Below are 56161 nucleotides of genomic sequence, written 5' to 3'. Positions count from 1 at the left end.
CACTCCAGGAAGATCGAGAGATCGGCAGGCTCCTGCACCTCGACCATGAACGAGCCGCTGCCGATCGCGTGCGGGATGCCTGGCGGGCAGTACACGACGTCCCCTGCCGTGACGGTGAGCTGGTGCATCAGCTCGAGCACCGGGGCGGTCTCCCCCGCTCTCAGCAGGGGCAGCACCTGGTCGCGGGTCACCTCGGGGAGGAATCCGATGTGGGCCTCCCCATCGGTGAGGTAGACCCAGGCCTCCGCTTTGCCATGCGTCAGTCCGAGGTGCTCCTCGGAGAACTCGCGGCTGGGGTGAATATGCACGGGCAGGCGTTCTCCGGCGTCGAGCAGCTTGGTGAGCACTTCAGTGTCTTCGCCGAACGCGGCGACGTGCTCGGCGCCGAGCCACGCCACGGGGTCCGCAGCGATCGCGTCGCGCAGCAAACGCCCGTCGGGCAGGACGGACAGGCCCAGGCCCGGCTCCCCCGTGACTTCCGTGGTCGAGCCCACCCAATCCTCGGGCTCGAACTCCCCGTGCACGGCCACTTCACGGAACGCGGCGATCCGTGCACCGCCTCGGTAGAAGCGTCCCGGTGGCTGGTTGCGGTCGAGATGTGCGGGTTTCATGAGATCACCCGAGTCGATGAAGGTTCCAGCAGTGCACCGGCCTCGACGAGCCCGGCGATGAACCCGCCGAGGAAGGTGTCGCCGAGGCCGATGGTCGTGGGGGTCGAGGTGCGGAGCTCGCGCGCCGGCACCACCGTGACCGGAGCGGCCAGCAGCGCGGGCAACGTCGCGGCAACGGCCTTTCCGTGGAGGCTCCGCGGGCGAGCTCGCACCGTCTCGAGCGAGCTCGCCTGCGCGTCGTCGCCATCGAGGAACCTCCCCCCGGCAGCGAGGATCCCGTTCTCGAGTGCTCCGTCGAGCTCGTGAGCGTAAGCTCCAGCGGCAAGGGCCCAGTACTTCGAGTGCACCATCACCACACCTCCCGGCAGGTGATCCAGCACCATCTCGAGTGCAGCGGCGATCTGCTCGGCATCCGTGACATCCACAGGTCGGCCGGTGAAGGACGCGAGCTCGTCCTCGTTCATCCCGACCACGGAGGCTCTGCGGGCGATCTCCGACCACACTCTGCGGCGGAAGCTGGGCACGTGGTAGTCGGCGTCCTCATAGAGGACCCGCAGGCCGGAGGGAGCGTCGTCGAGGATGCCGCGGAGCGTGACGAGACGATCCTCGAGAATCCGCTCGTCCCGGATCGAGTTCAGCCCGGAGAGCACGACCACTCCCCCGGGCTGCAGCCACTCCGGCAGGGTGTCGTGGAGCGGGGTGAGCTCGCTGACCGGGTCGTGTACGAGGATCACGCGGTTCGCGTGCGCTGCTTCGAGAGCCCCGTCGCTCAACTGCAGGCGCAGTCCCTCGGGGTACTGGACGATCAGGTGCGGCACGTACTCCGCGGGAGGCGTCCGCGCCGGCACGGTGGAGCCCTCGACGAGCAGGCTCTCGAAGATCTCGTCCCGGCCGGGAACGTGGAGCAGGTTCGGGTGTCCCAGCTGCGCCAAGGTCCGACCGGCTCGCACGTTGGTCCCGCCCAGGGTCGTCGCGTGCTCGAAGTGGCTCTCGAAGTCGAGGACGGCGTCGACGGTTGAGACGTAGCGCTCGCCGCCGACGCCGTCCCGCAGGAAGTCCAGGACGCTGATGAGCAGATCACGTTCTGTTGTGAGTGTGGTCGGCTGCCGGATCTCTGCCAGCGAGAGGGCGTGGTCGTCGACCAGCGCCTGCAGTCTCGACGGGTCGAGGGCGACCTCGCTGTCAAGACAGCCGCCCAATCCCAGCACGATCGATGGGGTCATCAGCGTCGCCCCCTCAGCGCAGGTCGGTGAGCCGCGGGTAGAGCGCGGCCTTGCCGTCGGCAGCGAACAGGCGGATCTTGTGGGCAGCGGTCTCCTTCATGGCCCCGACGCAGTCGGGCTGGATGACGTTGGGCTCCCGCATGCCGCCGTCCTGCAGCACCTCGCGCATCTTCTGGTGGTAGGCGACCTTGATGTCGCTGGAGATGTTGATCTTGTTGACCCCGAGCGTCACGGCCTCTGCGATCTCGTCGTCGGGGTTGTTGGAGCCGCCGTGGAGCACCAGGGGGATCGACACCGCGGCCTTCAGCTCCTTGAGCAGATCGAGCTTCAGCTCCGGCTTAAGGTGGGAGGGGTAGATCCCGTGCCGGGTACCGATGGCCACTGCGAGGCTGTCCACCCCGGTCCTCTCGACGAAGTCCCGCGCCACCTCGGGGTCGGTGTAGATGATGTCGTCGGTGCCCGCCTCGGCCTCGTCGTCGGTCTTGCCGATGGTGCCGAGCTCCGCCTCGACGGACAGTCTCAGCGGGTGGGCCACACCGACGGCCTGCTGGGTGAGCTCGACGTTTTGCTCGTACTCATGCATGGAGCCGTCGAGCATCACGGAGGTGAAGCCGGTGCGCACTGCCTGCAGCATCTGCTCGTAGGTGGTGCCGTGGTCGAAGTGGATCGCCACCGGGACCGATGCCTTCCGGGACGCCTGGATGATCGACGGCATGACGTCCTCGCCCGCGTGCGCCAGCTCGTCGGGGTGGATTGCGACGATGAGTGGACTGTCCAGCTCTTCGCTGATCTCGATGATTCCCCGCATCATCGCCCAGTCGCTGATGTTGAACGCCGGCACCGCGAAGGAGTTCTCATTCGCAGTGGTCAGCAGATCGATTCCGTTGATGAGCATTCGCTCGGTCCTTTCGTCGGACCCGGACGCTCTCGCCCGGGGGTTCAGGGGTGGGCCGGCTTCGGATGCGGGCCGACCCGGGTGGTCAGGCCTTGACCGCTCCGGCGGACATCCCGCTGAGGAAGTACCGCTGGAAGAAGGTGAACAGCACCAGAATCGGAATGGAGCCGAGGATGCTCATCGCCATGATCTGGCTCCAGTCGTAGGAGTGCTGTCCCATGAGCAGCTGGATGCCGATCGGCACGGTCCGCATCTCGTTCGTGCGAGTGAGGGTGAGTGCGAACAAGTACTCGTTCCACGCGATCATGAAGGTATAGACACCAACGGACACGAGCCCGGGGACGGAGATCGGCAGCAGGATCCGGAAGAGCACCGTGAGCGGGCCGGCGCCGTCGACCATGACGGCTTCGTCGAGCTCTCTGGGAAGGGTGTTGAAGTACCCGGTCATCATGATGATCGCGTAAGGCAGCGTGAACACCATGTACGTGAGGATCAGCCCGCCATAGGTGTCATAAAGCCCCAGCGTGACGACGAGTCCGAAGTACGGGATCAGCAAGGTGATCGGCGGGACGGCCTGCACCGAGATGATGAGAACGTTCAGGGCCCGCTTGAAGGGGAACTCGTAGCGGCTGAGCGCGTAGGCGGCGAGCACCGAGACCAGCAGTGTCAGCACCGTGACGGATCCGGCCACGACGTAACTGTTCAGGAAGAAGCGCAGCTTGCCACCATCGGCGAAGATCGCGGCGTACGAGTCGAAGTTCATGGCCGAGGTGATGAGCTTCGGCGGCCAGTCGAACACCTGCCCGTTCGGCTTGAACGACGTCGAAGCCATCCAGACGATCGGCAGTGCGGGGAAGAGAGCGCACGCGATCAACAGCGCATGGATGCCGATCCTCTTGGGCGCTGCGCTCCTCTGGGGGCGGCGCAGCGCAGCAGGCGCGGGGCCGCGGTCGGTGGTGCTGTGGGCGTGGGACATCTGAGGTGTCGTCCTTTCGCGCAGGGCAGTCATCTCAATCACGCGCCCTTTGCTGACGGACGTACAGGACCGCGAGGATCATCGAGAGCAGTAGGACGACGACTGCGCTGGCGGACGCCGCGCTGAAGTCGTAGGTCGAGAACGCGAGCTTGTACGTGTAGGTGCTCAGCATCTCCGTGCTGTCCACGGGGCCCCCGCCGGTCGTCATCCAGATCAGAGCGAACTGCTGGGTAGTCCAGATGAAGTCGAGGATGGCCATGCTGAGGATGATCGGGCGCAGCTGCGGGATGGTGACGTGGAAGAACTGATGGATGATGCCGGCGCCGTCCACACGAGCCGCTTCGTAGAGGTCCTTCGGGATCCCTTGGAGCCCGGCGAGCAGGCTGACCATGAAGAAGGGGTAACCGCACCAGATGTTGATGAAGATGATGATGGGAAGTGCGGTGCTCGAGTTCGCGAGCCACTCGACGCCGGAATCGGTGATGCCGAACGTGGTGACCAGATAGTTCACGATGCCGTTCGGGTTCAGCAGCATGCGCCACAGCACCGCCACGACGGCGACGGTGAAGAGCCAGGGCAGGATGAACACCGTGCGGAAGATCGCTCGCACCAGCGGGCTGAGCAGCTCGGAGTTCAGCAGGGTCGCGAATCCGATGCCGATGATGAAGTGGGCGATGACACTGATGCCGGCGAAGAGCGCGGTGTTCGCGGTCGCCGTCCAGAAGGTGCCGTCGGAGAGCACCTGACGGTACTTCTCCAGGCCGACGAATTCCGTGGACGGGATGGTGACTGCCGAGTCCTGGAACGAGTACCAGATGACCATGACGATCGGAACCACCATGAGCACGAGCATGACGAGGAGGGTCGGGGTGAGGAAGGCGTACGGGCGAAGCGGCGATCCGTGGACACTGTGCCGGTTGCGGCCATGTGGCCGCTCGGGCAACGACCCACGCGAAGGGTCTACGGCAGTGGATGTGGTCATGAGTTCTCCTTCGACGGAGTCAGATCGAAACGCGCGATGACTCGGGGTCAGAACTGGGCCATCCATGTTTCTTGCGCTGCTGTCAGCGCCTGGTCCACGACCTGCGATCCTTCGAGCGTCTTCTGCAGCTGTTCGGCGAAGTCGCGCATCAACTGTTCGGCGACAGGAAGGCCGACGAACTCGTTGATCGGAGTTCCGCTCTGCCAGACGTCGAAGGCGGCCTTGATCACCTCGTCCTCTTCGACGCTGTCGGGGACCGCTGCGGAGTTGCCGGGGAAAGCGTTGGCGGCCGTCGCGATCCGCGAGTTGACGTCTTCGCTCATGAGGAACTCGACGAGCTTCCACGCGGCGTCTTTGTTCTCGGATGCTTCTGCGACGCCGATTCCCCAGCTGCCGTAGGTGACACCGGGCTCTCCGTCGGCATCTTCGCTCCGGGGCATCGCGGCAACCTCGAAGTCCAGGTCTGGTGACCCCTCGCGGAGCAGATTCACATGCGCGATGGTGTCCACGATCATTGCTGCACGCCCTGAACTGAACTCCTCGACCTTGTCCTGCTCCTTCAGCGTTGCGGAACCTGGGGCGATGAGTCCCTGCTCGTCGAGCTCGAGGATGAAATCGACGGCGCTCTGGACCTCAGGGCTCTCCAGTGCTGGCTTCCCGTCGGAGAGCATCGACTGGCCATTCGCCCACAGCCAGGACATGACGTCGTTCTGCACGCCGTTGGGCGCCTCGAGCGACAAGGGGAGCACCCACCCCTGGGCATTGCCGTCGACGTCGACCGCTGCCTGCGCGGCAGCTGAGAATTCCTCCCGTGTCGCAGGAGGCTCGTCGACGCCGGCCTTGCTGAGAACATCGCGGTTCATGAACAGGATGTAGGGGAAGTTCGCGACCGGGATCATCCGCGCAGCGCCATCGAACTCGACCGTGGCAGCCAGATCTGAGCCATCGTAGGACGCATCGGCCATGAGCTGATCGAGGTCCGCCAGCGCTTTCTGCTCAGCGAGGCTGTTGACCCATGCCCCGTCCAGCCCCATCACATCGGGCATCGTGCGGGACGCTGCTCCGGCGATCAGCTGCTCCTTCGTTGCTGCGTAGGGCCCGGAGAGCAGTTCCACGGTGATTCCCTCGTGCGAGTCCTCGAACTCATCCATCAGACCGCGCAGGAACCCGTCCGGGAGCTCCGGCTCCCACCACTGCTGGAACTCGAGCTTCCCGTCACCGCCAGATCCACCCGATCCTCCGCACGCGGTCAGAGCTCCCGCCGCAGTGGCGGCTCCCACCCCTGCGAGGACCGTGCGGCGACCCAGAGCACCGTTGCTCATGACAACCTCCTGTTGCGACTTACTGCCACTCTTTGCTGTCTTATGCGCGCTTCTGCGGGCATGGCGAGGACAGTAGGCGAGGCGCAGATCACCTGTCAACCATGGATTGGCGCCTGGGCTTGGGGGACTGTGGCACCTCGACCCAGCAACAAGAGGCGCAAAGTCGCGCCACTACCAGCATCAAGTGCGCTATTCTGCGTCAAAGTGCGCATTCGGTGGTTCGCGAGATAGCGCTCCCGCGATCCGCAGCGAACGCACAATCACGCGCGGCCCTCCACCCGGGCCGAGCACGACTCAAGACCGGGCCGCTGAGGTCGGAGGGAGAACAGGATGTTGCCAGCAGGCAGGAAATCCGAGCTCGAGGCGATCGTTTCGACCTCGGGGCACGTCACGGTGACCGAGCTCGCCAAGCGGTTCGACGTATCAGCCGACACCATCCGGCGCGACCTCGATGCTCTGAGCACCGAAGGCAAGGTGGTCCGCACGCGCGGGGGTGCCATGAGCAAAGCGACCACTGCGTGGCCCGAGCTGACGGTGAACGTGAGGCAGGAAGTGCAGAACGAAGCGAAGGAGACCATCGCCGACCTAGCCGTGGGACTGGTTTCCGACAGCTCATCGATCATCGTCAACGCGGGATCGACAGGGCTCGCCGTCGCCCGGCGCCTCGCAGATCTGCGCGACCTGACAGTCGCGACGAACAATGTTCTGATCCCGAGCGTGATCGATCCAGCCTGCCTCCGCGAGCTTTACCTCCTCGGCGGTCGGGTACGCATCGGATCTCAGGCCACCGTGGGCGCACTGTCCCTGGGCCTCTCCCCCAACGGAGGGCACATCTCCATCGCTGCAGACATCGCCCTCATCAGTGTCGGTGCTATCTCCGCAGACAGGGGATTCTCGACCGGCGACCCGGGCGAGGCACAGATGATGGGCTCGATGATGGAGCGCGCTGACATCACCGCCCTGATGGTCGATTCCTCGAAGTTCGAGAAGCGGCTCTTCGCCGAGGTCGCGCCTCTCGCCGCAGCCGATTACCTCATCACAGATGCGCCACCACCAGCGCAATTGGCCGACGCGCTCGCCGATGCGGGGGTACAGATCCTGGTCCCCTCTGGCGATTCCTGAGCTGCGTCCAGAAGGTCTGGAAGGAGTTCGCGCTGTCCAACCGGGCGGTCTCCTCGAGCACACATGATGGCGACCACGACGATGAGCAGTGCCAGGAGCAGCGGGATCGGCAGGTTGATCGCCTGGAGCATGCTCGCGCCCCACACCGCGAGCATCCCGGCGATGTTCGTCCGCTGGAAGTAGGCGACTAACTGGGAGATGAAGAAGAACAGGGCGATGACGGGGCCGAGCTCCTTGACTCCGTGAGCCATGAGGGTGCCCGTCTCGCGCCGGATGGACCCGACCGATCCCGAGAGCTTCCCGTACACGAAGCCGGCGGTCAGGAACGCGAGAGCGGTGATGGGGGCGATCCCGGACATCACCGGCACCGCGTCGACGCCGCGCTCCGCGCATCGGACTTCGCGCGATCATCCGGCCTCGGGGTCTTGACAGAGCGTTCTCCGACCGCTTGCATGGACGCCACTCAAACCGGTTTGCATCGGCGGGTCCCAGTTGCGAACTTCCCAGCACGGCACGAGGAGGTGGGCGATGACGTCATCGCACAGAGCGACGATCGGTGACGTCGCGCGCCGTGCCGGTGTCTCCAAGGCGACGGTCTCCTTCGCGTACTCGGGCAAGCGCCCCGTCTCCGAGGGCACCCGTCAGCGGATCTTCGAGTCGGCGGAGAGTCTCGGGTGGACGGCGAGTGAGAGTGCCCGTGCCCTGGCCAGCTCGCGCACCGCCACCATCGGGCTCGTCATCGCGCGTCGCCCGGAGATCATCTCCGCCGACCCCTTCTTCCCCCGCTTCATCGCCGGGTGCGAAGCAGTGCTCGCGGAGGCCGGGATGGGCCTGCTGCTCAGCGTCGTCACCACAGAAGAGGACGAGACCGCTGCATACACGCGGTATGCCGCCGGACGCGTCGACGGCGTGATCCTGCTGGACATCAAGCACGGCGACCGCCGGCCCGCTCTCATGCGCGCGCTGGGGCTCCCCGCCGTGATGCTGGCCCCGACCCGGCCGGAGCCTCTCCTCGAGGACGACGGCATGACCCTTCCGGCTGTGATCGCCGAGAACGCCACGGCGATCCACGAGCTCGTGGGCCTGCTCGTCGAGGCCGGGCACCACCGGATCGCCCACGTCTCCGGCCCGCCGCACTACGTCCATGCGACAGAGAGACGCGCCGCTTTCACGGCGGCGATGACCGAACACGAACTGGATCCGTCGCTCGTCATCGAAGGTGACTTCACGGCCGCCTCCGGCCAGGCCCGCACCGCCGAGCTCCTGGACCAGGTGCCACGCCCCACCGCGATCGTCTACGCGAATGACGTCATGGCCGTCGCCGGGTTGTCCTTGGCCCGCAGCCGCGGTCTGCGCATCCCCGAGGACCTCTCGCTCACGGGATTCGACGACTCCGATCTCTCTGGTCACCTCTCCCCCGGCCTGACCAGCGTCTCCACCCGGCCCGACGAAGTCGGCGCCACCGTGGTCCGCACCCTGCTCGAGGCGCTGGGCGGGGCGTCGGGCCCCGTGGTCCGTGTCGAGGGACCGACTGTCGTCCTCCGCGGCAGCATCGGCCCGCCACCCCCACCGGTCTGAACCTGCCCCCACACCCGCCGGACCCGTCCACCCGAGGAGAACGATGACGTCCCTCCATGCACCACCCGAAGCACCACCCGCCGGGCCGACTCGGCGGGCCGTCGCCCGCGGGGCGTTGGCCGCCGCAGGACTGGCAGCGGCGAGCCTCACCTCCGCCTGCTCCCGCCCGGTCGTCGCGGATCAGGCGGCTGCACGCCAGTCGCGCGGCCCCATCACCGTATGGACCTCCAACAACGAGCAGGAGCTCGCCTGGGGGAAGACCGTCACCGATGCCTGGAACGTGGATCACCCCGACGAGAAGGTCACGCTCCAGGAAGTGCCTGCCGGAGCCAGCACCGAGGAGGCGATCACCGCCGCCATCGTCGCCGGCACGACGCCCGATCTGCTGTTCGCCGTCTCCCCTGCCGCGACCTCCGACTGGGTCCGCCAGGGTGGCCTCGTAGACCTCTCCTCGTTCGACGGCGGGAGCGAGTACATCGAGGACCGCGTGGGCGAGGTGGCCCGTGGGTACGTCCATGAGGACGGCCGCTACTACCAGATGCCGTGGAAATCCAACCCCGTGATGATCATGTACAACCGCAAGCTCTTCAAGGCTGCCGGTCTCGATCCCGATGACCCTGGAATGACCTCCTACGAGACGTTCCTCGACGGAGCACAGAGGATCGTCGATGCGGGTGCCTCCCGCTCCGCGATCTGGCCCGCCCCGACGGCCGAGTACTTCCAGTCCTGGTTCGACTACTACCCACTGCTGCTCGCCCAGACCCACGGGACTCGTCTCATCGAGGACGGCTCGGCGACCTTCGCCGGTCCCGAGGGCATGGCCGTCGGGGAGTTCTGGGCCCAGATCTACGAGCGCGGGCTCGCCCCGCAGGAGACCTCCACGGACAATGCCATGGCCGTGGGCACCACCGCGATGCAGATCGCCGGGCCCTGGGCGATCGCCTCCTACGACGGCACCATCGACTACGGGATCATGCCCGTCCCCACCCAGGAGGGGGTCCCGCCGGAGCAGATCACCACCTTCGCCGACGCCAAGAACGCCTCGATCTTCACCTCCAGCCGGAATCAGCGCACCGCCTGGGACGTGCTCCGCTTCGCGACCGACGTCGACCAGGACCGCACGCTGCTCGACCTCACCGGGCAGTTGCCGATGCGCACCCACCTGCTCGAGGTGCACCCGCAGTTCTTCGAGGAGAACCCCGTCTACCGCGCCTTTGCCGAGCAGTCGGACCGCGTGGCGGACGTCCCCAACATCTCCGGAGCGATCGAGATCTGGCAACGGTTCCGCGACGCGTACGTGGCGTCAGTGATCCTCGGCAAACGCGGAGTCTCCGAAGAGTTCCCCTCCGTCGCCCGCGACATCGACACCCTGCTGGGAGCTCGATCATGATCACCCGACTGTTCGGCCGCCAGCCGTTCGGACTGGCCATCGCCGCGCCCTACATCGTGTTCCTGGCGGTGGTGATGGCCTATCCGCTGGCCTACGCCGTGTGGATCTCCTTCTACGACTACGTCTTCGCGGCCCCCGGAGTGAGTCTCGATCACGAGTTCGTGGGCCTGGCGAACTATCGCGCGGCGCTCACGGATCCGCGGGTCCAGCAATCGTTCGTGAACATCGTGGTGTTCCTCGCGATCAACGTGCCGCTCACCGTCTCGCTGTCGATGGTGCTCGCCTCCGCATTGAACGCCATCACCCGCTGGACCGCCGCCTTCCGGGTGGCGTTCTACGTCCCCTACGTCACGGCGAGCGTGTCCCTGATCGGGGTGTGGATGCTGCTGTTCTCCGAGGACGGGATCGTGAACTCGATCCTCGGACCGCTCGCCCCGTCACCCTCCTGGCTGGTCAATGACGCATTGGCCATGCCGTCGATAGCTCTGTTCGTAACCTGGAAGCAGCTCGGCTTCTACATCCTGCTGTACCTCGCAGCGCTCCAGGCCGTGCCGCGGGAGCTGTACGAGTCGGCCTCCACCGATGGCGCCGGGGCACTCCAGCGCTTCTGGCACATCACCGTCCCCGGCGTCCGATCGACCACCCTGATCGTGCTGATCCTGTCGATCATCGTCGGCGCGAACCTGTTCACCGAGCCGTACCTACTCACCAACGGCGGCGGGCCCGACGGTGCCTCGAGCTCCCCGGTGCTGCTGATCTACCAGAAGGGCATCCAGCAGGGGAATCCGGACGTCGCCTCGGCGATCGGGGTGCTCCTCGTGATCGGCGTCGGCCTGCTCTCGCTGATCTCGACTCGCCTCACGAAGGAGTCCTGACATGCCTCGTACGCTCAAGAACGTCGTGTTCTACCTCGTGCTGGCCCTCATGGCGCTCGCCTTCTTCGCCCCGTTCTACTTCATGGTGGTGGGAGCCTTCCAGGAGAACCCCACCAACACCCCGGGCGACCTGTTCCCCACCGATGGGTGGACCCTGCAGAACGTCGCGAGCATCAACGAGCGCATCTCGCTGGTGCGCTCGCTCGCCAACTCCCTCGTGTTCGCCCTCGGGGTGCTCGCGGGCACCCTGACCTTCGGGCTGCTCGCCGGGTATGCCCTGGCCCGACTGCAGTGGCGCGGTCGCACCAGCTTGTTCGTGGTGATGCTGGGCGTGCAGATGGTTCCCTTCCAGCTCCTGATGATTCCCCTGTACGTGCAGGTCGCCTCGTACTACCAGCTCGGCGACACCTACGCGGGCATGATCCTGCCCTTCCTCATCAACACCGCAGCGGTGTTCATCTTCCGACAGTTCTTCCGGGCCCTTCCCGAGTCGATCTTCGAGGCGGCCCGCATCGACGGTGCGGGCGAACTGCGCGTGCTGTGGTCGGTGGCGATCCCGATGGTGAAGCCGGCGATCGCCACGGTCGTACTCATCACCTTCATCGGCCCGTGGAACGAGTTCCTCTGGCCCTTCCTCATCACGAAGGACGCGTCGATCCAGCCGTTGGCCGTGGCGCTCGCGAACTTCATCTCGAACGCGGCACGGGCGGAAGCCAATCCCAACGGAGTCATCCTCGCCGGTGCCTGCGCTCTCGCCCTGCCCGTGGTGATCCTGTTCTGCCTGTTCCAGAAGCACTTCCGCCCGTCCGACATCGGTGCCGGGGTCAAGGGCTGACTCGGCGCCGTCACACCGCATCCGATCAACGTCAAGGAGAAGCATGTCCACCGTGTCCCTGTTCGGCGGCGCCACGTTCCCGCTGGGCCCGTTCGTCCCGTACGAGAACAACCCGATCCTGCGTCCGACGGGCGACAGCTGGGAGTCCTCGAACCTCTACAACCCGGCAGCTCTGGTGGTCGACGACCAGGTGGTGCTGCTGTACCGGGCGCACGCGGACGACATCGTCTCCCACATCGGTATCGCCACCAGCGCGGATGGCTACACCTTCGAGCGCGAAGACGCCCCCGTCCTTTCCCCTGAGCACGACTACGAGCGGTTCGGCTGCGAAGACCCGCGCATCGCTTTCATCGAGGGCACCTACTACCTCACCTACACGGGCTGGGACCGACAGATGGCGCAGCTGTGCCTGGCGACCTCGCCCGACCTGCGGAATTGGACCAAGCACGGGCCGCTGTTCGAGGACTTCGACACCTTCAAGACCATCGATCCCCGTGGACACAACTGGTCCAAGGCCGGCGTCATCGTGCCCCAGCAGATCCACGGGACGTGGTGGATGTACTTCGGCGAAGGTGGTATCTACTGGGCCACCAGCGACGACCTGATCCACTGGACCCCGGGGACCCGCGACGACGAGCCCATGTATCTGCCCACGCCCGGCACCTTCGACGAGGCCCTCGTCGAGATCGGGACCTCTCCCGTGCTCACCGACAACGGTCTGCTGATGATGCTGATCAACGGAGCGACCCGATTGGTGCACGAGGACGGGACCGTGGGGGTCGACTATCGCTGCGGACAGATCGCGATCGACCCCGCCGAGCCGACCACCGTGCTGGCGCGCCTGCAGGAACCCTGGCTGCGGCCGCAGACCTACGAGGACACCCACGGGCTCGTCTCCAACGTCACCTTCGTGGAGGGACTGGTGAAGTTCCGCGGGAAGTGGTTCGCGTACTACGGACAGTCGGACACGACGCTTGCCGTGGCGGTGGCTGACCCTGCGGAGTCTTTCGGTGTGGGCCAGCGTGCGGACGGATGAGGTTCCCACAGCAGCCGCGCCGGCCCGCCCGGCGATCAGGATCTGAAGACCGGCGACGGACTACCGATCCACGTCCAAGGAGAACTGCGAGGACAGCAGCAGCCCGGCGGCGCCCAACAGCGTCGCCCGGTCGTCGTCGGGCACGGCGATGACCTGCGGCAGGGACCGGCGGCGGGGAAGCATCCGGCCGAGCTCCTCGGCGAGCGCCTCCTCGACCGGGCGCCCACCGTGCCCGACGTCGCCGTGGATCAGGTAGCGCTGCAAGCCGAGCATCTGCTCCAGATCGGCGATCCCCAGGGCGATGTTCTCGAGGTACCGCTGCAGCAGGTCCGCTGCCGGTGAACTCTCCGCGGCCAGCGCGACGAGCGCGGAGCAGGTCATCTCCTCAGCTCCGTCGAGGCCCGCCCGCTCGGCTTCGCGGCGCAGCCACGGCAGGGTAGCGACGGTTTCCCAGCAGCCGATCCTGCCGCACACGCATCGCTCCCCGTCGCGGTCCACGACGATGTGCCCGACCTCGCCGCCGGCTCCCTGGTCGCCCCGGAGGACCCGGCCGTGGTGGACCATGCCCACGCCGAGCACCTCGCCCGTGTGGAGCGAGGCGAAGGTGGTCAGCTCCCGCCCGTGACCGAACCAGAGATCGCCGATCGCCTGCACGCGAGGGTGGTGGTCGAGAACGACCGGGACTCCGAGGCGCTCGCCCAGCAGCGCGGCCACGGGCATCCCGGTGAGGGCGGGGGCCCGGTAGATCTCGAGGATCGCGCCCTGGTCCGTGTCGACCATGCCGGCCGCGGCGATCCCGAGCCCCAGCACCGTGGACCCCGCGAAGAACTCCTCGCTAGCGGCGACGATGCCGCCGATGGGGTCGTCCTCATCGAGCGGGACCCGCTGTTCCTGCACGATCTCCCCGTCCATCCGGAGGATCGCCTGGTGCAGGCCGTCGCCGGAGATGTACGCGCATCCCAGCAGCGCGGCATCGCTGAACCAGAGCGGCCGGGCCGGCTTCCCGGCGCGGCTCGCCCCCGGCCTGGCTCCCTGCTGCACCGGGGCGAGCTCCACGAGCAGCCCGGCATCGAGGACCGGTTGCACGATCGTGGAGACCGTGGCTCGGCTGACGCCGAGGGCACCGGCGAGATCGGATCTGCTCTGGGGCCCCTCGCGATGCAGGAGCCGGATCAGCCGGGCCCTGTTCGCGGGCCCGAGATCCGCCGCGGTCAGCACCGCATCGCTCATCGTCGGCGCCCCTCCCCCGTCATCGTCATCGTGCCTCTGCCCCTGCGAGCTTCGCGCACGCAGTCCACCGCTGTCCGCCCTTCCCGTCACGATCGTGTCTCGCCATGAGAACACTCTGGACGTTCCCCGGCATAGTTTGTAGTGTCCTCCAACATATTCTATCACCCGAGTACACAGAGGTACCGCACATGGGGACTCCCCGCATCGCAATCATCGGCGGCGGCCTGCGCGGACGGATTTTCGCCGAGACCACGCGAGACCATCCCGGCGCCGAGCTGGTCGCGATCTGCGAACCGAATCCCACCCGCGCCGCGCAGCTCGCGACCGACCCGGACGTCGCCACCGCGGCATCCATCGACGAGCTGCTGGAGCGAGGCTCCGAGCTCGACGCCGTGGTCGTCGCCACCCCCGACTTCGCGCACGAGCAGCCCGCGGTGGCCGCCCTCGAGGCGGGCCTCGACCTGCTGGTGGAGAAGCCCCTGGCCACCACCTCCGAGGAGGCGCAGCGGATCATCGCGGCCGCGGAACGGGGCGGCGGCCGCATCGTCGTCGGCTTCGAGAACCGCTGGAACCCGCTGTTCCAGGCCGCGCGACACCAGATCCAGGAGAGCGGCCACGCCCTCCTCTCCCAGCGGGCGCTGCTCCAGGACACCCTGTTCGTCCCCACGCAGATGCTCAGCTGGGCCGCGCTCTCCAGCCCCGCCTGGTTCCTCATGCCGCATTCGCTGGACATGGCCACCTGGCTCTCCGGCGCCGAGCCCGTCGAGGTGTTCGCCCGGGGGGTCAAACGGCTCCTCCCCTCTCTCGGCGTCGACACCTACGACCGGATCTCGGCGAGCTTCGCGATGTCCGACGGATCGCTCCTTGACCTCGACAGCGGCTGGGTGCAGCCGCTGGGGAAGTCGTCGGTCTTCGAGTTCCGCTTCGAGGTCGAGACCGAGGGCGACTCCTTCACCCTCGATATCGACGACACCGGCGGGCGGCACGCGACCGCCGAGCGGACGTCCACCCTGGGCGCACTCCCCCATGACCATCGCGGGCGCCCGCAGGGTGCGCCGCCCGCCATGATGCGCGACTTCCTCGACCTCGTCGCCGGCGCGGACCTCGACCTTCCCGGCGCGGACCAGGGGCTGCTCATCACGCGAGCGATCGAAGCGATCCATCGCTCGCTCGAGACCGGTTCTCCCGAGCAGATCACCCCCTGAAGGGAGCAGATCCTCATGGCCCTCTCTCCTCGTTCCGCCACCCGCCGCGGGGTCGCCACCCGCCGCCGGGTGCTCGGCGCCGGAGCGACCGCCGGTGCGCTCGGCCTGTCGGCCTGCGTCATGCCCGGATCCGAGCGTGCCTCCGGTCGGGGCGCCGGAGCGTCGGCTCCGCTGGCGCCGGACGGGTCCGACCACGCCGGCACCGAGATCTCGATCCTCGACGACAACACGAATCTCGTGTTCAAGCAGGGGTTGATCGAGCAGTTCGAAGCGGAGACCGGGATCGTCGTCAAGAACTACGAGATGGCGAACTTCAACGATCTCCACGACCGCTTCGCCACGGCGTTCGCCGCCCAGGACGCCTCCATCGATGTCGTCATGACGTGGGCCGGGTGGTCGGCCGAGTTCGGCCAGGCCGGGTGGCTCCAGGAGCTCGCCCCCGACGCCATTCCCGAGGATCTGATCCGTCCCGCGCTGGATGCGGTCAGTTGGGACGACACCGTCTTCGGGCTGCCGAAGTTCGCGAGCGTCCAGACCATGTTCTGGAACCAGGAGCACTTCGCCGAGGCCGGCCTCGATCCGGAGACGGTCCCGGAGACCTGGGACGAGTTCGTCGCGGCCGCCAAGGCGACCACCGTCGACGGGCGGTACGGCTACTGCTGCGATATCGGCAATCCGGCCGGCGCCTACCAGAATTTCCTGCGGTCGCTGCTGCTGGCCGGCGGGGAGCTGTACGACGCGGACTGGATCCCTCAGCTCGACAGCGAGGCCGGCATCGAGGGACTGACCAAGATGGTCGAGCTCCTGCATGTCCACAAGGCCATGGATCCCACGTCGCTGCAGATCACCAATGCCTCGGACCTCATCGAGATCTTCGCCCAGGGCCGCACCTCGACGGTGTTCAACTGGCCGTTCCAATGGGCGTCCGCCGTGGCGGAGGATGCCGCCACATCGGCCGGGACCACAGGGAACGGGCTCATTCCCGGTATCGCCGTGCGCACCTCGTCCATCGACGGCTCGGAGGGCTACGCGATCAGCACCTTCTCCCAGCACAAGCAGGCAGCGCTGAAATGGCTGCAGTTCGCCGCGAGCGCCACCGCGCAGAAGGAGATCGTCGAGCAGGAAGGGTGGCTGCCGGTCTCCCGGACCATCCTCGAGGATCCCGCGACCCTCGAGACGCTGCCCGTCGTCGAGACGTACCAGGAGGCGACGCAGCACCCGGTCGAGCGCTACGGGACCCCGTGGTCCAACGAGCTCGACCAGCTGCTGTCCGTGCAGATCTTCCGCGCCATGAACCAGGAGGCCGAACCTGCGCAAGCGCTGCAGGCGGCGCAGCAAGAGCTCCTGCCGATCGTCGAGAAGTACATGGGATGAGCACATGACACGTCGCACGCTCACCGCCGCCGAGCGCGGAGATCGCCGGTTCGCGGTCCTCGCCGCCTCCCCGGCCGTCCTCACGATCGGCGCACTGTTCCTCTATCCGCTGGGTTACGCGGTGCTGCTGTCGCTGTATCGGCTGAACGACAAGATGCCCGGTGCCACCGCGTTCATCGGCCTCGAGAACTACGTGCAGCTGGCCACCGACGCGAACTTCCATCAGGCGCTGGGCCGCACCTTCGTCTTCTGCCTGGTCACCGTCTTCGGCGGGGTCGCCCTCGCCGTCGGGATCGCCGCGCTGCTGCAGAACCCGTTCCGCGGCCGCAACCTGGCCCGGGTGCTGCTGCTGGTCCCCTGGGCCGTGCCCCCGGTCGTCAACGGCATCATGTGGAAGCTGATCTTCGATGGCTCCTACGGCGCCGTGAACGCCGTGCTCGAAGGCCTCGGCCTCCTCGACGCGCCGATCCAGTGGCTCGCCGACCCGCAGCTGACCATGGGCGTCCTCATGCTCTCCGAGGTCTGGAAGCTCACGCCGTTCCTGGCCCTGATGACCATCGCCTCGATGCAGGCGATCCCCTCGAACATCTACCGGGCGGCCTCGATCGACGGCGCCGGGGGCTGGGACCGCTTCTGGAAGGTCACTCTGCCGAACCTCCGCGGCACGCTGATGTTCCTGCTCATCGTGCAGTCGATGTGGTCGATCAAGGTGTTCGACACGATCTATGTGCTCACAGGCGGGTCCGGCGGCCCCGCCGAGGCCACGACCACGATCAACTTCCTCGCCTACCTCACGACCTTCAGCTACCTGGATCGCGGCTACGGCGCCGCCCTGTCGATCACGATCATGGCGATCGTGATCGCGGTGACCGGGTTCTGGATCCTGGTGCTGGGCCGACGGAAGGAGAAGGCCTCATGACAGCCCTTGCCTCCCCCGGGCCGGAGACTCCGCGCCCGGAGACCACCGCTCCCCGGGACGCGGGTACCGTCCCCCGGGGCCGCCGGGGCCGCCGGGGCCGCCCGAGGCTCGCCAGCACGATCGTGCACCGGGCGATCGTGGCGCTGCTGATCCTCTACCTCACCGTGCCGTTCGGGTGGTTGGTCGTCTACAGCATCTATCCCTCGAGCAACCTGCGCTCCACCCGCATGGACTTCTCCCTCGGGGACATCACGCTCGGGGAGTACGCGAGCCTGCTGTCCGACAGCTCCTTCGTGGTGCCGATCCGCAACTCCCTGTTCGTGGCCACGGCCACCACGATCATCTGCATGATCCTGGGCTCGCTGTGCGCGTACGTCTTCGCCCGCTTCCGGTTCCGCGGCCAGCAGACCCTGCTGCTGTCGATGATGGCCGTCCAGGCCATCCCTGCCGTCGTCCTGGCTGTGCCCTTGTTCGTGCTGCTGCGGGCGTTCGGGCTCTACGACTCGCTGCTGGGGATGATCCTCACCTACACGGCCTTCATCCTGCCGCTGGTGATCTGGATGATGGTCAGCTTCTTCGAGTCGATCCCCGTGAATCTCGAGAAGGCCGCCCGGGTCGACGGCTGCACGCGACTGGGGATCGTGCGCCGCGTCGTGCTGCCCCTGTCCGGGCCGGGCTTCGCCGCCACCTCGATCTTCGCGTTCATCACGGCCTGGAGCGACTTCTTCCTCGCCAAGGTCCTCACCTCGAACACCACCCCGCTTCTGTCCGTCCGGACCGCATCGTTCCAGGGCCTGTTCGCCATGGACTACACCGCGGCCGCGACCGCCGGCGTGATCACCGCCCTGCCGGTGCTGGTGCTCGCCCTCCTCGCCCAGAAGTGGATCGTCCAAGGCATCACAGAAGGAGCAGTGAAGGGCTGATGGCTCAGATCGAACTGCAGGGAGTCAGCAAGAAGTTCTCCCCCAAGGATGACCGCTACGCCGTGGAGCATCTGACCTACACGATCCCCGACGGGAGCTTCGTCTCCCTGCTGGGCCCGTCGGGCTGTGGGAAGTCGACCACGCTGAACATGATCGCCGGCCTCGAGTCCGTCACCGAGGGCTCCATCGTCGTCGACGGGAAGGCCGTCGAGGATCTCGAGCCGCACAAGCGCGACCTCGCGTTCGTCTTCCAGGACTACGCGCTGTACCCGCATCTCTCGGTGGCGGACAACATCGCCTTCGGCCTGAAGATGCGCAAGATACCGAAGGCCGAGATCGACCGGAGGGTGCTGGAGTCCGCGGAGAAGCTCGAGCTCGAGAACCACCTGAAGCGCCGGCCCAAGGCGCTGTCGGGCGGTCAGCGCCAGCGGGTGGCCTTGGCCCGCGCCATCGCCCGCCGCCCCGGTGTGCTGCTCTTCGACGAGCCGTTGTCCAACCTCGACGCCCTGCTGCGGGACAAGACCCGCGCCGAGCTCAAGCTCCTGCACGCCGACATCGGCGCCACGAGCGTCTACGTGACGCACGATCAGGAAGAGGCGATGAGCCTCTCGGACGTCATCGCCGTGATGAGCGCGGGGCGCCTGGAGCAGTACGGGACCCCCGCCGAGATCTATCGGACCCCGGCCACGGAGTTCGTCGCCGGGTTCGTGGGCAAGCCGCGGATGAACATCTTCGATGCGACCGTGGTCGGCCCCCATCGGGTGCGCCTGGACGGCACCTCTCTCGAGGTGGAGGTCCCCGAGGCTGACCTCGACGGACACACCACGGTGCGGCTCGGACTGCGCCCCACGGAGTGCACCCTGGAGCCGGGTTCCGAGACCGAGCACGACGGGACGATCATGGTGGTCGAGCCGCTGGGCAATGCCACCGACATCATGCTGCGTCTCGGCGAGGGAGTCTTCATCGTGAGGGAGCCCGGATTCTCAACCCTCGCCCCGGGCGACCACGTGCGGCTGGACGCGAGGGAGGCCGAGCCGCACGTGTTCGATGCGGAGACGGGGAACCGGCTCGGCAGCGATCGTCCCGACAGCCGCTGAGGTGCGCGCGGTCGCGACCCCGGGCCCCGCTCCCCGTGATCGAGGGTCGATGCTCGGCGAGGAGCCGGCCATGCCTGCGTAGTCCAGCAGTCAGCCGCTCCGCTCACCGGGCGCTGCCGTCGATCCTCGCTCGAGGAGACGCGGGGCCGGCTCCTCGAGGACGGTCGCGCCCCCGGCCGGAGAGGCGATCTGGTCGATCAGGAGATCCACGGCCAGCCGACCGATATCGGCCAGGGGAAGCTCCACGACCGTCAGCGGCGGGTTGAGATGCTCTGTGAACCAGGCGTTGTGGATGCTCACTACCGAGACGTCGCCCGGGATCGACAGCCCGGCAGAGATGACTCCGGCGTGGACCCCGAGCGCGCTGGTGGAGGTCACCACGACCAGGCCCGTGGCCTTGCCGCCGGCCGCGAAGTACTTCTCGATGCCGGCGCGCGCTGCGCCGGCGTCCCAGCCGCCGGAGATGGCCGGGATCGGAGCGACGCCGGCCTCGTCGAGCGCGTCGAGATACCCGCGCACGCGGCGGTCGGAGGTCGCCCCCTCGGCGCCCACGAAGGCGATCTGCGTGTGCCCGAGCTCCAGCAGGTGCCGCGTCGCGACCGACGCGGCGGCGGTGTCGTCGAGGCGCACCGTCCGCAGACCCGGCGTCTGATCCGCGTTGAAGACGACCGAGGGTACGGAACCCGCGACCTCCTGCAGGCCGTTCCCGTCTGTGGAGAATCCGCTCTGGATGAGCAGGCCGTCCACCCGGTGCCCGCGGACGAGCGCACGGAACGCGTCCTGGCGCCCCACGAGCTCGCCCGCGTTGAGCAGGACCACCGAGTACTTGCGCTCCGCGGCGGCGATCTGCGCCGTCTCGACGAACTGGGCATAGATCGGATCGTTGACATGGTGCAGGGCGAACCCCAGGAGCCCGGTCTGGGAGTTCCTCAGCGCACGCGCCGAGGCATGCGGCGTGTACTGCAGCATGTCGATCGCATCCAGCACCCGCGCGCGCGTCTCCGGTCGGACCTTGAGCGTGGGGTCCTCGTTGAGTATCCGCGAGACGAGGCCCGGCGAGACCTCCGCGAGCTTCGCGACTTCCGACAGCCGCGCCGTCTTCCGGGAGCCCTGCATGTACTTCTCCGTCCGACTAGCCCAGCGGCCCGAGGGCCCACCCGATTCAGCCCTTCAGGTTGAGATGCACCAGGATACGGGCCGGCCGCTCCTCGCTCGCCCCCTCGATCTTCAGCCGCACCCAGGTGCCGAACACGGTCAGGCTGCTGTCCAGCATCGCCTGGTCCTCGGGGAGGGTGCGGGCCTCGCCCCGGGGGATCCAGGTGATCCCGTCGGGGGAGATCTCGGTGCTCACGCTGAGCTCGGGATGGTCTCCCTCCACCTGGGTGAAGAAGACGGCCTCCGTCGCCCAGCCGGCCTCGTAGGGAAGGGTCGTGTGGTCGGAGGTGATCCGGATCCTGCGCGCCAGGACGGAGGTGTTGGTGGTCTGCACTGCGTGTTCCTTTCGTCGTCTCGGATCCGGGTCACTCGGTCGAGTACACGACGGAGTCGAGGAAGAGGTGGACGGGTCGGTCGTTGTCCGTCTCCACGTAGAAGATCGGATTGATGAGGTTGTCGATCGAGCGGTACCGGTCGGCGAGCGTCGGCTGGATGCCGCGCAGGTCGAACACCTCATCCATGCTCTGCAGCTCGATGTACTCGCGCTTGTCCACGTCCACCAGCAGCCGGAAGTACAGCCAGTTGATCTTGTCCGGGCTCTCGTTGTAGAGCAGGTCCTGCTCCCCGCCGGGCACCCACTGATAGCCGTCCGAGGAGCCGTCCTCGTGCCGTCGGCCGTACCAGAGGTTGTCGATCCCTGGCTTGCACCAGCCGTCCTCGACACCGAAGTTCCAGTCCGCGTGGGTCACGCCGTCGGCGACCTTCCAGTACTGCCACTTCTTCACCAGCTTCCCGTCCAGGGAGTTCACGTAGCGCACACCGGGCATGTACCGGTGCTCGCCGTCCTGGACGTCGAAGTAGAAGCCGAAGGCGCGGATGTCCTCCTCGCCATGGCCGATGCGGTCCTGCGCCGGGGTGTAGGAGTACCAGGCCTCGATCTGGATCTTCGAGGGGTCACCGAAGCGGGAGAGCCGCTTCAGAGCGATCCCCATGCTGCCGTCGGCGGGGGGCTCGGTCGAAGGAGCGGCGGACGCCCCCGTCGTCAGCTTGAGGGAGTAGGTGCCCTCCATCGACCCGTGGGAGGCGGCGAACCGCATGGGGGCCGAGCTGAGCATCGAGGGAGCCCAGCTGGTGAGGTCCACGGCGCTGTCGAAGGATTCGTAGTCGTCGTAGACGAAGTTCGGGGTGAGGTCCATCCACCCGTTGAACCCCGTGTCGAAGTCGTCGAAGGTGATCACTCGGTCGAGCGGGTTGAAGCGCTCGAGCTGCCGGTCATAGGCCAGGAACTTCTGCATAGCTGCCTCGTGAAATCGTTGTAGTCGCGGAAGTGGAGGCGCCACAGGACACTGAACAGGACTGATGCCCTGCAGTCCTCCAACGTTGCGCCGATCAGTATAGCGTTATACCCTACCAGGACGGTAGCGCGCGACGTCGCGCGCTCTGCAGACGGGAGGGCTTCACATGCGACGACGCAGTTTCCTCGCCGACGTCGGGCTCGCTGCGCTCACCACGGGCCTCGCCGGGTGTTCGTCGGGGTTCACGCGGAACCGACCGGAGGGCACCGGCATCACGCTCCGCATGACCATGTGGTCGTCGGACCCCGGCCAGCTGGCGGTCTTCGACGAGATCGCCGACGAGTTCACGGCCGATCACGACGCCGTGACGATCATCGAGTTCGAGAGCCTCACCCTCGACCAGCTCGACATGGTGCTCACCACCGGCATGACTGCCGACGACGCCCCTGATCTCACGTGGCTCCCCGTGGAATCCAGCCTCGAGTACATGGACGCGGGCGCCCTGCTCGACGCCCGTCCCGTCCTCTCCTCCACGGCCGGCTACGACCTCGACGATCTCGTGCCCGACCTCCAGGAGCCGTGGCGCCGGGGCGATGCCCAGTACGGCGTGCCCTTCTCCACCGGGCCGTTCATCATGTACTTCAACAAGGACCTCTACGCCGAGGCAGGCGTGAAGTCCCCGGCGGAGCTGCTCGCCGAGGACGACTGGACATGGGAGGCGTTCCGGCAGACCTCGAAGCAGCTCACCGAGGCGACAGGACTCCCCGGGTACGTCGTCAATGATTTCGAGTTCCAGAACTGGACCCGGTTGCTGCCGATCATGAACGCGTACGACGCGTCCCCCTGGGACGAGGACGCCACACGGTGCACCGCCGACAGCCCCGAGATGCGCGAGGCCCTCGGCGTCTTCCACACGATGGTCTTCGAGGACGGGTCCTCCCCCGTGCCCGGACAGCAGGTCGACTTCTGGGGCGGGCAGGCAGGGGCCACGTCCGCCTTCCTGGGCGCCAGTTCGCTGCTCGAGGGCGCGACCTTCGACTGGGACATCGTCCCCACTCCGGGCGGGCCGGCCGGTGACGTGCAAGCAGTCGGGCAGTCCGCCATCGTGGCGCTCGCGGCCGGGAAGAATCACGATGCGGCCCTGGAGTTCCTGGCCTTCCTCACGAACCGCGAGAACGCCAGACGGATCTCGGAGTTCTTCCCACCCGCGCGCGAGAGCCTTCTGAATGCCGAGGTGCTGGCCGAATCCTCGGGCCTCCTCACGGCACCGGATCTCGAGCCGATCGTCGAGTCGATCACTCGCCGCGGCCGCATCTTCCCCGTCGCGCCGAACGGTGCCCGGGTCGCCAATGCGCTCGACTCCTCCTTCGACGAGTTCGTCTACCGGCCGGACGCGGATCTCGACGAGGCGCTGCCCAAGGTGTGCCACGCGATCGATCCGGTGCTGAGCGCATGACCGCGTCGACGGGCGCCTCCTCGGTGCGGGGCCGCGCCTCGGGGCGCGAGAAGGGGCGCAACCTCTTCGGATACACGCTTCTGGCCCCACAGATGATCGGGTTCACCGCAGTCGGCGTGGTCGCGATCGTCTGGGTGATCTGGCTCAGCGTCCACGACGTCAATGTCCTGGCGGGCACGCAGGAGTTCATCGGGCTCGAGAACTATTCCCGGATCCTCACCGACCCGAGCATGATCACCGTCCTGCCGAACACCTTCTTCTTCGTCTGCGTGCTGAGCATCGCGGGCACGATCATCGCCCTGCTCCTCGCTCTCCTTCTCGATCAGGCATTGCGCGGGATCAACATCTTCCGTTCCATCATCTTCATCCCGGCGCTGGTGACGATGGTGGCCTGGGCGCTGGTGTGGAGTTTCATCGTCCAGCCCGACGGTCTGCTCGACGCCCTCCTGGGCGCCGTGGGGATCGATGGGCCCCCGTGGCTGCGCGGTGGCTGGCTGACCCTGGTCGTGTTCGCCCTGATCCAGTTGACCAAGAACGTCGGCATCAACGTCATGATCCTGCTCGGCGCGTTGCAGGCCGTCCCGCATGAGCTCGTCGAGGCGGGCCGGATCGACGGGGCGGGCCCGCCCCGCATCCTGCGCAGCGTGGTGATCCCGCAGATCTCACCCGCGATCCTCATGGTCTTCATGTTGACGGTCGTGGGGTCGTTCAAGGTCTTCGAGGTCGTCATGCTGCTCACCGAGGGCGGGCCGGGCGTGCAGAGCTCGGTGCTGGCCTTCGAGGTCTACAAGCAGGGTTTCCTCCTGAACGACATCGGCTACGCCAGTGCGCTGGCAGTGCTGCTGTTCGTGCTGATCCTGCTGCTCACGGCCGCCATCTGGCAGGCCAGGAAGCGAGTGGTGTTCCATGAGAACGACTAGTCGACGCAGGCTCCTCGGGCGCACGCTGAACTACCTGTTCCTGTGCCTGGTCGCGTTCGTGGCCCTGACGCCGATCCTGTGGATGATCAGCGCTTCCTTGAAGTCTCCCAGCGAGATCCTGCGGTATCCGCCGACGATCATCCCGGAGGAGATCCGGTGGGAGAACTACACCGACGTCTTCGCGCTGCAGCCGTTCGCGCAGCAGTTCCTCAACTCCGTGGTGATCATGGCGCTGGTCGCCGTCCTCACTCTCGTCATGTCCGTCCCTGCCGGATACGCCTTGGCCCGGATCAAGCCGCTCGCCTCCGGCGCGATCTTCCTCGCCCTCCTGAGCGTGATGTTCATTCCCCCGGAGGCGACGATCATCCCGCTGTTCCAGTACGCGGCGGCGCTCGGGTGGGTCGACACGCATTACCCACTGGTCGTCTTCACCGCCGTGCTCGTCACCGCACCGATCGCGACATTCGTGATGCGCCAGGCCTTCCTGACGTTGCCGGCGGAGTTCGAGGACGCGGCCGCCCTCGACGGCTCCGGCCGGTTACGCACCATGCTCCAGATCTTCGTGCCGCTGGTGCGGCCGTCGCTGGCGTCCGTCGTGGTCCTCGCCTGCTGGTACAGCTGGAACCAGTTCCTCGAACCGCTCATCTATCTGCGCTCGCCGGAGAAGCTGACCGTCCCGGTGGCGCTGACGCACTACGAGGACCCCCTCGCCGGTCCGCTGTGGGGCGTGCAGATGGCGGCGACCACGCTGTCCATCATCCCCGTGCTGCTGGTGTTCTTCCTCGCGCAGCGCCATGTGGTGTCCGGGCTGACGGCGGGCGGATTGAAGTCCTAGTCACCACCATCGCGAGAGGATCCTCATGCCTGCGCAGTACTCCGCACCGCTGCATCTCGACTATCTGCAGTACACCGTCAGATCGGACCGGCAGATGGTCGAGACGACCATCCGCGTTCTCGAACCCGACAACCTCGAGTCGCTCGAGAACCCGCGGGTGCTGTACCTCCTGCCGTCCAGCCCGGAGCTGAGCCACCGTTCCGGCGACGGCCTCGACGAGGTCCTCCGCCACGACCTCCATCACCGGCACGGCCTCGTGGTGGTCGCCCCGACGTTCTCGGACTGGCCGTGGATGACGGACCTGCCGGATCGGCAGATGTTCCAGCAGGTCCTGTACTTCCTCGAGGACGTGGTGGGGTTCATCGACCGGCAGTATCCGAGCCTGCCTCGCCTCCTCGCCGGGTACAGCAAGGGCGGTTCCGCGGCTCTCCAGCTGCTGCTGCGCTATCCGGAGCTGTTCCGGGCTGCCGCCGCGTTCGACTCCCCGCTCATGAAGGAGCAGCCCGACCAATGGGAGATGCCCTACTACTGGCCGAACCCGGAGCATTTCCGGGATTTCGCGATCCCGCACCTCGTGAGAACGCGTGGCCACGAGCTCGGTGAGGCACCGAGGATCGCGCTGTTCGGGTACGGGAACTTCGGCAAGCACGCACCGGAGTGGACCTACGACCACCTCAGCGCGGCCCACGAGCTCATGGACGAGCTCAGCATCCCGCACCACTACGACAACGACACCCACCGGGAGCATCGGTGGGACTCCGGGTGGCTGCCGGACGCCGTGGCCGCCCTGGAACGCATGTCGAGGTGATCGCGCCCCAACCCGCAGAGAGCCTGCGAGCACGCGACGCGGATGCCGCTCCCGCGCAGGGCGTCATCGGCGGTCGTCCGTGCGCCGTGCGCTGACGGCCACCGGGGCGGCGTCCTCGCCAGCAAGCTCCACCGTCACGCCGCCTGCGGGCCAGTCGTAGCCCTCCGGAAGATCCGCGGCACCGATCGCCAGATCGCCCTGCGGGCCGCTGAGGAACACGGAGCACGTCCCGTCCTGTTCCACGGCGCGAGCCCAGCGCGCCCCGGGGATCTCCAGCTCGCCGAGGCCGCGCGAGCCGGCCAGCTGCGCCTTGTGCTCGGCCATGAACTCGCCGAGCGCCTCGAGCACCGCCACCTGCAGCTCGGGCAGCGTGCCGTCGGCGCGGGGGCCGACGTTCAGCAGCACGCGCCCTCCCTTCGAGACGGCATCGACCACGTGGCGAACCGCCTGGGCGCCGGACATGTACTGCGATTCGTCCTCGACCTGGTTGTACCCGAAGGACAGTCCGATGCCGCGGCAGTTCTCCCAGGGCTGGTCCTCGGGGATCTCCCCGGCCTGGTACTCCGTGGTCACGAAGTCCTGATGCGCTCCCGCGAAGCGGTCGTTGATCAGCCCCTCCGGACGCTGGGAGTAGAAGTGCTCGAGCAGCTCGCCCAGCCCGCCCGCCTCGAAGTGGAAGTTCTCGTCGGGCCAGCCGATGTCGTTCCAGAACACGTCCGGCTGGTAGCGGTCGATGAGGTCGCGCATGTGCGCGCTGCAGTACGTGCCGTACTCGTCGTCCCGGGGACGCTTCAGGTCACCGACGTCCTCGCCGCTCACGAGCGGCTCCGTCGGCCTCACGTGCCAATCCAGACCGCCCGAGTAGTACACGCCGAAACGCAGGCCGGCATCCGTCGTCGCCCGGGCGATCTCGCCGACGAGGTCCCGGCGCGGGCCGCGCCGCACGGTGTTGCGGTCCCCCGTGCCCGGGGCGTCCCACAGGGTGATCCCGTCGTGATGCTTGGTGGTGGGCACGACGTAGTCGGCGCCGGCCCGACGGAACAGCTCCGCCCACGCGGCCGGGTCGAAGGCCGAGGGATCCCACTGGTCGAGGAAGTCGTCGTAGGGCGCATCGCCGTGGACCTTCCGATGGTGCTCGCGGGCGGGCGAGCCCTCGATGCGGCTGGTGTTGAAATACCACTCCGCATAGGGATTGTGCGCGAACCAGCCGAGGTCGCTCTCGATCGCACCGAGTTCGGCAGTGGGCTCGGCCCAGGCCGGGACCGAGTACGGGCCCCAATGGATGAAGATGCCCAGCGGGGCGTCGCGGAACCAGTCGGGCAGTCGCTGCGGAAGGGCGTCCCACGTGTCGTTCTCACGCATGGAGGTCTCTCTTTCTGAGGTGTCGGGTCGTCGGGGTCGTCGAGGGTCGTGGTGGCTGGTCGAAGGCGACAGAGCGTCGTGCCGCGGGTGAAGTGCTGGTCGGTCTCAGCGGCCGCCGAAGCCGCCCATCGACACCCCCTGCTGGAGCTGCTTCTGCAGCAGGACGACGATGAGGAGGCTGGGGAGGACCACCAGGGTGACGGCGGCCATGAGAGGGCCCCAGTCGGTGCCGCGTTCGCCGGAGAACATCTCGAGCCCGATCGGCACGGTGGCCATGGCCGTGTCGTTGACGACGATCAGGGGCCACAGGAAGCTCCCCCAGTACTCGATGAACGCGAAGACGAACACCACCGAGATCGGTGCACGGAGCAGCGGGACCACCACGCTGACGAGGGTCCGGAGCCGGCTCGCGCCGTCGAGGGTGGCCGCCTCCTCGTAGTCCGGCGGCAGCGAGAGGAGGAACTGCCGGATGAGGAAGGTGCCGAAGGCGCCGAAGGCGAAGGGAAGGATCAGCGCAGGATAGGAATCGACCAGTCCCGCCTTCTCCACCATCAGGTAGAGCGGGATGACCAGCACCTCCTGCGGGAGCACCATGGTCGCGAGGAACGCCCCGAACAGCGTCGCCCGGCCCCGGAAGCGGAATCGTGAGAACGCATAGGCGCTCAGCACGGACACCGTGACGGTCAGGGCCGCTCCGGCGAACGCGATGAGCACGCTGTTGATCAGGATGCGTCCGAAGGGGATGTCCGTCGACGCCACCACGTAGTTGCTCCACTCGATGCGCGATCCGAGCAGACTCGTCCCGGTGGCGAAGACCTCGTCGGTCGGTTTCAGCGAGGTCGCGATCATCCAGACGAAGGGGAAGAGGAAGATCAGCCCCGCCACGCAGATGAGCACTCGCGAGAGGACCTGTGGGAGGGCGATCGAGGAGCGTGACCGGTGAGCGATCTCAGCTGTCATAGGTGACCCACCTCTTCTGCTGGCTGAACTGGACGGCCGTGACGAGCATGACCAGCACGAACAGGACCCAGGCGATCGCTGAGGCGTAGCCGAGCTTGTCGAAGGAGAACCCGTTGCGGTACAGATGCAGCACGAGGGTGTTGGTCGCGTTGCCGGGACCGCCTTCGGTGAGGGCGTACGGCTGCGCGAAGACCTTGAAGGCACCGATCACGGTCATGATCGTGCAGAAGAAGATCGTCGGGGAGAGCATCGGGAACACCACTCGGAAGAAGCGGCTCACCGCCCCTGCCCCGTCGATCCGCGAGGCCTCGATGACGCTGGGATTGATGCCGGCGATCCCCGCGCCGAGCACGATGATGTTGTACCCCATTCCCTGCCAGAGGGACATGACCACCAGCGAGAGCATCGCCCAGAACGGGGTGTTCAGCCACTGCGGCCCCTGGATCCCGACCACGCCGAGCATCTGGTTGACGATGCCGTCGTCGTTGAGCATCAGCCGGAAGATCAGGGCGTTGCCGATCATCGGCGTCACGACCGGGATGAAGAAGAGCACGCGGAAGAAGGCGGCCCACCGGCCCCCGAGGTTCATGAGCCAGTAGCTGAGGCCGAGGGCGACGGCCAGGTTCACGCCGGTGTAGAGGATCGCGAAGATCAGCGTGTTGCGCAGGCTGATCCAGAAGGCCGGGTCCCCGGCGAGCAGGTACCGATAGTTCTCCAGCCCGACGAACTGCGGCGCGCCGAACAGCGGCCAGTCGAAGAAGCTGATGATCAGGGAGGCGACCAGCGGCACCACGATGAAGAGCGCGAACCCGAGCATGCCGGGACCGAGATAGGGCGAGGCCGCCCGGAAGCCGTGGCGCTGCTGGGAGCGCGGCCCACGGGGACTCGGCGATTTCGCGGGAGCCGCCTGCAGAGGACTCGTCGTCACCGAGACCGCCATCAGCCGACCGCCTCCTGGATCTCGGTCAGGATCTCCTGCGCGGTTCTGTTGCCCTGGAACCCGTCGGTCGCGTACTGGGTGAACTTCGAGTCGACCTCGTTCCAGGTGGGCGTCGTGATCAGCGGCTCGCCGTCGTGCGCGAGGCGCGTCACCGCCGCCACGTTGTCCTCGAGCTTGCCCTCGGCCCATCGCTCCTCCTGCGAGGCGAGGGACGGGAAGGTTCCCCGGGAGTTCGCCACGGCGCCGATCACCTCCGGGGTGGTGATCGTCGCGATCGAGGCGAAGGCGCTCTGCTGATCCTGCGCGTTCGACGCGATCCCGAACCCCGAGCCCTGGATGAGGCCCTTCGCCTCGCCGGTCTCCGATGGGATGATCGCGACGCCCAGGTCATCGCCCAGCGCGTCCTCGTATGCCTGGTACATCCACGGACCGTCGACGTACATCGCCACCTTCCCGTTCATCAGGTCCTGCTGGGAGGCGGGCTCGGAGTCGACGGCGGCCGGAGCGGAGGCGACCTCGTGCTCCACGACGAGGTCGAAGCCGAACTGCATGGCCTCGACGATCTTGGGATCCGTGAGGGTGAGCGCGCCGTCCGTCACGGGGCTCCCACCGTTGGCGAAGCCGACGGACATCCCCAGGTGGACGAGTCCGGCGGAGATCGCCAGCCCGTACTTCTCGCCCGAGGTCAGGGATGTCGCATTGTCGAGGAACTGGTCCATCGAGTAGGTGGTGCCCGGCAGTTCCACGCCTGCGTCCTCGAAGAGTGCTCGGTTGTAGAACAGGACCATCGGCTCCGCGTCGTACGGGATCGCCCGCAGCGAGCCGTCCACCGTCATGCCCGCGATCATCGCCTCGTTGTACTGCGAGAGGTCGACCCCGGCCCCCTCGGCGAGGTCCTCGAGCGGAGCCAGGAGCGCATCCAGCTCCTGGGCCCGGGCCGCCTGCGTCGTGAGCAGGGCCGGAGCATCTCCCGAGGACATGCGGGTCTTCACCTTGGTCCAGTAGTTCTCGAAGCTGGGACCTTCGAGGGTCAGGGCGAACTCGGGGTCGGACTCCTTCGCCGCGTCGATGAACGCCTGCCACTGCGCGCGATCGTTCTCGTTCGAGATCCAGGTGTAGAGGGTCGTCGTGGGGTCCGATCCCCCGCTGCCGCCGCAGGCGGTGAGGGCGGCGAGCGCACCGATGGCCCCGAGCCCGGCGAGCACGGTGCGACGGGACGGGGCCGGTCGCCTCATCACGGACTTCATGTCGCCTCCTCGCGAGGAAGATCGTCGTCGTCTTCGGTCTGTCACGGCGGGTGGACGGAAGGGTCAGACATGGGATGTCTGCCGTGACGCGCGCCACCTTTCCGCAAGACATCGGAGGTGTCAAGAGGACTTTCGAAGTCGACGTTCGAGTCCCGCCGCCCCTTGTGCGCGGTGAGCGCCTGGAACGTGGCACCACGTCGCGTCGGCATCTGCGAGGAGACATCGGAGCACCGCATCGGAGGCCGCGCACGGCGAGCGCAGGGCGTCAGAGAGACGGAAGGGGCGCGGGTGGGAGCGGGTGCACCAGGGCCCCGGGCCCGTGCCGGGCTCCACTCGCATGCGGAAGCGGCGGTCCTGCCGGGACGCGGGCCGAAGCCGCCTCCCCGGCAGGACCGCCACCGCCGACAGCCACCCGGAGGGGATCACACCGCGGTGTACCCGCCGTCAATCACGATCTGCTGACCGGTCAGGTACTCCGAAGCATCCGAGGCGAGGAAGCTGACGAGCCCGGTGAGGTCCTGCGGTGTCGCCATGCGCCCTTGCGGGATCCGCGCTACCCAATCGGCCTCCAGCTCCGGCTCCTGCTCGATGATCTGCCGGGTGAGATCGGTGAGGACGTAGCCGGGCGCGATGGAGTTGACGCGAATTCCGGAGGGCGCCCATTCCACGGCGAGGGACTTGCCCAGGTGGGCGACGGCAGCCTTGGACGAGTTGTACGAAGCCGCCCACTGCGGGACGTTGACGATCAGACCGGACATCGAGGCGATGAGGACCGCGCTACCGGGCAGGCCGGATTCGAGCAGTCCTCGTCCGAACGCCTGAGCCGCGAAGAATGTCCCCGTGAGGTTGACATCGATCACCGCCCGCCAGTCTTCCGCCGACACGTCGATCGAGGGCCCGTTGATCTCGATCCCCGCCGCACTGAGCATCACCTGAGGGACGCCGAGCTCGTCTCCGATCTCGGCGAAGGCGGCGTTCGTGGCCTCCTGGTCGGTCACGTCCAGACGGCGTCCCATCGCGCGCACTCCGTGAAAGTCGGCAATACCGGCCGCAGTCTCCTCGACGGTGTCCAGGAGGTCCAGCAGCGCAACATCCGCACCGTCGGCGGCGAGCGCCTGCGCCACTGTCAGGCCGATGCCTCGAGCTCCGCCTGTGACGACTGCGACGTTCCCCGTGAGATCCGTCCTCATGATTCACTCCTCGTGCTGTCTTCGAATGGTGTGCTTTCCCAGCCCTCCTTGGCAGCAGCGATGAATGCCGCCGCCGCACGGAGGGGGTCTGTCGCGGCGAGCACGCCGCTGGTGGATCCGGTGCCGTCCGCTCCAGAGGCCATGATCGATCGCGCGGCCTCGGGGCTTCCGACGCCCCCAGCATGCATCGCGAGAATCTGGGGGTCCACCTGGTGCAGGGCCTGGTTCACCGAGGGGATCCATGTCCGCTCACCCGCGCCGACCGTGCCGATGAGCTCGGACGGCTCGAGAAGCACGGCGGTCGGTCCGAGTGCGGCGGCGTGAAGGGCTTCGGCATGGGTGCCGGCCACAACGATCGTCCTCAGTCCGATCGACCGGGCTCGCCGCACAGCGGCCGCCAGGGTCCCCTCGTCGAGAGGGGCCGCGTCGTGGTTGAGCATGACGCCGTCCGCACCGGCATCGACGAGTGCCTCCACTGTCACCCGGCCGACGGAGGGCCCCATCTCGTCGACATCCATGCTCTGCGCGAAGACGAGCACCCCCGAATGCAGGTCGGCGACGGGGGCGACCATCACACTGGGCACCGTGAGGACAACGGTGATGCCGTGTCGGCTCGCAGCCGCTCCAGCCGCGAGAGCCAGTTCCTCCAGTGCTCTGCGTCGGAGCAGATTCTTCGGACCGATCTCGAAGAACGGAGCCGTCAGGGGCCGGATCACAGCAGGTCTCGCAGGAATCTCGCGGTGGCGGGCAAGGACTTCTCCGGGTCCCCCTCCGTCGAGCACTCCAGGTTGAGGTATCCGTCGTACCGGATGTCACGCAGGGCCTCGATGATGCTCGGCCAGTCCAGATGGCCGCTGCCCGGGAGCAGTCGGTTGCTGTCCCCGAGATGCACGTGGGCGACCTGGTCACCGGCCCCTCGCAGTGAAGCGGCCGGGTCGCCCTCCTCGATGGACAGGTGGAACAGGTCCGGCAGCAGGCCGGCCTGGGGGTGGGCCGCCTCCTCGATCACGGCGAGATTGTCAATGACGCAGTTGAGGTAACGGCTCTCGTAGCGGTTGATCGGCTCGAGCAGCACGCGGGCCCGTGATCCTTCGACATGGATCAGGAGCTCCCGGTAGAAGGCCACGAACGCGTCACGCTGGTCGGCGGTCAGCTGCTGATACGGGTCGAACAGCGGCAACGGATCCTGCGATCCGTACTCGTACTCGATCTCCATGACGGCACCGATCTCAGCGCATACCTCGGCCGACCGTCGGTACATGTCACGGCACTGTTCGCGCAGTGCTGGATCGAGGGACATGGCCTTTCCGTACACCTCGTCCTGCAGGACGAACTCCACGGGCTTCACTCCGGTGCGCCCCTCGAGGTCGACGAGTTCGGCAGATGAGGCGTCGTTCCAGGTCTCGAGAGGCTCGAAGACCGCGATCGCCTCGTAGCCCCACCGTGCGAGCTTCTCCGCCTTCTCGGTCAGAGAATCACCGGGCACCATGGGAGAAGAGCAGCAGAGTTTCATCATCGGACCTCCGTGTCGTGGGGTGGGAAGAGACGGCCCAGCAGCTCCTGGAACCGTCGATAGCGCTGGTCGCGCACCGGCCCGGCTGAAGCCTCGTATCGCCTACGGGCCGGGGGATTCAGAGAGTTCGCGTCGGTGTGATGGTCGAGCCGTCCGGCGGCGACGAGGGCCAGGACGGCGGCGCCGCGGCAGGTGGCCTCCGGGGCGGCAGGGACGACGATGTCGATTCCGCACACGTCTGCTTTCAGCTGCGTCCAGAACGCGGACGCCGTCCCACCACCGGTCGAGACGATCTCGTGGATCGGCCGCGTGCCCAGGTGCGCGAGGGTGCGGCGCAGCAGATGGGCAACCCCTTCCTCGACCGCGTAGGCCATGTCGATCCCGTCGTGCGCGAAGACGAGGTCGACGAAGGCCCCCTTGGCGTCCTCGAAGTAGTCCGGCGGGTTCACCCCCGTGAGATACGGCAGGAACAGGGGAGCGTGAGCCTCGATGTCGCCCCGCCCGGCGAGCGCCTTCTCGAGCGCTGCGTAGTCCATCCCGCCGAGGCCCGACCGGAGGAACCAGTCGAGGGCTGCCCCTCCCCCGTCCACGCCGTCGAAGAGCACGATGTCCTCCCTCCCGAGCCCTTCGTGGAAGGAGGTGCGACGCTTCTCGTCAAAGGTCCAGTCCGGATCGAGGAGGGAGAGCGAGAGCACGGTGCCCGCCGATTCGCTGACGGCTCCTGGGGCATACGACCCAGTGCCGATCATCGCGCAGAAATGGTCCAGCGCGCCGACGTTGAGTCGATACGAAGCCGCGTTCGGCAGCAGAGCCGTGACCTCGGGGCGGATCGGGCCGGCATCGGTGCCCGCGGGAAGCACCGGAGGCAGGGCCTGTTCCGAGATGCCGCAGTAGTCGAGCATCGGCGCCCAGTACGTCTTGTCCCGGACGTTCCAAAAGTAGGTGAAACCGCGGGTCGTCGCTTCGCCCTGAGCCGCCCCCGTGAACCGACGCACCAGGTCGTCCTTGATCATCAGGACCGAGCTCGCCGTCCCGAGCGACGCCGGTTCGTTCTGGGACAGCCACGAGAGCTTGGATGCGGGCCACGTCGAGGACGGGAACGGTTGACCTGTGACCGCGAAGGCTGCATCGGGGCCGAACTCCTCGGCGATCTCTGCGGCTTGCACCGAGGCCCGGTCGTCGAGCCACGAGAGTCCCGGCCGGACCGGAGAGCCTCGGGCGTCGTTGAGGACGAAGGACTCCGCCTGGCCGGTCAGCACGATCACTGCATCCTCCTGTGCCGACCTCGAGGCCTCGTCGTCGCCGCGCGCGCATTCTCGGATGAGGTCGACGATCGCGCGGAAGAGCCGATCGGGGTCGTACTCGACCCGCAGGCCCTCCCGGTCGTAGACCGCCGGTGTCGTAGCCGCCGCGAGTCGTCTGAGCTCTTCGTCGTACAGCACGACCTTGAGGTTCGTCGTCCCGACGTCGACCGCGTAGATGCGCACGGTCAGCCACCGACGATCTGGAGGTGGATCGTCCGGGTCCGCGACCGGACGCTGTCAAGGTCCCCGAAGTAGACGCGCCCGAACTCGCCCAGCAGCGGCTCCCCGTCGACGATCGGGATGGACTCCGAGCGCCCGAGGATCGAGGAGAGGATGTGCCCGTCGGTGTTCAGACCCCACTCGGGCAGTTCATCGCGCAGATCCGCGGCGTTCTTGACGTGAATCGGGCCGGGATGGAGGTACTGGCCCTCGTGCCGGACGGGTGGTGCGATCCGTGCGAGGACGTTGAGGGTGTCCTGCAGGATCAGCTGGGTGCCGAAATACGTCGTGTCCTCCGACTCCTCCTGGAGCAGCACGCAGCAACTCGTGTGCGGGGTATAGGCCAGGACGATCCCGCGGGAGACCTCACTGGAACGCACGAGTTCGACGACCTCGTCGGTGACGTCGAAGAACTCCTGGCGGGCTGGGGTGGTGCGAGTGATCGAGCTGCTGTGGCTCACAGTGCTGGCCTCCTCCGTAGTCGGGCTGGGGCGACCATCGTGGAGGCACGTGTGGAGTCGCCGGAAAGCCGAAGCTACGATGAGTAGATAAGCAACGGTTATCAATGAGGAGGAGCCGTGTCGTCATTCCCCGGCATCACCCTGCGCCTGCTGCGCTACTTCGCCGTGCTCGGGACGGAGCTCAATTACCGGCACGCGGCGGAGCAGCTCTTCATCACCCAGCCCGCCCTCTCCGGGGCGATCCAGAAGCTCGAACGGCTCGTGGGTGAGCGACTGTTCGATCGCAACACCCGGTCGGTCGCGCTCACCGACATCGGCAGCCAGTGGCTCCCGCACGTCCAGCGAGCGCTCGCCGAAGTCGATGCCGCGCTCGACGCCGGAGCGATGCTGGTGGACGACGCCCCGGTTCGCATCGGTTACCTGATCGGCACGGGAGCAGACCTGCTCTTCGACCTGCTCGAGGGGGCGGAACACGCGTTCCCCGGAGTGACGATCGAGACCCAGGAGTTCGACTTCACCGATCCGAGCGCCGGCCTCGCCTCCGGCGCCGTGGATATCGCACTGCTGCGTCCTCCTGTCGACCTGCCGGGTATCGAGTACGCCGTCGTCGACGAAGAGTCCTGGGTCGCCTGCCTTCCACGGAACCACCGCCTGGCTTCGCGCGGGGAGCTGAGGATCGAAGAGCTTCTCGACGAACCGATCGTGGTGGCCCCGGAGTCCGCCGGAGGGTGGCGCGAGTACTGGTACGCCGCGGACGCCCGTCGCGAGCCCCCGATCATCGCGGCGGAAGCCGCCACCTACGAGGAGGAGACCACCTACGTCTCCCGCGGCGTCGGGCTGAGCTTCACCACCTCCTCGATGGTCCGCCTGTACGACCGGCCGGGCGTCACCTTCGTGCCGATCATCGACCGGCCCGTCAGCTACACCGCACTCGCCTGGGCACCGGAGCGGATCGGGCTGTCCACCGAGCGGCTGCTCGAGCACATGCGTCGACACGTCACCTATCAGCCGTGATCGATAAGCCCCGCTGATCAGTCCATCACGCCTTCGACCTTCCCCGGCAGGAAGCCGCCGAGTTCACTTCTTCGCACGGCCGTTCGCAGAACGGCCTCCGGATCCCCGCGATGAAGCCAGGAGAAGTGTCATGCCCCAGCCCGCGCCCAGCCCGGACCGCTCCCCTGCCCCCGAGACACCGCCGTCCGCGCAGGACGAGGACGCCCGCCTGGCCGAGTTCGGGTACGAGCAGAAGCTCGATCGTTCCGTCGGGAAGATCGCCTCGTTCGCGATCGGTTTCTCGACCATCAGCGCGACCACGGCCGTCTTCTCCGGCTTCGGACCCGGGTATCAGTCCGCCGGAGCGCCATTCATCTGGACGCTGTTCCTCGCCATCCCGGTGTTCCTCCTGTGGACGCTCATCGCTGCCGACATCGCGGCGAAGCTGCCGCTCTCCGGGTATTCGTACCAATGGACCAGCCGCCTCAACGGCTCGACGTTCGGATGGTTCACCGGCTTCGCCGCACTGGTCGGCTGGGTGAGCGGGATGACCAGCCTGGGCTACGTCTTCGCCGGGTATCTCGGCAACGTGCTCGGACTGAGCCTCACTCAGCCTCGCCAGATCCTCATCGCCGTCGGCGTCGTCATCAGCTGCGTCCTGATCAACGCCTATCGCGTGCGCCTGGCGACCTTCATCAACAACATCGGGGTAGGACTCGAGATCCTGGTGACTGTCGGTCTCACCTTGGTGATCGCGGCGATCCTGATCTTCCTGCCCGATCGCGCACAGCCCCTGTCCACGCTGTTCCAGCCGCCGGCGGACGCCTCGGCGACGCCGTACGTCGTCGCGTGGTTCGCCGCGGCGCTCGGTCCGTTCTTCGGCCTCGTCGGGGTCGAAGCCGTCGCCGACGTCGCCGAGGAGACCAAGGATGCACGCCGCGTGATCCCGAGGACCATGTTCAACGCGTTCATCGCGTCCTGCGTGATCGAGTTCGCCATGTATCTCGTCTACGTGCTGGCGATCCGGGACCCGGAGGGGATCGCCGGCTCGTCCGCCCCCATCGACGAAATCATCTCCCAGCAGCTCGGGCCTGGCTTCTCGAAGCTGGTGATCGCCATCGCCCTGACCAACATCCTCGTGTGCCTCCTGGCGAACGTCCTGGTCGGCACGCGACTGCTCTACTCGTTGTCGCGGGACAACATGATGCCCTTCTCGCGCTCACTGCGTCATATCGCCCCGAAGCGGAAGGTTCCTTCCACGTCGGTCCTCACGTTGGGCGCCGTCTCCGTCCTGCTCCTGCTGTCCGCACTCGTGAACGAGCGGGCCTTCAACTACTTCCTGGGGATCGCGACGCTGGCCTTCTTCACCTGCTACGTGCTGCAGACCATCGCCCTGATCATCGCGTCGTTCCGCGGCCGCATCCCAGAAGCCGATCCCGGAACTTTCAACCTCGGTCGAGCGCGCCTCCCGTTGCTCTTCATCAGCCTGGCAGTCTTCCTGATCGTCGAGGCCGCACTGATTCTCCTGCCTGCGTTCGCGGGCAATTGGATGGTCTTCGCGGGGTTCATGGCACTGGCCGCCCTCTGGTGGGTCACCGCGCTGCGTCAGCGGCTTCGCACTGGGAGGGCCGGCCCCTACTACGCCACGGAGCATCCTGACGCCGCGCCGCTGCCCATGGCCGAGATCGGGTGACTCCACGACCGGGGACTCGCCACGAGTGAGCCGTCCCGTGCGATGTCCCGGCGTTCGCCGGCGCTGTCACCTGCGAACTACCCCGCGACCGCGAACGGCACCACCATCGTCGCCAGGGTGACGACCGGTCCGATGATGACCATGGACAGGCCCCAGCGGGTGAGGTTCCGGTTCACCGTGGCGCGATGCTCCTCCACGGTGGAGGCCACGATCGTCGCGCCGGTGGTGCCGAACGGTGCGCAGTCCACGAGGGAGGCGGAGATCGCCAGGGCGTAGATGAAGCCGGTCATCTCCAACCCGCCTCCGGGGACCAGCAGCGGCACCGCGAGCGGGACCAGGGCGCCGATGATGCCGATCGTCGAGGCGAAGGCGGAGACCAGGGCCCCGACCACACAGATCACCAGGGCGGCGATCAGCGGGGAGCTGACGGACCTGGCCGCCTCGCCGAGCTGATCGATGGCGCCGAGGCGGGTGAGCACCCCGACGTAGGTGATGATGCCACCGAGCAGCAGGATCGTGCTCCAGTCGATCCGCTTCATCGCCGTCTTGCCGATCGTCGGATCGATCAGGGCGATCACCACGGCGATGGTCAGAGCCACCACGCCCAGGTTGATGTCCACCTCGGCGAGGGTCAGTAGGAAGAACGAGATGACCAGCAGCGGGATCGAGACCAGCACCAGCAGCTGCATCGCCGCGAGCGGTGCGCGCTCCGTGGTCGCGGGGGCCTCGACGTGCTGTGCCACGGCGACGCCCCCGCCCCCGCTGCCGTCGCCGCTTCCGGTGGCAGAGTCGGAACCGGACGTCCGGGTCGCGTCGGCCGCGCGGGCTCGGCCGAGCAGCTCGCGACCGCCGAACAGGAAGAAGGCGACGGCGACGACCAGGGCGTTGATGCCGATGGACAGCGCGAACATCAGGCCGGGGTTGTACGGGATGTCCGCGGAGCGAGCCACGGACATGACCGTGATGCCCACGATGCTCGTCGGCGCGAGCGCACCGCCGACGATGGCCGAGCTCATGGCGATGCCCATCATGGTGGAGTTGATCCGATGGCTGTGGGCGAGCGACATGGCGATCGGCACCACCGCGAAGGCGGCGTGCGAGGTGCCCAGGCAGGCGACGAGCGTGGCGACGGCCCAGAGACCCCACGGCAGCAGCGCGACGCGGTCCCCGATGAGTGCCAGGGAGCGGTCCACCAGCCAGTCGATCGTCCCGGTCTCGTGGGCGAGGCCGAAGAGGTAGGTGATCCCCAGCAGGATGATGAGGGCGTCGACGGGGAACCCGCCCAGCACGTCCTCGAGCCCCTCCCCCACGACGAAGATGCCGACGATGAAGGAGAAGACGAGGGCGAGGGCGCCCATGTGGACGTTGCGCAGGGCGGAGATCGCGAAGACGGCGACCAGTCCGATGAGGGCGATGATCTCGATGCTCATGCGAGCCTCCTTCGGCTCTGAGGGATCGTGCGGGACGTCCGAGAGGGGATGTGGGGCGTCATCGCGTCACGTCTCGGGTCGCAGGGGTCAGGGCGCGGCCTTCGCGGTGGAGGTCGCGGGCGAGAGGGTCGAGCCCCTCGACGTCGCTCTCGCGGATCAGCTCTCCGGCGGGTACGTCTCGCACCAGACGCGCCCCGTCCAGGAGGTAGTAGGCGGCCGCCTCGGTGCTCACGCCCAGCATCACGGGTGCGGCACCGTCGATCTCGTGGTGGTGACCGCGCACCGCGAGCACGTCACCCTTGGGCAGATCGCGGACCGCGCGGGCGGCGAGCACCGTCGTCGCTCGGGGCGACGGAGCGGGAGCTCGATCGACCGCGGCGTGCACGGTCAGCGGGGTCTCCACCCCCATGTAGTGGTAGGGCCAGTAGACACAGGCGTATCGGCCATCGCGGCTGAGCACATGCCCCTTCGCGCGGAGCACCTCCCAGGTCACGGGGTCGCCGGTGCGGACCACGGCGAAGACCCCGCCCGCGAAGCTCGCCTCGCCGGGCAGCCGCAGAGCGCTGAACACGTCGACGGCGCCGTCGGTGCCGACGAGTCCGCCGTGCTCGCGGGAGGCGTAGATGTCGGCCAGCTCGTCGATGCGCGCGACCGGGTAGTGCATCGCCTCGGTGTCCGCCGAGGCGCCCGTGCGCATGGCGACGACGGTCATCTCGCAGGAGTCGGCCGCGGCGGCGCGTTTGAGCTCAGAGGCCGCCTGGGCGCGCTGCTCCAGCGTCTCGTGGACATCGTCACCGAGGGTGAGCAGGTCCCGCAGCGAGGGCGCGTCGATCGTCTCGCCCGCCTGGGTGAGCTTCCCGCTCACGGGGTCGAACTGCAGGTCGTACTCCCCCGCCTTGCCGATGGCGACGATGTCGAGCCCCACCGCCGACACCCAGTCGAGCATGCGCAGCAGGTTCGCGGGCTGATCGCCGTCACCGGGGAGATAGCTGAGACCACCGGCCACAGCGCGGGCGTGGAGGGCGACTCCCGCGACCGTGTCCACCTCCTTGCTGACCATGACCACGTGCGTGTCGTTGTCAATGGCGGCGGCGGCATAAGCCGTTCCCTGGGGCACCTTCCCGCATGCCTCCACGAGCACATCGAGCACGCCCCACGCGATCGCGTCAGCGCTTCTCACCAGGGCGATGCCGCCGTCGGCGACGATCTGGGCGGTGCGCGTGGGCGCCTCGGAGACGAGGGCTCGCGCGGCGAGGCCGAGCTCGGTGAGCATGGCGAGCACCCCGTCGACGTCAGGATCGACCAGCACCGCCGGGATGAGCTCGGGAGTACGGGTGACCTGGGCGAGGAAGGTGCGGCCGTACCCACCGTTCGCGCCGGTGAGCGCAACGCGGATCGGCGATCGGTCGCGGTCGGGATGTGGAAGGAGCACCGTCGGCCCTCACTGTCGTGGTGGATGGATCAAGACCGGGACAACACTGGCAGAGATTCCAGGAATGTCAACTATCGAACCGCAGATTCACACTGATCCGTAGAGGTGTGAGAGGATCGGCGGGACCTCGTAGCCGGCTCGGCTCGAGTGACCGATGGTTCACGGGCACACAGTCCGCCAGAGAGGAGACGCCATGCTCGGAGCAGTGGCCGACGACTTCACAGGCGCGACGGATCTGGCGATGATGCTGCGCGCTTCGGGACATCGGGTGCTCGTCACGATCGAGGACTCCGAGCTCTCCCCGGAGCAGCTGCGCACGGTCGATGCCGTGGTGATCGCCCTGAAGACTCGCACCGCACCGGTCGCCGAGGCGGTGGCCCGCTCACGTGCCGCCCTGGCCAGGCTGCAGCGCTGGGGTGCCGAGCAGTTCTACGTGAAGTACTGCTCCACCTTCGACTCGACCGATCAGGGCACCATCGGCCCGATCCTCGACGCCGCCCTCGAGATGCTTCATGCGCCGCGCAGCGTCGTGGTCCCCGCGCTTCCGGCCAACGGCCGTCGGGTCCGCGAGGGATATCTCTACGTCGGCGAGGACCTGCTCGAGAACTCGTCGATGCGGCACCATCCCCTCACTCCCATGACGCGGTCGCGGGTGGCCGACCTGCTCCGCCCGCAGAGCGTCCACGACGTCACCGAGATCCATCGCGGCCGCATCGCGGGCGGCGAGGCGTCCCTGCGCACCGCGCTCGATGCCGCCGACGCTCCGTACATCGTCCTCGACACGGAGGACGACGAGGACCTGCGCACCATCGGCGCAGCGGTCGCCGACGACGTCCTGGTCTCCGGCGGATCAGGCCTGGCTCTGGGAATGCCGGGGCCGACGGCCAGCGACGAGGACTGGCACGCACCCGATCCCGGGCGGCGCGTCGTGCTGTGCGGCAGCGTCTCCTCCCGGAGCCTCGCTCAGATCGAGCACGCCTCCCGCAACCAGCCCGTGCACGTGATCGACGTGCTAGCCGCCGCCGACGACACCGCTGCCGCCGCAAAGCAGGTCAGCGGCTGGATCGAGGACCAGCCCCAGGACGCGATCCCCGTGGTCTGCGCCGCCCGTTCCCGCGACGACATCCTGCGTCCCGAGGAGCGTCTCGACCCGGCCGCCACCGTCGAAGCCGTCATCGCTGCCGTAGCTGCGCAGCTCGTCGGCTCCGGTCGCAGCGCCGCGCTCATCGTCGCGGGCGGCGAGTCCAGCGGAGCGGTCGTCGGCGCACTGGGCGCCACCGCACTGCGCATCGGGCCCGAGATCGCCCCCGGGGTGTGCTGGTCGCTCACCGCATCCGGCGACCGCACCGTCGCGCTCGCACTGAAGAGTGGGAACTTCGGGAGCACCGACCTGTTCACGTCGGCATGGGAGGCCCTGCGATGACCGTGATGGACGACCTCATCGCCGCCGGGCGCGCCCTCGTCGACGCCGGCCTCAGCCCGGGCACCTCCGGCAACATCTCGGCCCGCGACGGCGACCGCCTCCTCGTCTCCGGCACCGGGGCGCCGCTCGGCGCGCTCGACCCCTCGGACTTCGCCGTGGTCTCCCTGGGCGGCACCGTCCTGGGCGGCGCGAAAGCCTCCAAGGAGACGCCGCTGCATCTCGGCTTCTACGGTCGCAGCAGCGGGAATCACGCCGTGGTCCACGTCCACTCCCCGCAGGCGACCGCGTTCTCCTGCACCGAGCCGTGGAGCCGGGCAAGTGCGATCCCGCCGCTGACGCCGTACTTCGTCATGCGGGTGGGCAGCACCCCGCTGCTGCCCTACCGGATGCCGGGGTCCCCACAGCTCGGCGACGACGTGCTCGAGGCCCCCGGTGAATTCCGGGCCGCACTGCTGGCGAACCATGGATCCGTGGTGGCGGGCATCAGCCTCCCCGATGCCGTCGAACGGGCCGTCGAAGTGGAGGAGGCGTGTCGGATCGCCCTGCTCACCGCCAGTGCCCCGCGCCGCGAACTGACCGACGAGCAGACGGCGGATCTGTCGCAGCGGTGGCAGAGCCCGTGGACGACGCCGACCGTAGACTGACGCAGGAGGTGGGACCGTGGGAACTTCGCCCCTGATACCCGAGCAGCGACGACAGCACATCCTGGATCTGCTGCGCACCGACGCTGTCCTCAGCTACCGGCAGCTGACGGAGCAGCTCGGCGTCAGCCAGATGACCGTGCGCCGGGACGTCGCCGCGCTCGACGACCAAGGGCGTGCCCGGGCCACCCAGGGTGGCGTCGCCGCCCTCGCGCGCCTCCTCGAGGAGCCGCCCCGCTCCGCCAAGGCGGAGGCCAATATGGCCGCGAAGTCCGCGATCGCCGCGGCCGCCGCGGAGACCGTCACGGACTCGATGACGCTCTACCTCGACGCCGGCACCACCATCCAAGCCATGCGGCCACTGCTGGAGGACCGCCGCGACCTCACGGTGGTCACCAACGACCTCGGCACCGCCGGCGCCTTCCTCGATCATCCCTGCGTCGACCTGATCTGTGTGGGCGGGCGGGTCGACGTCGCGAACCAGTCGATGATCGGGCGCCTGGCCGCCCTCACCCTCGGGGAGCTCTCGGTCGACATCGCGTTCATCTCCTCGAGCTCCTGGGACGCCCGGCACGGCATCACCACCCCCATGGAGGCGAAGATCGACGCCAAGCGCGCCGCGATGGCGAGCGCCACCACCTCGGTGCTCCTCGCCGACTCCGCGAAGTTCGGTCACTTCGCGAAGTACCGCGTCGCCCCGCTCGGCGAGTTCCGCTCGATCATCACCGACTCGTCGCTGCCGGAAGAGGACGCGGCCGGCGTGCGTGACCTCGGTGTCGAGGTCGTCATCGCGCGCGGCTGACTGGTGCGGGACCCGGCGTCGTCACGGCCACGCGAAGTGTCGGCACCGGCAGAGTGCAGGACGTCGCGTCGTCGCATGGAGTGCCCGCGGAGCCCCAATGGCCAGGGACTCAGTGCGGTCGTCCAGCCGGCGGCCCGATGAGTCCGAGCGGGCAGATTGCGCTCAGGGGGTTGCGTACATCACACAGCGCTCCTAGGGTGTTCCGAACTATCTACGCGAGTAGAACCACCGGCACTCCATGGGCGAAGCGGCTGCATGGAGTTGATCTACACGAGTAGATGCATCCGTGAGGCGAGGACCATACATGCACGAACCACAGGATCTTCGGCGTCGAGCCACGCGCGCTGATGTCGCCCGCGCTGCCGGCACGTCCACCGCTGTCGTCAGCTACGTCATCAACGATGGCCCGCGCCCCGTCGCCCCCGACACCCGCAGGAAGGTGCTCGAAGCGATCGAGCAGACGGGGTACCGCCGGAACCCCATCGCAGGCGCCCTCGCCTCAGGGAAGACGCGGACGCTCGGCCTCGTCGTCCCGGATATCGAGAATCCGTTCTTCGCGGCTCTCGCCAAGCAGCTCGAGACGACGGCTCTCCTCAACGACCACACCCTCCTCCTCGCAAACAGCGGGGAGTCCTCCGACCACGAGGCGATGCTCGTCGCCAAGCTCGTCGAGCGGCGAGTGGACGGCGTGATGGTCGCACCCGTCGGGCCCTCCATCGAGAAGATCATCGAATCGGCGGCAGGTGCACCGGTCGTCATCCTGGATCGCCGTGCCACCGACGCGCGGATCGGCGAGGTCACGATGGACAACCGCCTCATGTCCATGCTCGCTACACAGCACCTGGTCGAGCACGGGCGCTCGCGCCACGCGATCATCACCGGCAAGCGCGAACTGCCCACTGCAGTGGACCGTGTCGCGGGGTGGCACCTCGCGCTCCATGCTGCAGCACTCGACGTCCGGGAGTCCGCCGTCTCCTGGGCCTCATTCACCAAGGACGGAGGTTATCGAGCTGCCGGGAGCCTGCTCGATGGCGGTGTGGACTTCGACGCCCTGTTCACGGGCAACGAGGAGCAGGGAATCGGCGCGCTCCGAGCTCTGCAGGAGCGTGGGATCGACGTCCCCGCGGATGTCTCCGTCATCGCCGTGGACGGCACCGACGCCTCGGCGTTCACCTACCCCGCTCTGACATCGATCCGTCAGCCGTTCGAGCAGATCGCGTCCACCGCCATCGAGCGCATCCTCGACCCGAACTCGCCGCAGACCGTCACGATCGAGTCCTACGAGCTGGTCAGACGCGAATCCTGCGGGTGCTACCCCCTCCGAACCCCGGACCGTGCACCGCATATCGCCTCCACCCATGCCCCCACCAGAACCCGCACCAAAGGAGAAGCCATGAGCGAGGACGCAACCACCCGCGACTCGATCCTGAACGAGCTCGACCAACTGGAACAGACCGGCTATGACGTCGCCGCGCTCCGCACCGTCAGCGATGAGACCCACCTCGCGTCCGCGACCTGGGACTCATTCATGGACGAAGCGCAGAAGCTGCCCCAGTCCAACTTCCCGTACGACGAACCGAGCGATCTGAAGCAGATCGAGGAGCAGCTCGACGCCGATCTCTCGGTGACGCTGGACATTCCGGGGAACCTGACGGATCGTCTTGTCGCCGCCTGGCGCGGACGCGTCTGCGGGAACATGCTCGGCAAGCCCGTCGAGTACGGGGTGTACTGGACCCGCTCCCGCATCAAGGAGTATCTCGAGGCAGCCGGCGCCTATCCGCTCCGCGACTACGTGCCCGCGCCCGACGGTCTGCGCGAGCAGTACGAGCTGCGCGAGGACAACTGGGAGCAGACCACTCTCGGTCGCATCGACGGCTCCGCCCGGGACGACGACGTGGATTACACGCTCCTTGGTCTGCACATCCTCGAGGAGTACGGCACCGAATTCACCAGTGCCGACGTCGCGACCGAGTGGATGACGCGCCTGCCCTTCCACCAGACCTACACCGCAGAGCGTGCCGCCTACCGCAACCTCGTCGAGGAGCGCGGTGTCGAGGAGGCCGGCGCCTACCGCAACCCGTACCGGGAGTGGATCGGTGCGCTCATCCGCGGCGATGTCTTCGGCTACATCAATCCGGGTGACCCGGCCGGTGCCCTGCGGCTCTCCTACAAGGATGCCTACCTCTCACACCGGGCGAACGGCATCTACGGCGAGCAGTGGGCTGCCGCCCTCCTCTCCCTCGCCCTCTCCATGGACGATGTCCACGAGGTCTTCGCCCGCTCCCTCGACTACGTCCCCCGGGGGAGCAGGATCCACGAGGCGCTCACCCGCGTCCATCGCATCCGGAACAACGGCGGTACCTGGGAGGAGGCCCTCGACGACGCCGATCACGCCTGGAGCGGCTACCACTGGGTCCACACCGTCAACAATGCCGCGATCATCGCGGCGGCCCTCCTGTGGGGCGAGGGCGACTTCTCCGCGAGCATCGGACTCACGGTCCAAGGCGGGAAGGACACCGACTCGAACGGCGCGACGGTCGGCAGCATCCTCGGCGCGCTGAGCGGCACCGCCGGCATCCCCTCCCGGTGGACCGACCCCATCAATGACCACGTGCGCTCTGCCGTGTTCGGCTTCGAGAACTCCTCGATCCCCGACCTCGCCCGACGCACCGAAGACCTCATCACAAGGTGACGTGAACTCCTATGGCCAAGCCAACGTTCAGTCGAAGAAGCCTGGCGTTACTCGCTCCCACCGCGGCACTCACCGCCGGCCTCAGCGGGTGTGTGCAGGGCTCCGCCACGCGAAGCACCGGGAACGGCCTTTCACTGTGGCTGACTTTCACCGACAACAATCAGCGCGACCACTACCAGGAAAATTTCGTCGCACCATTCAATGAGCAGACGACGGGGGTGCCGCTCAGCCTCACCATCCGGGGCGACGACGACGCCCTCCAGAGGCTCCAGCGCACAGCGATCGCGTCGGGGTCCGGGCCGGACCTCGTGTACACGGCTGGTCCTTCCTACGGACTCGAGTTCGTCAATGCTGAGCGGTTCACGTCCCTGGACTCGTACGCCGAGAAAAACTCCTGGCAGGACAAGGTGCTGCCCTGGGCGTACGAAGCCGGTGTTCTCCAAGGGCACAATTACATGGTCCCCACCTCGTACGAAACGATGATCATGGTGTACAACGCCGCGGTCTTCGAGGAGAAGGGCTGGGACATCCCGACGAACCGGGAAGAGTTCGAAGCATTCGCGGCTGCGGCGAAGGACGCTGACATGATGCCGGTCGGCATCGGCGCCGGCGACTGGGCCGCAGCCACCGAATGGCTGGTCAGCTCCTTCATGAACCACGCCGCGGGTCCAGAAGCGGTCCATGACGCTCTCACCGGCAGTATCGGCTGGGACGACCAGCGGATCATCGACTCGATAGCCCTGTTGAAGGACTACTTCGACCAGGGATGGATCGGCGGAGGCGTCGAGTCCTACTTCACCAACCACGAGGCGGACCTCTGGATCGGACTCGTCAACGGCACCGTCGGGTGCTTGTTCATCGGCAGCTGGGCCTTCTCTGCCATGGCCCCGTACTTCAACGACGAGGCGGGCAATGACGACCAGTGGGACTGGGCACCGATCCCCCAGTTCGGGGACGTGACCACGAAGGACCTGTACGCCATGGGCGTCGGATCGACCATCTCCGTCAACTCGGACTCCCCCCGAGCCGACGAGGCCGCCGAGTACCTCGATTTCCTCATCCAAGATCCACGTGCTCAGCTCCGCAGTGTCGCTGACGTCTCCAGCCAGCCTCTCCCCCTCCATTACGAGCCCGACGACTATCCAGGTGACATCGACGCCAGAGTGCGCCGCCTGTACGACTCCATCGACGCGACGGATCGGATCGGTTTCCTCTCGTGGACGTTCTGGCCACCGCGCAGCGGCGTCTACACCTACGAGGAGATGGACCGTGTCATCATCGGCCAGCTCTCCCCGGAGGAGTACTGCAAGGGTCTGGATGAGCTGTTCCAGGAGGAGTACGAGGGCGGCAAGGTGCCACCGATCCCGGATTGGCAGGTCGAGCCATGACGGCGACCGCCCCGCCCCATACCGTCGCGCAGAATGAGGACCGTCGACGGGTCGCGGCGGCCCGCCGCCGGCGAAAGGCCCTCACCGGGTGGGCGTTCCTCGCTCCTCTGCTGGCGCTGAACGTCTTCGTCATCGGCGGCCCGGGCGTCATGAGCCTGGTCTACTCGTTCACCGATTGGACGGGCATCGGGCCGGCCCATTTCGTCGGCCTGCAGAACTACCTGCGCCTGTTCACCGATGACAAGTTCCTCCAGGCTCTCGTCAACAACATCTGGTGGATGCTCTTCTTCCTCATCGTGCCCGTCGGGCTGGCCCTCGCCGCCGCATTCCTCCTGTCCCGCACGACCCGCGGGCAAATGGCCTTCCGGGTCATCTTCTTCATCCCCTACACCCTCGCCACCATCGTGGTCGCCACCATCTGGGAGAACATCTACTCCCCCGTCTACGGCATCACCGCGGTCCTCGGCCTGGACATCAATGTCCTCGGCAATACGTCGACGGCGCTGCCCGGAGTCGCCGTCGCCAACACGTGGCAGTGGTGGGGCTACCTCATGGTCGTGTTCATCGCCGCCATGGCGAGCGTGAACCCGTCCCTCTACGAGGCAGCGAAGCTCGATGGAGCCAGCGGGTTCCAGCAGTTCCTCCACATCACGATCCCCGGGATCCGCCCGACGCTCGTGTTCATGGGCCTCATGACGATCATCTGGTCGTTCCTGGTCTTCGACTACATCTACATCATGACGGGAGGCGGGCCCGCCGGTTCGACCGAGGTCGTCGGCTCACTGCTGTACACCACGGCCTTCTCGACCTACGAGGCCGGCTACGCGGCAGCGATGGGCATCGTGCTCGCTCTGATCAGCACCACCGTGATCTGCGCTTACCTCGGCCTTCGCAGGTGGAGGGGATGGGACATCTGATGAGCACCGACACCTTGCACGCCGCAGCCGTGCCTTCGGCACCGGCACCAGAGTCAGGACCAGCGCGGGCGAAGACCCACGTCAGCGGCGCCGCCGTCGCACGGTACGTCGTCCTGGTGATCCTGGCCCTGATCTGCCTCACCCCGCTCTACCTCTTCCTCACGGAGTCCCTCAAGTCCCAGGCGGAGCTCGCTGCCAACCCGATCGGACTGCCCCGGGAGTGGAGGTGGAGCAACTTCGCCGAGGCGTGGACGACGGGCCGCATCGGTAGTGGACTGCTGAACTCCCTGATCATCGTTACCGGCACAGTGCTACTGGTCGTGGTCGTCTCGAGCCTGGCCGCGTACGCGATGGCCCGGCTCCAGGTGGCAGGGTCCTCCGGGGTGTTCGTCTACCTCCTGGTCGCAGCATCGCTCCCGATCCAGTTGTTCCTCGTCCCGCTGTTCTACTTGATGGCGCAGGTGCACCTGTACGACACCCACCTCGGCCTGATCCTGATCCACGCCGCCGTCTTCTCGCCGTTCGCGACGCTTCTGCTGCGCTCCTTCATGATCGACATCCCGAAGGACTTCGAGGAAGCAGCCCGGATCGACGGGGCGAACGAGCTGACGGTGTTCGCTCGAATACTCCTGCCGATGGCATGGCCCGGGGTGATGACCGTCGCTCTGACGGTGGCACTGCAGTCGTACAACGAGTTCCTGCTCGCCGTGACGTTCATCCAGTCCGACGAGTTCCTGCCGGTCTCCAGCGCGATGTTCAACTTCAAGCAGGGCTTCACGCAGGACTACAGCCTGATCAGCGCTGCCGGCGTCATCATGGCTGCACCGATGATCATCGGGTTCCTTCTCATGCAAAGGAAGTTCATGGACGGGCTGACTTCCTCAGGCCTCGGAGGGAACTGACCACGGCACTCCGTGCCCGCGACCTCCCGAGCATCGATCGTCGTCGCGCTCCTCACCGGGAGCGCTCTCGTCATCACTGTTCACCGGGACACCGCGGGGCCGAGAGCTCACCGGCTGCGGCGCCTTTCCGGGCGAAGCGCCGCGGCCGGAACTCATCGAGCACGGGATCCTGCGTGCTCTCGACGATCTCCCTCGCCACGGTCTCGGCGAGAAACGGAGCCAGCGTGATCCCGCTGTGCGTCACGACGGTCCACAGGTCACTGCTCGGGTCACCGTCCACGGGCCCCGCCACGGTCATGCCATCGGCCGGGATCACTCGATGACCGACCCGCACGCCGCTGATCTCGACGTCCTCCCGGCCCAGCAGCTCGACCACCCGCGACCGGTACTCCTCGTGGACCGCCGGCCCGCTCTCGGCAGCGGGGCCCGCAGCGCTGTCGACGTCGAGCGCTTGGAGGAGCAGGGAGTCCGGACCGACGGGACGCAGGTTGATGCGGTCCGTGGTGACCGGTCGAGGAAGCCCGTGGGCAGGCACCCGTGCCTCGGCGAGGAACCCCCAGGCCGGCCCTCCTGCATGCTGGGCGACCATGGGCAGGTCGAAGCCCGCCGTGGCGAGGAGGTCGGCGCTTGCGTTGCCGGCCGCGATCACGAGGCGATCGGCCTCGACCGATGCCCCCGACCGGAGGGTGATCGAACGGTGCTGCACCTCGACGGCTTCGTCCAGGGCCCAGGTGCAGCGGCCGCTGCGTTCCAGCTGCTCGATGAGCGCTGCGCGGATCGGCCCGGGCTCGCAGTGCCCCTCCTCCGGGAAATCCGCGGCGATCGCGTCGGCAGGAACGCGGATCGGCAGTTCTCTCCCGGCCACCTCGACCGTCGTCCATTCCGCCGGGTACCCCAGCGACCTCAGGTAGCCGACGCGGTCTTCCAGGACGTCCACGTTCGCGCGGTCCGAGACCACGACCGTGTGTCCGTGCCAGTGCACGTGCTGGGGATGAGCCGAGCCGAACATGCTCCGCCAGTGCCGCAGTCCGCGCTGGTTGAGCACCTGGTAGACCTCGGGCCGCTTGCGATGACTGTTGAGCCAGGCATAGGTGACCTCCGAGGCGTCGGAGAGCTCCCGAGAGCGCGCGACGATCGTGACGGTGCACCCTCGCCGCACCAGTGCCTCCGCAAGAGCGACCCCGACGAATCCCGCTCCCACCACGGCGACGTGCAGGCCGTCGTGCGTGGTCATCGCGAGAACTCGTCCCGGTACGCCTGCGCGATGGTTCGCGCCTCCAAGGCCCGGCGGGGATGGCGACGGGCGATCTCCGCCACCAGTGCATCGAGGAGGGCGATGGCGCCCACCGCATCCGTCGCCCCGCTCCCTCCCGAGCTGGGCAGTCTCAAGGCGCAGGCACCGGCGGAGTGCAGCGCAGAGGGCAGGGAGGCCTGGGTGATCACGTAGACGTGCTGGGTCGTGCGCAGAACGGCGGCCAGGAAGCGCTCGATGTCCGGAAAGATGGCGCGAGGGGCCACGACGAGCACGACGTCGTCGGCGACGACCTGGAATGCCGCCTGAGCATTGGCGTGACCCCCACCCGTCGTCGCTCGCGCGTCCAGACCGAGGCGAGAGAGCTCGATCTCCGCGTACTGCGCGATGCTGTATCCCGTGCCGAGCCCGTAGACGATCACGCGCGGCGACTCCCCCAGGCGGATCGCCGCATCCTCCACCGCGCTCCAGTCGACGCTCTCCTCGACACCGAGCACGAGATTCGCGGCGGAGCGCAGCGCCGACGTCACGGTTCGTCGGGTGGTGTGCGGGGGGTCCGCGGGTGATCCGTCGTCCGCGTCGAGCGCATCGAGGCGGCCGCTCAGGACGCTCTGCAGGTTCGCCGTCTCCTGCACCCGACTCGCGCAGAACGTCTTCATCTCCTTGACGTTCCCGAACCCGAGCTTCTTCGCGGCGCGCGCCACGGACGCCTCGCTGGTCTTCGTGCGCGTCGCGATCGCCGAGCCGCTCGACGTGGCGAACGTCAGGGGGTCCTCCAGCGCGTAGTGAGCGATCGCTTCCTCTTGCCTGGTCAGCTCAGGCGCATCAACGGGCCACATACGGCAATCCTGGCACTGAAAGTGTTCCTTCAATATTGACGACGACTGAAGGAAACCCTACGCTCTGGAGGATCCGAGCGGAAGGTGCACAGCGTGGGATTCGACTTCGTCATCGTGGGCGGCGGCGTGTACGGCATGGCGACGGCCTATCACCTGGCGCGGCTGGGCGCCGAGTCGGTGGCCGTCCTGGAACGGGACGAGCCGGCCGCCGGCGCCTCCGGCGGTCTCGGACAGCGAGGAGTCCGCGCCAATCGTCGCGATCTTCGCGAGCTGCCCCTGATGCGCGAGGCCAATCGGGTCTGGCCGACGCTCCACGAGGAGCTCGGGGGCGAGACCGGCTACGCCCGCACCGGCGGCACCTACCTGATCGAAGGGCCGGCCAGCACCGGGTTCAAGGGCATCGATGCCGCCGAGACCTATGCCCGGATGCAGACCGCGCAGGGGGTGCCGACCGAGCTCTGGGATCGCGAGCGCGTCCGGAGCGTGTATCCCGGGATCAGCGACGACGTCCAGGGGGCCTCCTTCGTACCGACCGACGGCGTGGCATCGCACGAGCGGACCACACTGTCCTACGCCGGTGCGGCCCGACGTCTGGGAGCACAGATCCTGCACGGCACCGGGGCCGCGTCGCTGCTCACCGCGTCCGACGGCCGCGTCACGGGGGTCCTCACCGACGGCGGCGACACGATCACCGCGCGTCGTGAGGTCATCCTCCTGGCCAACGGCGGCGCGCGGCAGCTCGTGGCCGACGCGACGGGCGTCGAGCTACCGATCTGGACCATCTACCCGCTCGCCTCTCAGCTGCGGACCTCGACGGCGGCACGGATCCCGATGCTCACCGGGCATGAGACCCGTCCGCTCTCGGTCAAGACGCTCGGGAACGACGTCATGCTCAGCGGCGGCTGGCGTGGGCGGGCGACCCCGAACGGGCCCGAGGTGGTCGCCGAGCGGCTCGAGGGGAACATCGCGGTCCTGCAGCGCATCTTCCCGTACCTGCACGACCTCGAGGTCGTCGCCGCGGACGCCTCTCGCGCCGAGAGCGCCAGCGTCGATCAGATCCCGATCATTGGCCGGTACGCGCCCCATCTGTTCGTCGCCGCAGGGTGGTCCGGACATGGCTGGGCCATCGCCCCCGTGGTCTCCCGGCTCATCGCCGAGGACGTTCTGCTCGGCAGCCCATCGCCCCTTCTGGCCCCCTTCAGTCCCCAACGTTTCCGGTGAGACCCCTCGACCGACACCTCGGAGGCAACGATGCCTGATCTTCTTCCCCTCGACGAGAACTCGCTCGGCTCCCTGCTCCTTGCCGTCGCGGGTCTCGGAGTGCTGCTCCTGCTGGGCGTTCTCCTGCGCGCTCTGGTTCCTCTACTGCGCAGATTCTTCATCCCGGCGGCGCTGCTGGGCGGCCTTGTGGGCCTGCTCCTCGGCCCGCACGCCCTCGGACTGGTGCCCGAGAGCATCACCACGACGTGGTCCGGCATCGCGGGCATCCTCATCACCATCGTCTTCGCCCCGATGCTGATGGGTACGCACCTCCCGAAGGTGAGGGAAGCGGCCAGGGAAGCCGCCCCGCACGTCTTCTACTCCTACTTCAGCAGCTTCGCCGTCGTCGCCGTGCCCGCGCTGCTGACGTTCTTCGTCTTCACGCCCCTGTTCGGCACCACCCCGATCTTCTCGACCATCTTCGAGGTCTCCTGGCCGGGCGGCCACGGCACCGCCGCCGGCATGGAGGAGGCGTACACGGCGCTCGGCTGGGGCGATGGATCATCCGTCGCACTCGGCTCCGCGACGGGCGGACTGGTGTTCGGCATCGTCGCCGGAATGGTCATGATCAACATCGCGGCCCGCACGGGCCAGCTCGCGAACTACAGCGGCGGCGGGACCGAGGTGGCCAGCGACATCCTCCCCGAGCACGAGGCGCAGGTCGAATCCACCGGGCGCCTGCAACGTGCCTCTCTCGACAACCTGGCCTTCCACCTGTCACTGATCGCCGTCGCGGTGCTGCTCGGATACGGCTTGAAGTACGTCGTCGACATGGTGATCACCGGCGTCCCGCTCTTCCCGCTCGCCATGATCGGCGGCCTCCTCGTCCACCTCGTCATCGTGCGCACGCCCGCGCAGAAGCTGGTCGACAAGGCCACGCTGAACTCGATCGCGGGAGTGGCCCTGGACTTCCTCGTCGTCTCCGCCGTCGCCTCGCTGTCGCTGCCGGTGCTGCTGGAGAACTGGCAGGCGCTGGCCATCACGCTCACCGTGATGGCGGTCATGAGCGTGGCCATCTTCTACTGGATCGGACCGCGCATCTTCGGCGAGAACTGGGTGGAGAACTCCATCGTGAACTTCGGCGCCATGACCGGCGTCGTGTCGATCGGACTCGTCCTCCTGCGCGCCGCGGACCCGAATTTCAGAACAGGGGCCTTCCGGGGGTTCGCACTCCGGGCACCGTTCGCGAGCCCGTTCGTCGGTGGAGGGCTCGTCACCGCGATGTTCCCCATCGCCGTCGCCAACTGGGGAAACCTGGGGGTCGGGATCACCTGCGCCCTGCTGTGCGCGCTCCTCATCGGCCTCGCCATGCTGACGGGGGTCTGGAAGAGCCCCTCTGCGCGGGCCGCCGATCGCGGTGAGCAGTCCGTCCCTGTTCGATGAGGACCGTGGACACCCCCTCACCGACCAACAGTGGGGCATCCTGGCCCGCGCCTTCTGCGAGTTCCGGCATCACGAGCTCGTGGCTGCGGAGTCGACCCCTCAGCGCCCCACGGGCCCTCCCCGCTGGGCGAGCTTCTCCTTGACCCCGCGCAGCGCACGCCCGACGCCCGAGGCGTTGTCCTCCTCCACCGGGGTCTCCACGAAGTCGACGATCGAGCGCATCGTCGCCAAGTCGATACTGGGCATCCCGCCCTCGAGGAGGGTCCCGATCCGCGCGCCGACCAACTCCTCCAGTGTCTCGGCCGCCTCGGTGCCGCGGGTCTCCCGGGCGGTCTCGAGCCGCTGCTGGAGAAGGGCTGCGGCGACGGCGGAGGCAGGGATGGGCTCTGGGTGGCCGGCGACGGTGATCTGTTCCAAAGTGGAGTCCCAACATGTCGAGGATCTGCGCGCCGAGCGATCGAGCGCGCTGCCGGGCGAGTGTGCCCCGCTCGTCAGCACAGTACTGGGAACCGCGGGCGATGCCACGAACCTTCCGCGCACCGCTGTTCAGGGACGCAGCAGCTCCGTGAAGAGACCCAACGTTCCTTCGAGGTCGACCTCGGGCTCCAGCAGCCACTGGGTCTGCAGGCCGTCGGACGCAGCGACCAGCAACGCGGCGAGCTTGTCCGCATCGAGGCCGCTGCGCACCTCCCCCGCCTCCTGCTGGCGGCGCAGCCGATCAGCGGTCTGCTCCCGCACCCGCTCGAATCGTCGGATGAAGTAGTCGCGAGTCTCCGTCCTCTCCTCCTCCAGCGCGCCGGCCACCAGCGTCGAATAGAGCTGGACGAATCCGGGCAGGTTCACGTTGACCCCGGCCGCCTCGACCAGGTTCCCCACCGCGCCCTGGCGCGCCATCTCCTCGTGGCCGCGCAGGTCGTGGCGATGCTTCTCGGTGTGCTCGTACAGAGCCAGCAACAGCTGCTCGCGGGAGCTGAAGTAATGCAGCAGCGCGCCGTGGGAGACCCCGATCTCTTCGGCGACGCGCCGCAGCGAGGTCCCCTCCGGGCCGCGCTCTCGGAACACCTCGAGGGCGCGGTCGAGGATCTCCTGGCGCCGGGCGACGCCCTTGGAGTAGGAGCCGCGCCGGCCGATCGGTGCGTCGTCGTCCGAGGTCTCGCTGCGAGGGGGCATGGCCCGATCCTACTGATCGACGCCAAAACCTCCGACTGCATGTTTTCGGTTATGCTCGTCGCCGGCCCGCGGCCCCGGCACGTGCCTCCGGCACCTCGAGGGAGGCGGGCCCCTTCACAGACGACGATGTCCCGTTCCGGGAGGTTCGCATGACCGCAATGACGCAGCACTCGCCCTCGACCCCGGCCCCGCACGCGATGGCGTCCCCGACGGGAGGCCCCCGTTGAGCGCGCCGGACGCCGCGCTCGAGCCGGACCAGCTCGGGATCAACCCCGCTCCCACCGGGCTGGCCGAGCCCACCACGCCGGTCGGTCGTGGCTTCATGGCCCGCTACGCCCTCGCCTACTTCGGGATGTGGGTGGCGCTGCTGACCCCGACGTCGCTCACCCTGGGTGTGCGCACCAAGCAGGTCGCACCCGACGGCGCCGCCGAGCTGCTCTCGCTCGTGCTCGGGGTCGGCTCGGCCCTCGCGATCGTCTGCAACCCGCTGTTCGGCAAGCTCAGCGACCGCACCCGCTCCCGCTGGGGCATGCGCCGGCCGTGGATCATCGGCGGGGCGATGGTCGGGACCGTGGGCCTCGCCCTCGTGGCGCTGGCGCCCAACGTGCCGCTGCTGGTACTGGGTTGGGCGATCACCCAGGGCTCCTACAACGCCGTGCTCGGAGCCCTCACCGCGGTCCTGCCCG

53 protein-coding genes (2 of these 53 cut by a window edge) are annotated in these 56161 nt (G+C 67.6%); 27 read left to right on the top strand and 26 right to left on the bottom strand.

Annotated features, from left to right (window positions below):
- The 6 genes from JOF43_RS07035 to JOF43_RS07010 all read right to left on the bottom strand — a co-directional run.
- A protein-coding gene (locus JOF43_RS07035) for a carbohydrate kinase (protein ID WP_209900614.1) crosses the window boundary here: on the bottom strand, positions 1 to 611 show its 5' portion. Its footprint begins 382 nt before the window's first position; only the first 611 of its 993 coding nucleotides appear in the window; the start codon lies at positions 609 to 611; its stop codon lies beyond the left edge, outside the window.
- Positions 608 to 1834, bottom strand: a complete 1227-nt coding sequence (locus tag JOF43_RS07030) for an ADP-dependent glucokinase/phosphofructokinase (RefSeq protein ID WP_209900612.1) — start codon at positions 1832 to 1834, stop codon at positions 608 to 610. Before JOF43_RS07030 ends, JOF43_RS07035 begins: the two co-directional genes overlap by 4 nt.
- 13 nt (positions 1835 to 1847) lie before the next feature.
- Positions 1848 to 2729 (bottom strand): ketose-bisphosphate aldolase, encoded by an 882-nt coding sequence (locus tag JOF43_RS07025; RefSeq protein ID WP_209900610.1) that lies wholly within the window; start codon positions 2727 to 2729, stop codon positions 1848 to 1850.
- Positions 2730 to 2814: 85 nt separating this feature from the next.
- Positions 2815 to 3705, bottom strand: a complete 891-nt coding sequence (locus tag JOF43_RS07020) for a carbohydrate ABC transporter permease (protein ID WP_209900608.1) — start codon at positions 3703 to 3705, stop codon at positions 2815 to 2817.
- 34 nt (positions 3706 to 3739) lie between these two features.
- Positions 3740 to 4687 carry a carbohydrate ABC transporter permease gene (locus tag JOF43_RS07015; protein ID WP_209900607.1) on the bottom strand — a complete coding sequence of 316 codons (948 nt, stop codon included), beginning with the start codon at positions 4685 to 4687 and terminating at the stop codon, positions 3740 to 3742.
- Positions 4688 to 4734: 47 nt separating this feature from the next.
- Positions 4735 to 6009, bottom strand: a complete 1275-nt coding sequence (locus JOF43_RS07010) for an ABC transporter substrate-binding protein (protein WP_209900605.1) — start codon at positions 6007 to 6009, stop codon at positions 4735 to 4737.
- A 330-nt stretch (positions 6010 to 6339) separates the two neighbouring features.
- Between JOF43_RS07010 and JOF43_RS07005 the strand changes: the two genes are divergently transcribed.
- Positions 6340 to 7131, top strand: coding sequence for a DeoR/GlpR family DNA-binding transcription regulator (locus tag JOF43_RS07005; RefSeq protein ID WP_209900603.1), 792 nt, complete (start codon positions 6340 to 6342; stop codon positions 7129 to 7131).
- On the opposite strand, the gene JOF43_RS23270 is transcribed toward JOF43_RS07005, so the two are convergent.
- The gene (locus tag JOF43_RS23270) at positions 7038 to 7490 is read right to left on the bottom strand and encodes an AbgT family transporter (RefSeq protein ID WP_209900601.1); all 453 of its coding nucleotides are present in this window, start codon (positions 7488 to 7490) and stop codon (positions 7038 to 7040) included. The two genes, JOF43_RS07005 and JOF43_RS23270, sit on opposite strands and share 94 nt — an antisense overlap.
- A gap of 169 nt (positions 7491 to 7659) precedes the next feature.
- Between JOF43_RS23270 and JOF43_RS06995 the strand changes: the two genes are divergently transcribed.
- From JOF43_RS06995 to JOF43_RS06975, 5 genes are read left to right on the top strand one after another with little or no spacing between them, the layout of a single operon-like run.
- The gene (locus tag JOF43_RS06995) at positions 7660 to 8709 is read left to right on the top strand and encodes a LacI family DNA-binding transcriptional regulator (protein ID WP_209900599.1); all 1050 of its coding nucleotides are present in this window, start codon (positions 7660 to 7662) and stop codon (positions 8707 to 8709) included.
- Between the two features lie 43 nt (positions 8710 to 8752).
- On the top strand, positions 8753 to 10099 hold the full coding sequence (locus JOF43_RS06990; RefSeq protein ID WP_209900597.1) for an extracellular solute-binding protein: 1347 nt from the start codon (positions 8753 to 8755) through the stop codon (positions 10097 to 10099).
- Positions 10096 to 10974, top strand: a complete 879-nt coding sequence (locus JOF43_RS06985) for a carbohydrate ABC transporter permease (RefSeq protein WP_209900595.1) — start codon at positions 10096 to 10098, stop codon at positions 10972 to 10974. Before JOF43_RS06990 ends, JOF43_RS06985 begins: the two co-directional genes overlap by 4 nt.
- 1 nt (position 10975) lies before the next feature.
- On the top strand, positions 10976 to 11809 hold the full coding sequence (locus tag JOF43_RS06980) for a carbohydrate ABC transporter permease (RefSeq protein WP_209900593.1): 834 nt from the start codon (positions 10976 to 10978) through the stop codon (positions 11807 to 11809).
- A 43-nt stretch (positions 11810 to 11852) separates the two neighbouring features.
- Complete coding sequence (locus tag JOF43_RS06975) at positions 11853 to 12845, top strand: glycoside hydrolase family 130 protein (protein ID WP_209900591.1); 993 nt, start codon at positions 11853 to 11855, stop codon at positions 12843 to 12845.
- 60 nt (positions 12846 to 12905) lie between these two features.
- On the opposite strand, the gene JOF43_RS06970 is transcribed toward JOF43_RS06975, so the two are convergent.
- Positions 12906 to 14075, bottom strand: coding sequence for an ROK family transcriptional regulator (locus JOF43_RS06970; RefSeq protein WP_209900590.1), 1170 nt, complete (start codon positions 14073 to 14075; stop codon positions 12906 to 12908).
- A gap of 188 nt (positions 14076 to 14263) precedes the next feature.
- On the opposite strand from JOF43_RS06970, the gene JOF43_RS06965 reads away from it, so the two are divergent.
- From JOF43_RS06965 to JOF43_RS06945, 5 genes are read left to right on the top strand one after another with little or no spacing between them, the layout of a single operon-like run.
- Positions 14264 to 15280 (top strand): Gfo/Idh/MocA family protein, encoded by a 1017-nt coding sequence (locus tag JOF43_RS06965; RefSeq protein ID WP_209900588.1) that lies wholly within the window; start codon positions 14264 to 14266, stop codon positions 15278 to 15280.
- A gap of 15 nt (positions 15281 to 15295) precedes the next feature.
- Positions 15296 to 16654 carry an ABC transporter substrate-binding protein gene (locus tag JOF43_RS06960; protein WP_209900586.1) on the top strand — a complete coding sequence of 453 codons (1359 nt, stop codon included), beginning with the start codon at positions 15296 to 15298 and terminating at the stop codon, positions 16652 to 16654.
- A 4-nt stretch (positions 16655 to 16658) separates the two neighbouring features.
- Positions 16659 to 17573, top strand: coding sequence for a carbohydrate ABC transporter permease (locus JOF43_RS06955; protein WP_209900584.1), 915 nt, complete (start codon positions 16659 to 16661; stop codon positions 17571 to 17573).
- Positions 17570 to 18496, top strand: a complete 927-nt coding sequence (locus tag JOF43_RS06950; protein ID WP_209900582.1) for a carbohydrate ABC transporter permease — start codon at positions 17570 to 17572, stop codon at positions 18494 to 18496. The genes JOF43_RS06955 and JOF43_RS06950 overlap by 4 nt, the downstream gene beginning before the upstream one ends.
- On the top strand, positions 18496 to 19593 hold the full coding sequence (locus JOF43_RS06945) for an ABC transporter ATP-binding protein (RefSeq protein ID WP_209900580.1): 1098 nt from the start codon (positions 18496 to 18498) through the stop codon (positions 19591 to 19593). The genes JOF43_RS06950 and JOF43_RS06945 overlap by 1 nt, the downstream gene beginning before the upstream one ends.
- 90 nt (positions 19594 to 19683) lie before the next feature.
- Here the strand turns inward: JOF43_RS06945 and JOF43_RS06940 are convergent, their stop codons facing one another.
- Genes JOF43_RS06940 through JOF43_RS06930 form a run of 3 tightly spaced genes read right to left on the bottom strand, consistent with a single transcriptional unit; the run spans position 19684 to position 22043 of the window.
- Complete coding sequence (locus JOF43_RS06940; protein WP_209900578.1) at positions 19684 to 20709, bottom strand: LacI family DNA-binding transcriptional regulator; 1026 nt, start codon at positions 20707 to 20709, stop codon at positions 19684 to 19686.
- A gap of 46 nt (positions 20710 to 20755) precedes the next feature.
- Positions 20756 to 21082 carry a hypothetical protein gene (locus JOF43_RS06935; protein WP_209900575.1) on the bottom strand — a complete coding sequence of 109 codons (327 nt, stop codon included), beginning with the start codon at positions 21080 to 21082 and terminating at the stop codon, positions 20756 to 20758.
- 31 nt (positions 21083 to 21113) lie between these two features.
- Positions 21114 to 22043: a DUF6772 family protein gene (locus JOF43_RS06930; protein ID WP_209900573.1), complete on the bottom strand. Its 930-nt coding sequence runs from the start codon at positions 22041 to 22043 to the stop codon at positions 21114 to 21116.
- Positions 22044 to 22209: 166 nt separating this feature from the next.
- On the opposite strand from JOF43_RS06930, the gene JOF43_RS06925 reads away from it, so the two are divergent.
- From JOF43_RS06925 to JOF43_RS06910, 4 genes are read left to right on the top strand one after another with little or no spacing between them, the layout of a single operon-like run.
- Positions 22210 to 23499 (top strand): ABC transporter substrate-binding protein, encoded by a 1290-nt coding sequence (locus JOF43_RS06925; protein ID WP_209900571.1) that lies wholly within the window; start codon positions 22210 to 22212, stop codon positions 23497 to 23499.
- On the top strand, positions 23496 to 24419 hold the full coding sequence (locus JOF43_RS06920) for a carbohydrate ABC transporter permease (protein WP_209900569.1): 924 nt from the start codon (positions 23496 to 23498) through the stop codon (positions 24417 to 24419). Before JOF43_RS06925 ends, JOF43_RS06920 begins: the two co-directional genes overlap by 4 nt.
- Positions 24406 to 25254 (top strand): carbohydrate ABC transporter permease, encoded by an 849-nt coding sequence (locus JOF43_RS06915; RefSeq protein WP_209900567.1) that lies wholly within the window; start codon positions 24406 to 24408, stop codon positions 25252 to 25254. The genes JOF43_RS06920 and JOF43_RS06915 overlap by 14 nt, the downstream gene beginning before the upstream one ends.
- Positions 25255 to 25279: 25 nt before the next feature.
- The gene (locus tag JOF43_RS06910; RefSeq protein ID WP_209900565.1) at positions 25280 to 26062 is read left to right on the top strand and encodes an alpha/beta hydrolase-fold protein; all 783 of its coding nucleotides are present in this window, start codon (positions 25280 to 25282) and stop codon (positions 26060 to 26062) included.
- Positions 26063 to 26125: 63 nt separating this feature from the next.
- Here the strand turns inward: JOF43_RS06910 and JOF43_RS06905 are convergent, their stop codons facing one another.
- The 9 genes from JOF43_RS06905 to JOF43_RS06865 all read right to left on the bottom strand — a co-directional run bounded on the left by JOF43_RS06905 (position 26126) and on the right by JOF43_RS06865 (position 35258).
- On the bottom strand, positions 26126 to 27424 hold the full coding sequence (locus JOF43_RS06905; RefSeq protein WP_209900563.1) for an alpha-L-fucosidase: 1299 nt from the start codon (positions 27422 to 27424) through the stop codon (positions 26126 to 26128).
- Positions 27425 to 27529: 105 nt separating this feature from the next.
- A complete protein-coding gene (locus JOF43_RS06900; RefSeq protein ID WP_209900561.1) occupies positions 27530 to 28384 on the bottom strand; it encodes a carbohydrate ABC transporter permease in 855 nt (284 codons plus the stop codon).
- Positions 28374 to 29312, bottom strand: coding sequence for a carbohydrate ABC transporter permease (locus tag JOF43_RS06895; RefSeq protein WP_342592102.1), 939 nt, complete (start codon positions 29310 to 29312; stop codon positions 28374 to 28376). Before JOF43_RS06895 ends, JOF43_RS06900 begins: the two co-directional genes overlap by 11 nt.
- An 11-nt stretch (positions 29313 to 29323) precedes the next feature.
- Entirely contained in the window at positions 29324 to 30571 is a 1248-nt protein-coding gene (locus JOF43_RS06890) for an ABC transporter substrate-binding protein (RefSeq protein ID WP_245354044.1), read from the bottom strand.
- Between the two features lie 422 nt (positions 30572 to 30993).
- Positions 30994 to 31761, bottom strand: coding sequence for an SDR family oxidoreductase (locus JOF43_RS06885; RefSeq protein ID WP_245354043.1), 768 nt, complete (start codon positions 31759 to 31761; stop codon positions 30994 to 30996).
- Entirely contained in the window at positions 31758 to 32477 is a 720-nt protein-coding gene (locus JOF43_RS06880; RefSeq protein ID WP_209900559.1) for a triose-phosphate isomerase, read from the bottom strand. Before JOF43_RS06880 ends, JOF43_RS06885 begins: the two co-directional genes overlap by 4 nt.
- Positions 32474 to 33247: a sugar phosphate isomerase/epimerase family protein gene (locus tag JOF43_RS06875; RefSeq protein ID WP_209900556.1), complete on the bottom strand. Its 774-nt coding sequence runs from the start codon at positions 33245 to 33247 to the stop codon at positions 32474 to 32476. Before JOF43_RS06875 ends, JOF43_RS06880 begins: the two co-directional genes overlap by 4 nt.
- 26 nt (positions 33248 to 33273) lie before the next feature.
- Positions 33274 to 34761, bottom strand: a complete 1488-nt coding sequence (locus JOF43_RS06870) for an FGGY-family carbohydrate kinase (protein ID WP_209900554.1) — start codon at positions 34759 to 34761, stop codon at positions 33274 to 33276.
- A gap of 2 nt (positions 34762 to 34763) precedes the next feature.
- Positions 34764 to 35258 (bottom strand): YjbQ family protein, encoded by a 495-nt coding sequence (locus JOF43_RS06865; RefSeq protein ID WP_209900552.1) that lies wholly within the window; start codon positions 35256 to 35258, stop codon positions 34764 to 34766.
- A gap of 117 nt (positions 35259 to 35375) precedes the next feature.
- Between JOF43_RS06865 and JOF43_RS06860 the strand changes: the two genes are divergently transcribed.
- Entirely contained in the window at positions 35376 to 36272 is an 897-nt protein-coding gene (locus JOF43_RS06860) for a LysR family transcriptional regulator (protein ID WP_209900550.1), read from the top strand.
- Positions 36273 to 36402: 130 nt separating this feature from the next.
- Positions 36403 to 37944: an APC family permease gene (locus JOF43_RS06855; protein ID WP_209900548.1), complete on the top strand. Its 1542-nt coding sequence runs from the start codon at positions 36403 to 36405 to the stop codon at positions 37942 to 37944.
- A gap of 77 nt (positions 37945 to 38021) precedes the next feature.
- Here the strand turns inward: JOF43_RS06855 and JOF43_RS06850 are convergent, their stop codons facing one another.
- Both JOF43_RS06850 and JOF43_RS06845 read right to left on the bottom strand, forming a co-directional pair.
- A complete protein-coding gene (locus tag JOF43_RS06850) occupies positions 38022 to 39374 on the bottom strand; it encodes an SLC13 family permease (protein ID WP_209900546.1) in 1353 nt (450 codons plus the stop codon).
- A 58-nt stretch (positions 39375 to 39432) separates the two neighbouring features.
- Positions 39433 to 40806, bottom strand: a complete 1374-nt coding sequence (locus tag JOF43_RS06845; RefSeq protein ID WP_209900544.1) for an SAF domain-containing protein — start codon at positions 40804 to 40806, stop codon at positions 39433 to 39435.
- Between the two features lie 193 nt (positions 40807 to 40999).
- On the opposite strand from JOF43_RS06845, the gene otnK reads away from it, so the two are divergent.
- From otnK to JOF43_RS06810, 7 genes are all read left to right on the top strand, one after another.
- Positions 41000 to 42229, top strand: coding sequence for a 3-oxo-tetronate kinase (gene otnK / locus JOF43_RS06840; RefSeq protein WP_209900542.1), 1230 nt, complete (start codon positions 41000 to 41002; stop codon positions 42227 to 42229).
- Positions 42226 to 42873, top strand: coding sequence for a class II aldolase/adducin family protein (locus JOF43_RS06835; protein WP_245354040.1), 648 nt, complete (start codon positions 42226 to 42228; stop codon positions 42871 to 42873). The genes otnK and JOF43_RS06835 overlap by 4 nt, the downstream gene beginning before the upstream one ends.
- Positions 42874 to 42889: 16 nt before the next feature.
- Complete coding sequence (locus JOF43_RS06830) at positions 42890 to 43672, top strand: DeoR/GlpR family DNA-binding transcription regulator (protein ID WP_209900540.1); 783 nt, start codon at positions 42890 to 42892, stop codon at positions 43670 to 43672.
- Between the two features lie 304 nt (positions 43673 to 43976).
- Positions 43977 to 46364, top strand: coding sequence for an ADP-ribosylglycohydrolase family protein (locus JOF43_RS06825; protein ID WP_209900538.1), 2388 nt, complete (start codon positions 43977 to 43979; stop codon positions 46362 to 46364).
- Positions 46365 to 46375: 11 nt separating this feature from the next.
- Positions 46376 to 47752: an ABC transporter substrate-binding protein gene (locus tag JOF43_RS06820; RefSeq protein ID WP_209900537.1), complete on the top strand. Its 1377-nt coding sequence runs from the start codon at positions 46376 to 46378 to the stop codon at positions 47750 to 47752.
- Positions 47749 to 48669, top strand: coding sequence for a carbohydrate ABC transporter permease (locus JOF43_RS06815; RefSeq protein WP_209900535.1), 921 nt, complete (start codon positions 47749 to 47751; stop codon positions 48667 to 48669). Before JOF43_RS06820 ends, JOF43_RS06815 begins: the two co-directional genes overlap by 4 nt.
- A complete protein-coding gene (locus JOF43_RS06810) occupies positions 48669 to 49571 on the top strand; it encodes a carbohydrate ABC transporter permease (protein ID WP_209900533.1) in 903 nt (300 codons plus the stop codon). The genes JOF43_RS06815 and JOF43_RS06810 overlap by 1 nt, the downstream gene beginning before the upstream one ends.
- A gap of 73 nt (positions 49572 to 49644) precedes the next feature.
- Here JOF43_RS06810 and JOF43_RS06805 read toward each other — a convergent pair whose 3' ends face one another.
- Complete coding sequence (locus JOF43_RS06805) at positions 49645 to 50805, bottom strand: NAD(P)/FAD-dependent oxidoreductase (RefSeq protein ID WP_209900531.1); 1161 nt, start codon at positions 50803 to 50805, stop codon at positions 49645 to 49647.
- A complete protein-coding gene (locus JOF43_RS06800) occupies positions 50802 to 51662 on the bottom strand; it encodes a MurR/RpiR family transcriptional regulator (protein ID WP_209900529.1) in 861 nt (286 codons plus the stop codon). Before JOF43_RS06800 ends, JOF43_RS06805 begins: the two co-directional genes overlap by 4 nt.
- Positions 51663 to 51755: 93 nt before the next feature.
- Between JOF43_RS06800 and JOF43_RS06795 the strand changes: the two genes are divergently transcribed.
- Positions 51756 to 52883: an NAD(P)/FAD-dependent oxidoreductase gene (locus JOF43_RS06795; protein WP_209900527.1), complete on the top strand. Its 1128-nt coding sequence runs from the start codon at positions 51756 to 51758 to the stop codon at positions 52881 to 52883.
- 30 nt (positions 52884 to 52913) lie between these two features.
- On the top strand, positions 52914 to 54305 hold the full coding sequence (locus JOF43_RS06790) for a sodium/glutamate symporter (RefSeq protein WP_209900525.1): 1392 nt from the start codon (positions 52914 to 52916) through the stop codon (positions 54303 to 54305).
- 99 nt (positions 54306 to 54404) lie between these two features.
- Here JOF43_RS06790 and JOF43_RS06785 read toward each other — a convergent pair whose 3' ends face one another.
- A complete protein-coding gene (locus tag JOF43_RS06785; RefSeq protein ID WP_209900523.1) occupies positions 54405 to 54722 on the bottom strand; it encodes a hypothetical protein in 318 nt (105 codons plus the stop codon).
- A 129-nt stretch (positions 54723 to 54851) separates the two neighbouring features.
- Entirely contained in the window at positions 54852 to 55475 is a 624-nt protein-coding gene (locus tag JOF43_RS06780; RefSeq protein WP_209900521.1) for a TetR/AcrR family transcriptional regulator, read from the bottom strand.
- Positions 55476 to 55698: 223 nt separating this feature from the next.
- Between JOF43_RS06780 and JOF43_RS06775 the strand changes: the two genes are divergently transcribed.
- Positions 55699 to 56161 carry the beginning of an MFS transporter gene (locus JOF43_RS06775; protein WP_209900520.1) on the top strand. 848 nt of this gene lie beyond the right edge of the window, so 463 of the gene's 1311 nt are visible here — the first part of the coding sequence; its start codon is at positions 55699 to 55701; its stop codon lies off the right edge, out of view.

Origin of the sequence: Brachybacterium sacelli (assembly GCF_017876545.1) — a bacterium.
GTDB lineage: Bacteria > Actinomycetota > Actinomycetes > Actinomycetales > Dermabacteraceae > Brachybacterium > Brachybacterium sacelli.
The sequence above is the reverse complement of the archived record's forward strand: the minus strand, read 5'-3'. Positions and strand labels throughout refer to the sequence as shown.

Excerpts from the sequence above, each read along its gene's own strand:
- JOF43_RS07030 (WP_209900612.1), bottom strand. The coding sequence starts at position 1,834 with ATGACCCCATCGATCGTGCTGGGATTGGGCGGCTGTCTTGACAGCGAG.
- JOF43_RS07025 (WP_209900610.1), bottom strand. The coding sequence starts at position 2,729 with ATGCTCATCAACGGAATCGATCTGCTGACCACTGCGAATGAGAACTCC.
- JOF43_RS07020 (WP_209900608.1), bottom strand. The coding sequence starts at position 3,705 with ATGTCCCACGCCCACAGCACCACCGACCGCGGCCCCGCGCCTGCTGCG.
- JOF43_RS07015 (WP_209900607.1), bottom strand. The coding sequence starts at position 4,687 with ATGACCACATCCACTGCCGTAGACCCTTCGCGTGGGTCGTTGCCCGAG.
- JOF43_RS07010 (WP_209900605.1), bottom strand. The coding sequence starts at position 6,009 with ATGAGCAACGGTGCTCTGGGTCGCCGCACGGTCCTCGCAGGGGTGGGA.
- JOF43_RS07005 (WP_209900603.1), top strand. The coding sequence starts at position 6,340 with ATGTTGCCAGCAGGCAGGAAATCCGAGCTCGAGGCGATCGTTTCGACC.
- JOF43_RS23270 (WP_209900601.1), bottom strand. The coding sequence starts at position 7,490 with ATGTCCGGGATCGCCCCCATCACCGCTCTCGCGTTCCTGACCGCCGGC.
- JOF43_RS06995 (WP_209900599.1), top strand. The coding sequence starts at position 7,660 with ATGACGTCATCGCACAGAGCGACGATCGGTGACGTCGCGCGCCGTGCC.
- JOF43_RS06990 (WP_209900597.1), top strand. The coding sequence starts at position 8,753 with ATGACGTCCCTCCATGCACCACCCGAAGCACCACCCGCCGGGCCGACT.
- JOF43_RS06985 (WP_209900595.1), top strand. The coding sequence starts at position 10,096 with ATGATCACCCGACTGTTCGGCCGCCAGCCGTTCGGACTGGCCATCGCC.
- JOF43_RS06980 (WP_209900593.1), top strand. The coding sequence starts at position 10,976 with ATGCCTCGTACGCTCAAGAACGTCGTGTTCTACCTCGTGCTGGCCCTC.
- JOF43_RS06975 (WP_209900591.1), top strand. The coding sequence starts at position 11,853 with ATGTCCACCGTGTCCCTGTTCGGCGGCGCCACGTTCCCGCTGGGCCCG.
- JOF43_RS06970 (WP_209900590.1), bottom strand. The coding sequence starts at position 14,075 with ATGAGCGATGCGGTGCTGACCGCGGCGGATCTCGGGCCCGCGAACAGG.
- JOF43_RS06965 (WP_209900588.1), top strand. The coding sequence starts at position 14,264 with ATGGGGACTCCCCGCATCGCAATCATCGGCGGCGGCCTGCGCGGACGG.
- JOF43_RS06960 (WP_209900586.1), top strand. The coding sequence starts at position 15,296 with ATGGCCCTCTCTCCTCGTTCCGCCACCCGCCGCGGGGTCGCCACCCGC.
- JOF43_RS06955 (WP_209900584.1), top strand. The coding sequence starts at position 16,659 with ATGACACGTCGCACGCTCACCGCCGCCGAGCGCGGAGATCGCCGGTTC.
- JOF43_RS06950 (WP_209900582.1), top strand. The coding sequence starts at position 17,570 with ATGACAGCCCTTGCCTCCCCCGGGCCGGAGACTCCGCGCCCGGAGACC.
- JOF43_RS06945 (WP_209900580.1), top strand. The coding sequence starts at position 18,496 with ATGGCTCAGATCGAACTGCAGGGAGTCAGCAAGAAGTTCTCCCCCAAG.
- JOF43_RS06940 (WP_209900578.1), bottom strand. The coding sequence starts at position 20,709 with ATGCAGGGCTCCCGGAAGACGGCGCGGCTGTCGGAAGTCGCGAAGCTC.
- JOF43_RS06930 (WP_209900573.1), bottom strand. The coding sequence starts at position 22,043 with ATGCAGAAGTTCCTGGCCTATGACCGGCAGCTCGAGCGCTTCAACCCG.
- JOF43_RS06925 (WP_209900571.1), top strand. The coding sequence starts at position 22,210 with ATGCGACGACGCAGTTTCCTCGCCGACGTCGGGCTCGCTGCGCTCACC.
- JOF43_RS06920 (WP_209900569.1), top strand. The coding sequence starts at position 23,496 with ATGACCGCGTCGACGGGCGCCTCCTCGGTGCGGGGCCGCGCCTCGGGG.
- JOF43_RS06915 (WP_209900567.1), top strand. The coding sequence starts at position 24,406 with ATGAGAACGACTAGTCGACGCAGGCTCCTCGGGCGCACGCTGAACTAC.
- JOF43_RS06910 (WP_209900565.1), top strand. The coding sequence starts at position 25,280 with ATGCCTGCGCAGTACTCCGCACCGCTGCATCTCGACTATCTGCAGTAC.
- JOF43_RS06905 (WP_209900563.1), bottom strand. The coding sequence starts at position 27,424 with ATGCGTGAGAACGACACGTGGGACGCCCTTCCGCAGCGACTGCCCGAC.
- JOF43_RS06900 (WP_209900561.1), bottom strand. The coding sequence starts at position 28,384 with ATGACAGCTGAGATCGCTCACCGGTCACGCTCCTCGATCGCCCTCCCA.
- JOF43_RS06890 (WP_245354044.1), bottom strand. The coding sequence starts at position 30,571 with ATGAAGTCCGTGATGAGGCGACCGGCCCCGTCCCGTCGCACCGTGCTC.
- JOF43_RS06885 (WP_245354043.1), bottom strand. The coding sequence starts at position 31,761 with ATGAGGACGGATCTCACGGGGAACGTCGCAGTCGTCACAGGCGGAGCT.
- JOF43_RS06855 (WP_209900548.1), top strand. The coding sequence starts at position 36,403 with ATGCCCCAGCCCGCGCCCAGCCCGGACCGCTCCCCTGCCCCCGAGACA.
- JOF43_RS06850 (WP_209900546.1), bottom strand. The coding sequence starts at position 39,374 with ATGAGCATCGAGATCATCGCCCTCATCGGACTGGTCGCCGTCTTCGCG.
- otnK (WP_209900542.1), top strand. The coding sequence starts at position 41,000 with ATGCTCGGAGCAGTGGCCGACGACTTCACAGGCGCGACGGATCTGGCG.
- JOF43_RS06835 (WP_245354040.1), top strand. The coding sequence starts at position 42,226 with ATGACCGTGATGGACGACCTCATCGCCGCCGGGCGCGCCCTCGTCGAC.
- JOF43_RS06825 (WP_209900538.1), top strand. The coding sequence starts at position 43,977 with ATGCACGAACCACAGGATCTTCGGCGTCGAGCCACGCGCGCTGATGTC.
- JOF43_RS06820 (WP_209900537.1), top strand. The coding sequence starts at position 46,376 with ATGGCCAAGCCAACGTTCAGTCGAAGAAGCCTGGCGTTACTCGCTCCC.
- JOF43_RS06815 (WP_209900535.1), top strand. The coding sequence starts at position 47,749 with ATGACGGCGACCGCCCCGCCCCATACCGTCGCGCAGAATGAGGACCGT.
- JOF43_RS06810 (WP_209900533.1), top strand. The coding sequence starts at position 48,669 with ATGAGCACCGACACCTTGCACGCCGCAGCCGTGCCTTCGGCACCGGCA.
- JOF43_RS06805 (WP_209900531.1), bottom strand. The coding sequence starts at position 50,805 with ATGACCACGCACGACGGCCTGCACGTCGCCGTGGTGGGAGCGGGATTC.
- JOF43_RS06800 (WP_209900529.1), bottom strand. The coding sequence starts at position 51,662 with ATGTGGCCCGTTGATGCGCCTGAGCTGACCAGGCAAGAGGAAGCGATC.
- JOF43_RS06790 (WP_209900525.1), top strand. The coding sequence starts at position 52,914 with ATGCCTGATCTTCTTCCCCTCGACGAGAACTCGCTCGGCTCCCTGCTC.
- JOF43_RS06780 (WP_209900521.1), bottom strand. The coding sequence starts at position 55,475 with ATGCCCCCTCGCAGCGAGACCTCGGACGACGACGCACCGATCGGCCGG.